Raw genomic sequence first — 57,671 nt, 5'->3', positions numbered from 1 at the left:
TAAATGGGCCAGACAAAATATAAGCTATACCGGAGATTCTGATAAATCGGACTGGCTTGCGGAAGCCTATCGCGGAATGACGGATAAGAAAGGGGACTGCTTCACCTATTTTGCGGTATCCCAGGCAATGCTCATAAGGGTGGGGATTGAAAATATGGAGATCAACCGGGTAGGAGGAAACACCAGACATTACTGGAGCCTTATTAACTGCGGAGACGGCTGGTATCATTTTGATTCCTGTCCTAATAAGGATCATGAGGAAACCTTTATGATGACAGATAAAGAGGTGGATGAATTTACCCAGAAGAGAGGAAACAATTACTATACTTATGATAGATCCCTGTATCCGGCAACACCGGAGCAATAAGCAATAAGCCGGAGGGAAGGATACGGACACAAGGGAAGCAGACAACGAATGGACAGCCGGGCGGAAGGGAGATGTTATTACGAAGGTTTTAGGTGTTATAGGCGGATTGGGGCCCATTGCTACAGCGTATTTTTATCAGCTTGTAATACAGATGACGCAGGCGGAGGTGGATCAGGAGCATATTGAGATGCTGATCTACAGCAAGCCTTCCATCCCGGACAGAACGGATTATATTCTTGGCAGGAGCAAGGCCAACCCGGTTCATCCCATGGTGGAGATCGGAAGAAAGCTGGTGGAAATGGGTGCGGAGAATATTGTTATTCCCTGTGTTACGGCTCATTATTTTCATGAGATCCTGTCAGAGGGGATTAGCGTTCCGATTATTCATGCCGTTAAGGAAACGGCAATGTATTTGAAGGAACGGGGCATCCGCTGTGCGGGTATCATGGCCACGGAAGGAACCGTTCAGAGCGGACTCTTCCAGGCAAAGCTGGAGGAATGCGGAATATCCCCGGTGATACCGGACGCCGTGCATCAACAGGCGGTAACGGATCTGATTTATAAAAATGTAAAGGCCAACAAGCCGATCGACTATGCGAAGTTTTGCCGGGTATCCCGGCAGCTCAGGCAGGAGGGAGCTCAGGCAATTATTCTGGGCTGCACGGAGCTCTCTTTAATAAAGAGGGACTATGCCCTCGAACCCGGCTATCTGGATGCCATGGAGATTATGGCAATGCGCAGTGTTATTGAAAGCGGTGCCGGATTAAAGGAAGAATACGCCGATCTGATTACAAGATAATAGAATAAATGACGGAAGGGCTAGAGAATGCAAAGAAATGTAATGGAATATCTGGAGCAGATTGTGGAGAAGGTTCCGGATAAGATAGCTTATGCCAATGAGGAGATGGGATATACCTTTCGGGAAGTATATACCGGTTCCCGTGCAATCGGAACCTTTTTAAGCAGGAAGGGTCTGTCCGGGGAGCCGGTTGTGGTATTCATGGGCAAACATCCCAGAGAAATTGTTGCTTTTTACGGAGTGATTTACTCCGGTAATTATTATGTTCCCATTGATGAAGAGATGCCCAGGCACCGGATCGAGCTGATTTTTGAAAGTCTGGCTCCCCGCGCGGTGATCTGTGACAGGGATACCTGCGGGCTGTTGGAGAATCTGCCTTTTGAGGGGGAAGTCTTTCTCTATGATGATATGATATCGCAGCCGGCCGATACGAAGCTGCTGGAGGAGATACGGGACAGGCAGCTGGATACGGATCCTATTTATATTGTATTCACCTCCGGTTCCACCGGAGTGCCCAAGGGAGTGGTGGCCTGCCACCGTTCCGTAATTGACTATGTGGATACCCTTTCGGATATTCTTAAGGTGGATTCCGATACGGTGTTCGGCGTTCAGGTACCTCTTTATGTGGACGCCTGTCTGAAGGAGCTGTATCCGACCCTGAAATATGGAGCTTCCGCATACCTTATCCCGAAGAATTTATTCTTATTCCCGCTGCAGCTGGTGGGATTTCTGAATGAGCATAAGATTAATACGGTTTGCTGGGTGGTGTCCGCCCTGACGATGATCTCCGCCTTTGGTGCCCTGGAAAAAGAGGTGCCCGGATATCTTCGCACGGTTGCCTTCGGAAGCGAAGTGTTCCCCATCAAGCAATATAATCTGTGGAAGAAGCATTTGCCCGAGGCACGCTTCATTAATCTGTACGGGCCGACGGAAGCCACAGGAATGTCCTGCTATTATGAAGTGGACCGGGAATTTGCGCCGGACGAGACCATCCCCATCGGGCGTCCCTTTAAGAATAAGGAAATTCTTCTGCTGGATGAGAACAATCAGCTGGCAAAGCCGGGAGAAGAAGGGGAGATTTGTATCCGGGGAACCGGGCTTACCCTGGGGTATTTCAATAATTTTGAAAAAACCGCCGAGGTATTTGTACAAAATCCTCTGAACAAGCATTATCCGGAGCTGATTTATCGCACGGGAGATATCGGAAGGTACAATGACCGGGGCGAGCTGATGTTTGTCTCGCGTAAGGACAATCAGATCAAGCATATGGGCCACCGGATTGAGCTGGGAGAGATTGAAAGCGCGGTGAACCAGATAGAGGAGGTGAAAAGCGCCTGTGCTATCTTCGATCCGAAGAAGAAAAAGATTGTCCTGTATTATGTGGGAGATCTGACCGGAGCCCAGGTTGCCCTTGCCTTGAAGGAGAAGCTACCCAGATATATGATTCCCAATGTTCTTGAGAAGCTGGAGGAGATGCCCCTGACGTCCAACGGTAAGATCAACCGGGTTTTATTAAAAGAGAAATATAATAACAAATAATCTGTGTGCACATGGAAGCCCCGCTTCATTGCTTTGGAACAGGAGCATTCCGGCATGACACAACGAGGAGGACAATATGGAAATAATATTAGAAATTTTAAGCGGACTTCACCCGGAGGTGGATTTTGAAACCTGTAACACACTGATTGATGATAAGATTATCGATTCCTTTGATATTGTATCCATTGTATCGGATATCAGCGACGAATTTGACATCACCATTCCGGTAGAAGAGATCGTTCCGAAGAATTTTAATTCCGCCAAGGCTCTCTATGCGATGGTAGAGCGTCTGATGGAGGATTAATTTAAGTTATGCTTTTCACATCATATCGATTTATATTGTTTATTCTGGCGCTGTTTCTGGTATATTATATCATACCCAGGAAGTACCAGTGGCTTCTGCTTCTTGCGGCCAGCTATCTCTTTTACAGCATGGCAGGAGTAAAATATCTGATTTATATTGCAGCAACCACTCTATCCACCTATTTCATCAGCCTGCGCCTAAATCAGCTTCAAATGCTTCAGTCCTCCTATCTGAAGGAAAATAAGGAGAGCCTGAGCAGGGAAGAGAAGAAAGCATACAAAGCAGGAATGAAGAGCCGGCAGAGAAAGTGGCTGGTGCTTTGTCTGGTGTTTAATTTTGGAATTCTGGCTGTAATAAAATATGCGGATTTTACCCTAAGCAATATCAACGGGGCCTTGAGCTGGTTTAATGCAAAGCCCCTGCCTCTGATCGGGTTTGTACTCCCCCTGGGAATATCCTTTTATACCTTCCAGACCATGGGCTATCTCATCGATGTGTATCGGGAGAAATATTCCTGCGAACGCAATCTGGGCAAGCTGGCCTTGTTCATTTCCTTCTTTCCGCAGCTGATCCAGGGACCCATCAGCCGTTTTGACGGCCTGAAGGAGACCTTATTCTCGGAGCACAGAGCAGATATCAGAAATATCTCCTTTGGCCTTCAGAGAATTCTGTGGGGCTTCTTTAAGAAGCTGGTCATTGCGGACCGCCTGCTGGCGGGGGTGAATATGATTGTGAAAAACCCCGAGGAATATCAGGGGGTCTATGTGCTTGTGGGCATGTTTTTCTATGCCATTACCTTATATGCTGATTTTACCGGCGGTATTGATATTACGATTGGAATCGCACAGGTTCTTGGGATTCGCGTTACGGAGAATTTCGAGCGGCCCTATTTCTCCAAATCCATTACGGAGTATTGGAGAAGGTGGCATATTTCCCTGGGAACCTGGTTCAAGGAGTATATGTTTTATCCCATTTCCCTCAGTAAGTCCATGCTGAATCTGTCCAAAAGCTGCAAGAAGCATGTGGGAGAATGGCTGGGGCGAAGAATCTCAATTTATATCGCATCCATCGTTGTGTGGTTTACCACAGGCATCTGGCATGGTGCCGCCTGGAACTTCATTGTATGGGGCTTGCTAAACTGTCTGGTAATTCTGGTATCCGAGGAATGCGCGCCGCTGTATGAGAAATTCCATGCGAGATTCAACGTCGGACATAAATTCTGGTATCGTTTATTTCAGGTGGGAAGAACCTTCTGGCTTATGAGCTTCCTGCGGACTCTGGATTGCTACCGGAATGTGGGAACCACCTTCCGGATGTACACAACCATTGTGACCCGGTTTAATTATGATGAATTGTTTACCGGAGGCTTGATGAAGCTGGGGCTGTCAGGTGCGGATTACCTGGTTCTGATTGCGGCAGTTGGTATCATGCTGGCGGTCAGCCTGCTGGGACGCTCCGGCAGCGTAAGGGAGAAGCTGGCTTCTAAACCGATGGCACTCCGGTACGCGGCGTATTTTATGCTGCTGTTGGTGACGCTGATCTTTGGTGCCTACGGAGTAGGGTATGATGCCAGCCAGTTTATCTATAGTCAGTTTTAATAATAGGAAGAATGAGATGTTTGTTACGAAGAAAGGCCGGTTTGCATGAAGAAACGAATCATAATTAATATAGCTGCCGTTGTTCTGGCAGTTATGGTACTGGCATTGCTGCAGCGGTTGTTTATGCCAAAATACATGTCCTCCATTCATGAAGGAAATCTGATTGAGGAATACTATGACGAGGTGAAAGAGCATGATGTCATATTCATAGGAGACTGTGAGGTGTTCTCCAATGTTTCTCCGGTTACCCTGTGGGAGCAGTACGGGATCACCAGCTATATACGGGGAAGTGCACAGCAGCTGATCTGGCAGTCGTATTATCTTCTGGAAGAGACGCTGAAGTACGAGAAGCCCAAGGCGGTGGTATTCAATGTATTGGCGATGAAATACAACGAACCCCAGAAGGAGGCCTATAACCGGCTGACGCTGGACGGGATGAGGCTATCTATGTCGAAGCTGGGTGCCGTCCGCGCCTCCATGCTGGAGGAAGAGGCCTTGATTACCTACCTTTTTCCCCTTCTTCGATATCACTCCCGTTGGAGTGAGCTTTCCGCGGAGGATGTAAAATATCTTTTTCATAAGGATACTCTTTCCCATAACGGATTTCTGATGAGAGTGGATACCCGGCCCGTCACTGTAGTGCCGAAGGGAAAGAAACTGGCGGATTACAGCTTTGGTTCCAACAGCTACGATTATTTGAATAAGATGACCAAGCTCTGTAAGGATAACGGTATAGAGCTGATATTGATGAAATCTCCCAGCGTATATCCTTATTGGTATGAGGAATGGGACAGCCAGATGGTGGAGTACGCAAAAGAAAATGATCTGACCTATATTAACTTCCTGAATTACGTGGAGGATATGGAGATAGACTATAGTATGGATACTTATGACGGCGGTCTGCATATGAATTTGGCCGGCGCGGAAAAATTCAGCCAGTACTTGGGGAAAATATTTAGGGATCAGTTCCAGCTTCCGGATCGCAGGGAGGATGCAAAGCTGGCCGCTATCTGGAAGCAGAAAGAAGAATTCTATTATGCAATGAAGGAAGATCAGGAGAGAGAGCTCCGGGAATATGGCTATCTGAAAAGCTACGGGGCAGTCGCTCAGTCAATAGAGGAAGACCAGTCACAAGAATAACGGTAACAGTTCAGCCTGTGGCAGTGAGGAGAGCATGGGACTCCCTCACATGCAGGATGGAAGACAATTTGATTAGAGGAAAGGTAAGGGATTTGAAATGAAGAAATTATTGATATTGATAGCAGTGGCACTCCTGCTGACAGGCTGCGGAGCAAAGGGAACAGAGGGAACAAAGGATGCGGATAAGCCTGCGGTTAATAATCCGGGAACGGAAGCACCGGCCAATCCTGACAACAGCCAGGAGGGATTTTCCTTTGAGAACGGCGGAGTTACGGTTCCGATGAATGTGGATGCCGCTCCGGTGGTAAAGTCCCTTGGGGAACCGGTGGAGTACTTTGAGGCCGCCAGCTGTGCCTTCCAGGGGTTGGACAAGATCTATTATTACAATGGCTTTGAAGTAGGCACCTATCCCAATGGAGATAAGGATTATGTATCCTATGTAAATCTGCTGGATGATTCGGTCGCTACAGATAAGGGAATCTATCTGGGTTCCACCAAGGAGGATGTAATCGCTGCTTATGGAGAAGACTTTACCGCAGAGGGCTCCTCTATGGTATATCGCCTGGGAGAGACAAAGCTGACCTTCATTCTGGAGGATGATGCTGTGGCTTCTATCACATATGCTGCCATTGTAGAAGGATTGAATAATTAAAAGGTGCCTGACACCTAAATAGAGTTAAAAGGTGCCTGACACCTAAATAGAGAAGAAAGCCAGATTATGAGACTTCCCATGTAAATAATATTTTACGGAAAGTGCTTATAATTCTGGCTCTCTTCGATTCTTGCTTTCTTGGTCCTTGACAATATTGGTGCATCAGTGTTTTAGAGCAGCAAGTTCTTCCCGGTATTGCTCCAATTTGCTTTTAAGTATAGTCAGTGTTTCCTCAGCAGAAACAACCATATCACTACTCTTTAGATAGCTAATAAAACTGATAAAGGATTTTTTTATACTTAATTCATTAAAAACAAATTGCATAAGTCCTTTTTGCGGATGAATATAGAAAAAGACGAGCATATTCTCAACAAGAGAGAATTTCAATCTCTAACCAGTGTCACGCAAATTAATTGACGTCTGACATCCAAAATAAGTTATCACATTTGTTATCACAGTTTGAAATGAATATGTAATAGTGATAATATGGTGATTGTTGGATTTTGGGATAAGGTTCAGCGATCGATCATTTTCCGGTTTTTCAAATGCAGATATCTGCTATACGTATTTTTTATGGTTATTCTTGGAGTGTTGCCAACGAATAATAGAGCAAAAAATATATTTAAGGAAAAGGAGAAAAGCATTATGAGACTCAAAGTAAAAATGCTTAAGCGATCAATTTCATTTTTGGTCGTCTGCATGGTACTGGTGTCAACGCTATTGACGGCTCCGCCAACGACGGCTTTGGCGGCTAAAGCACCTGCTATTTCAAAAACCTCCCGTACAATTTTGGTGGGTGATAAGTACGATTTTAACATTAATAACAAGATCAAGGGATCTACTTATTATTGGGAGTCGAGTAACAAGAAAGTTGCAACGGTCAATAAAAAGGGTGTTGTAGAGGGAATTAAAAAAGGAACAGCTACCATTAAATGTACGATTAAGACGCCCAAAACTTCGTACAAGGTTTCTGCGAAAGTTACAATCCGGGTACCTGCATCTAAATTCATCATTAATAATAAGATTACTGCCCTGTCTCTTGGGCAAACTTATGATTTGAACAGATGGCTTTATCCTGGCAGTTCTAATGATTTAACAACCTGGAGCAGCAGTGATGCCAGTATTGCCAATCCCGATTCCAAGGGTGTCTTTAAAGCCCTTTCCCTGGGAGAGGTTACGATTAAGGGAACGACGAGAAGCAAGGCGACAGATAGCGTTACAATTCGTATTTTTGATGAAAACGGAACCGTTACCAACAGCGAGGATTTGTCGGTTGCACTCGGAAGTCCGATGCCTGTGATAACAATAAAAACAGAAGAAGAAATTAAGATTGTAATCCCTCAAGGTGATTACAGCCATCAGAAGTTAATTGTTGACGCTCCGAATGCTGATATCATCAACAATGGAAGCTTCCAGTCAATTGATATACTGCAAATTAAAGCAAATACCTGGTATGAGCAGGCTGTAAAAAATGTTTTAAATGTATCTGCTCCGAATGCCAGTATCCGCATTGAACGGAATGCCAGTGCGACATTGATTGTAGATGGGAATAATAGTAAAATCAACATTATTAATAATGGAACTATTGAAGATTTACAGATTAATACTGCTTCGCAGATCAATATATCAGGAAGTTCTGCACAAAATATCCCGGTTACTGTGAATTCGGCAGGAGCTAGTATTAAAACAAGCGTGCCCATGGTGCTTAATTGCAATGCTATAGTTAATTTAGAGATCATGCCGGGAGCAGAAAATACAGTCGTACATGTTGCCAGCAGTGATCTAATGCCAATTGTTACAGGGAGTGGTTCTATTACTGTTATAATTGGTACGGGGGATACAGCGAGAAGTATTACAGTAAATGCCAATAATAATTCTCAGAATTCAAGTTCAGGTCCCAGCAATCCGACTAATCCGGTAGATCCGGTTGACCCGGTTGACCCGGTAGACCCGGTTGACCCGGTTGACCCGGTAGATCCGGTTGACCCGGTTGATCCGACAGAATACGGAAGTATTCGGGGGCGTACCTCAGTTGTTAGCGGAAGTGCGGTTAATTTGTCAGCAGTTTCGGGAGCCGCCATTTATGTTTTAAAATACGATGGTGATGTTGTCTCGGCAATTGAATCTATTATGACTAATCCGGATACGGTTCTTACTGTCTCTGATGAGAACGGTGATTACATGGTAGACAAACTGACCGTTGGTGATTATATTGTAGCAATTGTGAAAGAGGGTTATAAGGCTTTAGTGCAGCAAACCAGGGTTTCTGCGTCAGGAACTACAGTTGTCAATGGCCTGCTGATCCCTGTTACGGATGTTTCTGACACAAAAGGATTCGCTTCAGGCTCTTTCATAGATGCTGTTACTGGAAATTTGGTGGCTTCCGACCTTCAATTTACTGTTAAGATCTATCGCGGCCACGATAATACACTGTGGAGCAATTATGTTACAGGAGGAACAGTCAGCGGATCCGCCTTTACATTTGAGTTAGAGGAAGGGTATTATACGATCCAGGTGACGGATGAACGTACTCCGGTAGTTGGAGCAACCTATGCAACATCTACAAAAAATATATTTGTGTTAGGAAATGCTGCTGTTTCGGAACAGGATATATTTCTTACTACTCTGAAACAGGATGGGCAGGTGACCTTTGTACTTACCTGGGGAGAATATCCGGAAGATTTAGATTCTCATTTATTAGGTCCGGTAGAAGGGAAAGATTACTTCCATCTTTATTATGCAGATCTGGACTATCCTACGGATATTGGTCATGATGATTTAGAGAATTTACATTTGCGTTTGGATTTAGATGATGTAACCTCCTTTGGACCGGAAACAACTTCGATTTATAAGTCGGTTCCTAACGGGATTTATTATTTCTATGTATACAACTATACAGGTAATTACAACGGTGATACCTTAGTAGAGTCAGGTGCAAAGGTAGTGGTTAACACCGCATCCGAAATGAGAACCTATGATGTACCGTCAAGTCTTGGCACCGGTCTGGAACGTTCATGGCTGGTATGCTCTTATAACAGTGGTACGGGTGAGATAACAACCATCAACAAATTATTTGAAGGCGATTATCTGTATACATATTTAGAAGAGCATGGCTTTAATGTTGAGGATGATTTTGAGGAAGAAGATATGAATAGTAGGGCTATGTTTAGAGCATTACCGGGATCTAAGTTAAAGAAATAGCTATTTGAGCTGAAGGGTTCCATTTTAGGAATCGGAAAAAGATAGGCAGATACCTTTAAATGGGTAATCTGCCTATCTTTTCGCTAAAGTGCCTGACACCGAGTCGAAAGTGCAGCGAAGCCAGGGGTCTTGCTCTGGGCGGCTGCCTGGGCCAGTTCCTGCTGATATTGGCGCAGTTTTTCTCTTAGAAGCTGCAGTGTTTCCTCCGCAGGAATGACCATCTCGCTATTTTTCAGGTAGCTTATAAAGCTGGAGAAGGATTTTATAATACTTAATTCGTTAAAAACAAAATGCATAAAGCCTTTTTGCGGATGAACATAGAAAAAGATGAGCATATTTTCAACAAGAGCGGACATAATAAAATTACTTGGCACATCCATTTGATCCAGGTTGATTGCAATTGTTTGGAATGGGCTGCCGGCGGCCAGATCTATGATTCGTTCGATCAGGAGCAATCGATCATCAGGTTCCAGAGGTGAGTAAAAATCATCCGGTAATTCATTGATTCTTCCGGTTCTCCAGAACTCATCAAGACCCTCCAATGTAAAATAAGAGGTATAAACATATCCGTTCTTGATTGCATCAAAATATAAAGTACTCCGGGCAGCATATAAATCAACAATCTCATTTTTACCCGGCATCGGATACATATATTTATCATAGAGATATCTGTCGGCACAATATAAAAAGCAGGGTTGAGTGAAGAGGGAATAGGCAAAGGAGGGCGCATTCCTTTTTAAATTCTTCTGCTCATAATCAGCCAGCTGAAGGAATAAGGACATTGGATCCTCTATCTTGGTAACGATAGCCCTGCATAGATGCTGAAGATGAGTAAACTGTGTCTGATAAAGCGAATGAACAGCGGGATCCAAATACAGCGTGGCATAGGATAAATCATAGGAGATACAGACGACCTTATCAGAGGTCAGTATCAGATATGGAAAAACGGAAGTATTATTTATATGGGAATCTACGTTATCGTAATAAACGGCGGGATTATAATTGCATCCTGACAGCATCAAGGGGAATATTTGTTTTAGGCACTGCAGATTGTAGAGCTGGTCGGGAGCGGCATCTGTATCCTGGTGCATACAAAAAACATGCTCTATGGGCAATGCCGGATTGCCATTACCGATGGTCAGGAGCAAATCCAGGAGGAAGGAGTACTCCGGCTGAATAATGAACTTGATGAAACCGGAATTTGCAGAGCATTCTGCCTCTAAAACGGCTTTTATTACAGAATTGACATTATGTATACCGGTGATGGCGTTGGCGGCAGAGGAAAAGGGGAATACATGGTTATAACTGGTGTTATAAATGGGGACTGCAGGCTGATTTAATGTATTCACACTTTCCAATATCGTTTTGATATATTGATGTCTCCTGTAAACATCCTCTCCTATTCGTGCAATATGATACAGATGAAGCAATTCTTCCCTTTGCATCGGAGAAAGGGTCATGGCGTTTATGACCTTTTCGACAGCTTCCACATTGGCCGGCACATACTTGCCGGTCAGCATATGCTGGAGGGAGGTGCGTTCCATTCCACTGCTCTTGGATAGGAAATGGATGGGAATATTTTGCTCGGAAATGTGCTTTTTTAAGGTTTTTGAGAATTCACTCATAACTCTTGTCTCCTTAATACAGTAGTATTATGCCATATAGGGCATATAGCCCATAACACCAGTATATAAAAAATACCAAGAGATTACAATAGTATTCTATATAAATATAAATATTTTATCACATCTGTTATCACAGATTGAAAGCTGTGATTGGAAAGAATATGATATACACAATATATAGAAACAGAATGGGGATTTCATCGGTGTTATATGGCATTTTTTGCGCATAAACCGATAAAATAAATATATAATGGAGGTACATATGAACAAGAGGATGCGAAAGTTAATTTCATGTTTTTTGCTGGTAAGTATGCTGGTAAGCCTGGTATCACAGACCACCGTGGCATCAGCAGCAAAGGCAAAGTCTCCGGCTGCTTTAACTCGGGGACAGGTCTACAAAGTAATGAATGAGCTGCTTGGGGCGACAAAAGAATCCCCCAATATGAAGAACATTAAGAACTATAAGGAAGGAGACGCTTATTATTCTGATCTATCAATCGGATATCAGGCGGGATATCTTGCGCCGGATAAGAAGATGAAGCTGGATAAGGCAAGCGAGAAGGCTTCTTATAATTATGTAGCTAATCTCTTATCAAAAATATTAAAAGAGCCTCAGTCAAAGCTGATCGGAAAGCATAGCAAAACGGACTTTGTAACAGCGGACGGGCTTAAAAAATATCTTGCCGAAGTGTTTCCAAACCGTATCACGAAAAATCTGTCCGATAAGACCTTGGAGGGTAATGCAATTATCACTAAGCCAAACCTTACCCTTAAGAACGTCACGATTAAAGGAAATCTTGTAATCGGTGACGGTGTTGCGGATAAGGATGCAATTCTGGATAATGTCAAAGTGACCGGAAAGCTGATTGTCCGCGGCGGTGGTGAGAATTCGATTAAGATAATCGGAAACTCCAGCATATCAGTTGTTGAGATTATACAGGTTAATAATACGGTCAGAATCAAGGTGTCCGGCGACGCGGACGTGCAGCTGGTGTACATAAGCGATGGATCGAATGATGTCATTCTGACCGGTCCCATGGGAACGGTTAATGTAACCGGCAGTGATATTAATGTGACCGCGGCAGAAGCCTCCATATCCAATGTTGTTCTGTCCGGCGCGAAGAATTCTTTTTCCGTATTGGATGGTACTGAGGTGGATCGTGTGGAGATACTGGACGGAGCACAGGATATGGGTGTAAACATCCAGGGCAGTGTAAATGAAGTGTTGGTAAGGGCGGAGAATTCTACTATCAACGTGGACAAAGCCGGAACAGTTCAGAATATCACAGCCATGAATACGGCCGAGGGTGTTAAAATGCAGGTATCTGGCACTGCAGTGGTAAAGAATATAACCAGTGATGCGCAGGGGACGATCATTGCAGGAGACGGTAAAGTAGAGAATGCTGTTTTAAATGGCAATGACAGTGAGATATCAACGGCTAATACCGTTGTAACGATAGGAAAGAACGCAACAGGGGTTAAGGATAGAGGAAACAGCGCGGTTACTCCTGAGCCTGTATCACCTCCTTCCTCTTCCGGCGGCTCAGAGTATCCAAGGCCAACTGAAACACCGAGACCGACAGCAACGCCGAGACCGACAGCAACGCCGAGACCGACAGCAACACCGGGACCGACAGCAACGCCGGGACCGACAGCAACGCCGACACCAACGGCAATCCCGACAGCAACCCCCATCCCGGATGATGATTATGCCTGGGATGACCGCTTTGAGACGGGGTATCCGATCATGACAATTGGAAGGCAGGATGGCGGTGCAAGCAATGTAAAAATTAAACTGAAGCTGAAAGAGGGCGTAGCCTCCCAGCAGGCTCCGGCGAGTATTTATTATGTTGTTGCTTCTGGTACAGGTACTATGCTGGCATCCAGTGAATCAATCATACATGGACACCTTGGTAAGGATTATGTAAATGGGGATACAGTGGAGCATATGATCACGCCAGCGTCTGAGAATGGTGCTGTCAGGATTGGCGATAACTCTGAAATAGAGATACCCCTGAGAATGTATGCAACAGAAAAAAGTAAGTTGAGTGCATTCTTTGTGATCAAGACCAATGAAAAAACTTCTCCGGTTCCTTACCGGATTCAATTTGGAGAGGAGACCGGCTCCAGTTTTCTTGATCAATATCCGCCGAGCATTTATGGAACCTACTGGTCCAATCCGGAACAGATCGGGGACGGAACGGTTCAAAGGAGGCTTCGCATCTTTCTGAGTGAGGGGCTGGACGAGCAATCGCTTCCTGACATAAGTGCATTCACAACCACAGTATCAGGAGGAAGCATTGCGGTAAGCGGAGGTGTAATTGCTCTATCCGTACACAATTATGAAAGAGAAACGGATGATTACGATGAGGACTGGCTTGAATTGACCTTAAGCTATGCGGAGGGGACGGATGTAAGCGATATAATCATAACCTATACACAACCGGATCAGGGAGGGCTGCAGGATAGGGCGAACGTTCCTAATCGCATGGAGAGTTTTTCTTTATATCGTATCCTTCCCACGGATTCTTACGTGTTTGAAAATTGTAGGATTATGGATGTACTATCTCTTGATATCGATAAGATTTATTTGTCCTCTGACAGAAAGTATATGACAATTCACCTGTCCACCGGAATTATGAATAAAAGACAGGACTTGGGGTTGTATGAGATATTCGTGGATGGAAACAAATTGCAGTATATTGGAGCTCGTTGGAATTATGAGTTCTTTGAATTTACCGTCAAGAGTGATAGCGCAATAGAAAGAAAAGGCTCCTATAATATCACGATATCGAAAATGGATGGCAGTAAGATAAAGGATTTTATGGGGAAGGAGTATGATGGGCTTGCAGGAGAAATAAGCAATGTGAAGGATGTTATTGTTAAAGCGGAAGACTCTGTATTGGATATCAACAACAAGATCCTGAGCTTAAAGCTTACAGCAGAGGATGATTTACGCGTCTATTCGGACAGCAGTTGCTTATACTGGTTGGTTATCGATGGAGTATCCTATCGGTTAAGAGGCCGTATGAGTCTGACGGGATATCAAGGCATAGGAAAAGAAATTATATTTGATGCTAACAGCTTGTTTGATGTTGACCTCTCTGCTATTAAGGAGAGTTCAGAGATAAAGCTGCGCTATGAACCTGTGAATTGGGCTAGAATAGAGGATATTACCGGAAAGCCATTAGATGGCTTTGAAATCCCTGTGACAGTAGTCAAGTAGGATATATTCCCATAACATTTCCCCCTTGCAAATGCGATGGAAAATCTATTAAATGATTTTCATTACATTTGCAAGGGGGTATTTTTTTCAAAAATCGCGCTTCGCATATACCTTTCGGGACAATAGATATGAAATTGCGAGGAGAAAGGCAGCCGCAGCCAATATGATTAAGGTTACCCACACCGTATTTGCAAACGACCATTCAATGGCTGAAATTAACCATGTTTGAAATGCGCTGTTAAACGACCATACCATAATGAGTATGAACACCACTATGCTTGCTGTAATAATAGGAATATAAAATCCAAGGGCTTTCCCTTTGGCATATCCGATTTTGAACAAGATCGGAAACATTGACAGGTTCATAATAGCGTAGAGCAACAGACTGCAGCATATAATCAAAAGAATTGTATTGAAATCCGCGTTGAAGGTATGCGGTTCGAAGATCAGTATCTTTCGCCCGTACAATAGGGAGGAGAGAAAAATGGTTGCGATTGTTCCCACGGTAAGCCTGATATAGATAATCATATCCGCAATCCGTTCAAGGTCGCTTGTAATATGTGTGGAAAAAAGAATGGTCCGGTCATCCTTCACCATGTATTCCCGCATGATATCCAATATTTCGTCACGGGCTACAGGGTCAAGACCGCCCGTCGGTTCGTCTAACAGGAGTAACTTTGCTTCGTGTGAAAGATGGAATGCCATTGCCAGCTTCATTTTCATGCCCCGTGAAAAATCCTTGAAATTCTTTTTCGGGTCAAGCTCGAAGCGTGTTAAGTATTTGCGGTATTCCTCCCCGTTCCAGCTGCGGTAAAACGGCTTTATGCCTCTTTCTACATCCATGGATGTCCAGTCCTCTTGAAAATAGGGCTGGTCGAACATAACGCCTATGTCCTCTTTGTTTGCACAAGTCTTTTATTTCAATCGCATGTGTCATTGAATTGTTCCTCCAGTCGTTCTTGTAATTCGAGAAGCGTCAGCCCTGCTGCCTTACCCTTGTCTGCCGCTGTTTTCAGTGCTTCGTCAATGGAGTTCAGATACTGCTCGCGAACCAAATCCGCATTGCATTTGACGAAACATCCGCGCCCCTGCACAGTATAAATCAATCCCTCCGCCTCAAGGTCGCCGTATGCGCGGGTTGTCGTAATGACACTTACCTTCAAAAAATATTTTTGATAACTAATCACGATTGCTATCACAGTTTGAAAACTGGCATCAAAAGATATATAATATTTAGGAAAAAATCAAAGGTGCCTGACACCGGAAGAGGTTTGCTATGAGAAGAAAATCATTAAAAGGAGTTATTTTCCTTGCTCTGTTGATGGCAGCAGTATATATAATATCCTCGGATAAGCTCATGCCGGGAATGAGCAGAACTGCTTATGCCGATGAATTAAAGAGCGGGGATTATAAATATGTGATTCTTGAAGACGAAACCGTACGGATAGTAAAGTATGCAGGAAAAGCAACTAAAGTGATATTTCCAAGTACACTGGCCGGCAAGAAAGTAAGCCAAATTCAGTCTTACGAATATAGTGTTTTTGAAGATAATCATAAAGAGAAGGTTACGAGTGTGGAGATTTCGGAGGGTGTCATTGAAATAGGAAATACCTTTAACGGTTGTAAAAAATTAAAAAGCGTTATTCTTCCGGGGAGCTTATTAAGAATAGAAACTGATTTTGGAAACTGTACATCATTAACGGAAATTAAGCTGCCAGCCAATCTGGAATATATAGGAAATCAAGCGTTTTGGGGCTGTACTGGATTAAGAGAGATTAGCATACCGGATAGCGTGGCAGAAATGGGAGATGGAGCTTTCTATCATTGTACAAATCTGAAAAAAATCAGACTATCAAAAAATACTCCAGTGGTGGACTTGTATGGGTATGAATTTTTAACTAATCTAACAATACCCAATGGGGTAACGGAAATTATCCTTTCTGATTGCTTCCGCCTGAATAAATTAAACCTTCCGGGCTCACTCAGAAAACTTAGCATTAGTAATAACGATAGTCTGGAGAGTTGTACAATACCGGAAGGGATTGAGGTGATTTCATTATGGAACTGCAAGCGTCTTGTTAAAGTGAATATTCCTTCCAGTACCGTAGATATGGTGTTGAAATACTGCCCTAAGATAAGGAGTATCAAACTGCCAAATACATTAACGTATATTAAGGATGAGGCTTTTCTGGGGTGTAAAAGCCTGGAGGATATCAATATTCCCAGTAGTGTGAGAGCTGTGGGTGAAAATAGCCTGTTGGGTACGGGGTGGTATAATAAACAGAAGGATGGATTGATTTATAAGGATAAGTGGTGCGTCGCTTATAAAGGTGATAGAACAAAGGTTAAGAGCTTGTCCTTTGCTAAGGGAACAAAAGGTATTGCGGATGGACTGACTGCAGAGCGGGTATTGACGATATTGCCAAATGGGTCGCTCATGGATGAGCCTTGTCCATTTGATTCAATTAAGGAGATCATACTTCCTGATAGTGTGGAAATCATAGGCAGAGGGGCCTTTAGCAACTGTAAGAACCTGACAGGTATTACACTTTCCCCCAATATAAAGGTAATAAGTGCAAGTGCATTTTCAGGATGCTCCAAACTCAAGAACATTGTACTGCCGGATAGTGTGGAAATTATTGAAGAGGGAACATTTGGATGGTGTACAAGTCTATCAAATATTAAATTTCCAAAAAAACTCAAGATCATAGAGTCCGGTGCGTTTGTATGCTGCTCTAAACTTAAGAATATTATGCTTCCGGACAGTCTTGAGGCAATAGGAAGAGATATGAGAGACGATGAGAGAGTGGGCTTTTTGGGAGCATTTATAGGGTGTGAAGGCTTAACAAGTATAAAACTTCCTGAAAATTTAAAGCTGATAGGTTACCGTACATTTGAAGATTGTATCAACCTTAAAAGTATTATACTGCCGAATAAATTAGAGAGTATAGGGGCTTCTGCGTTTAAGGGATGTGTAAAGCTGGATACCTTTACGGTGCCAAAGAGTGTACAGCGTATTGGGATGGAAGCTTTTGATAATACAGCGTGGATGAAGAAGCAAAAAAATGGGGTGCTTTATAAAGATGGATGGGTGATTGATTACAAAGGCACAATGCCAGACAAGTGCTCTGTTATTATAAAGGAAGGAACGGTTGGCCTTTCTGATTATGCACTTGCGGAAAAAGAATTTACAACGAAAGTGGAGGAGAGTGGATATACCCATGATATCAGCCATAAAAAGTTAAAAAAAGTATCAATACCTAATACGGTTAAATACATAGGGAAAAGAGCATTTGCTAACAGTGGGCTGGAGAGTGTCGCACTAACAGGAAATATAGAAAGACTGGATGGTACATTCTACAATTGCAGTGAATTAAAAAAAGTACAACTTCCTGATAGTGTAAAGTATATTGGTAATATTACATTTGCAAGTTGCGATAAACTTACAACCATTAATTTTCCAGAGCAACTGGAGGAAATCGGCGCCGCTGCTTTTTCTGGGTGCGAGTCTCTGTCTGATAATATTGTTTTGCCAAAAAGCATAATTGCCGTTGGTGAAAAAGCATTTTACGAATGCTGGCTGAGTTCTGTTATAATATTGGGTAAAAATGTAAAAATAGATCAATATGCGTTTGGATATTCTGCTCAATTGAGGTTGGAAGAAGGGAATATAGGTTATAAAAAGTCGGATGAGATAAAAATCACAGGATATCCCAATTCTGCAGCAGAGGAGTATGCTAAAATAAATGAATTTATTTTTATAGAAATCACTGAAGATAAATTGGAATTACCTGAAAGCGTGAAAGAGATACCATTAGTAGATTTAGAATATGAGGAATTGGGATCTGAAGTTATGATTACGAAATATAGAGGGGCAGGCGGACCGGATGTATTAGTACTTCCTCGGATGATTAACTATATGGAAGTTACTATAATAGGTGACAGTGCATTCTCGGAATGCAGTGCTTTGACCGGTATCATATTGCCGAAGGGAATAAAAAGCATAGGCAGCAGCGCATTTTATAAGTGCAGTAATCTGAGAAGGATAGAGATACCGGAAAGCGTAACGGAGATAGGAGGGGGCGCGTTCTCCCAGTGCACTGCACTAACTGATATAACACTACCTAAAGGCTTGGATAATATAGGAGATGGTGCATTTTACAGATGTACTGGTTTAGTCAGCATAACGGTACCGGAAGGGGTGACCTATATAGGTATGGATACATTTTCAGGGTGCAGTGCTCTGACCAGTATGGTCCTTCCCAAGGGGCTGAAAACGATAGGCGCAAGTGCATTTTCAGGATGCAGCAGTCTGAAGAGTATAGAAATACCGGAGAGTGTGATAGAAATATGGAGTTATGCATTTTGGGACTGTATCGGGCTGACCAGTTTGGTGATACCAAAGGGAGTGACAAAAATAGAAGAGGATGCATTCTATAAATGTAATAATCTGAGGAGCATTACGTTTCTTGGTGAATGTCCGAAAGGTATTAACGACAGTTCCATACCGCCGGAGTGTACGGTTTACTATAAGGAGGAACACGCAGTTTCATGGGAAAGCTATTATGGGAAAAAAGAGGTACAGGGCATTTGATATAAAATCAGTGGAGGCGTGAGACACCTGTTGCTTGTATTGGTTCATTTTGGGGAATTGCTTTGGCAAGGCCGTCCACCTTTCCGTTAGGGAAAGGTGGACGGCCTTTAGTAATAAAAGTGCGATAAATAACACAAAAGCATACATAAAAATATGATTATCCTTGATGGGTTACAATATTTGGTGATTTCACAGTAAACATCAGTAAACATGTATTAGAGCCTGCTATTATTTTTGCATTATATAGGGATATCTGATAAATAATAATAGTAAATATCAATAAAAATATGAGAATATTTGAACTTTTGCAAACAATAGTGTATTATTCTAATGGAGATGAGCTCAGAGAAATCAGGAGGAAGTCGTGCAAAGAGCTTATATTAAACTACTACTATGGAGGAGCAGGAAAGTGATTTACAAAAGAAGAAACGGCGGATCGGAATGCCGTGTGAAGTACATTCGGACAGCCGCATTTGGTATGGTATTATTTTTAATATTGGTCGGTGCGGTTTACTGGCAAACACGTTCGGCGGTGGTGAAAGCAGTACAAATGGAAGCCGGTGACGAGGAGATTAAGATTGAAGATTTTATAAAGGATAAGCATAGCAAAGGTGATTTTATAACAGATATTAAGAGTTTGGATACCTGTGTTGTAGGGAAGCATGAGATAAAAGTCAAGGTAGGCTCCAGAACGTATAAATCAATGCTGGAGGTGGTTGATACGAAGGCGCCGGACTTTATTGTTACGGATCAATTGGCATTGCCTGGAGAAGAATTGGATCCCAATGCTTTTGTGTCTGAGATAATGGATGCCACTCCTGTGAAGGTGTTCTTTGAGAGCCTTCCGGACACATCAACACCGGGAGTGCGGGAAGTGACTCTAATCGGTGAAGACAGCGGTATGAACAGAACAGCGAAAAAAGCAAAGCTCACTGTACTGGAGGTCCGGAATGCAATAACGATAGAGGCCGGCTCCCAGGTGAAGATAACGCCGGAAGATTTTGTGAAGGGCGGAGGCGGCAGTGTGTCCTTTGTCATGGATCCTGAGAGCCTGGATATAAGTAAGCCCTCCGTTCATTCTGTAGAAATAAAAGTAAACGAAAAATCAATCATCGGGAGTATTCAGGTGGTCGATACGACACCTCCTGAAGCAGCCGTGAGAGCGCAGCAGGTCTGGAAAGAGGAAGAAATAAGTGCACAGGCCTTCTTCCATCACATAGAAGATGTATCTGAGGTTTCAGCCTCTTATAAATCACTGCCGGACTTCAATAAACTGGGGGAGCAGAATGTTATGCTGGTACTCACGGATGCATCGGGGAACACGGCTGAGTTTTCCTCTGTCCTGACGGTGCTTCAGGATGACGAGCCTCCGGTTATTCAGGGAGCCTCGGATAAGCTGGTGTATATAGGCGATTCGGTATCTTACAGAAATGGGGTATCCGTATCAGATAATAAAGATAAGGGCCTTGTTCTTGAGATTGATAGCAGCAGGGTAAATCTGAAAAAAGAAGGAACCTATAAAGTATATTATTCAGCAGCCGATACCTCCGGAAATAAAATAGTGAAAGAAATTAAAGTAAAAGTGGAAAGATTCGTGGTATCTGAGGACACGGTAAATGAATTGTGCGATAAGATACTGGCTAAGATAACAAACAGCTCCATGACAAAGCGGGAAATCGCCTATGAGATTCACAAATGGGTTAAGCGGAATCTGAGCTATACCGGATCTTCTGATAAATCGGACCGGCTGGCGGAGGCTTACCGTGGGATAGAGGGTAAGAACGGTGACTGCTTCACCTATTTTGCAGTTGCCAAAGCCTTATTGACCAGGGCGGGAATTGACAATATGGATGTAGAACGTGTGGGAGGTAAGACCAGGCATTACTGGAGCCTTGTTAATTGCGGTGAAGGCTGGTATCACTTTGACACCAGTCCGACGCTGTATCCATTTGACACCTTCATGATGACTGACAAGCAGACAGAGGAGTACACTGCACAACGCGGAAATAATTATTATGATTTTGATCATTCCTTATACCCGGCAACGCCGGAGGAGTAATATGGTGCTATAATTTCTAAACTCCTTGATTCTCCTGTATCCTGAAAATAATGTAAATTGTAAATGCTTACACAACGTAAAAATTGGATGATTGAAAAGGCCGAAATAATAAGAATTGCACTCAAATCCAAAGAAATGAACCTTGTGTTTTGGCTATATTTAGTGCTAATATCGATTTGTCATTAAAGATGTTGTGCATATTTGATAAATGCGATGCCATAAGGATTACGATATGGGAAGCGTGAATATGGCATCGCTGGGGTAGTGTAAATAGCACAAACAGATACATGTATAAGGAGGATTTATGAAAATGAAGAGAAACATGAGTAAGACCTGGGCTTTAATCCTTACCCTTGTAATGGTACTATCCATTGCACTGACAGGCTGCGGTTCGAAGCCGGCCGCCACATCGAAGGATCCGGCTCCTACCAAGGCAGCGGATGAGGGCAAGAAAGAAGAGAAACCCGCTGATACCACTGCCGATGCACCCGCAGAGTCCGAGGTTACCAAGCCGGAGAAGATTAAGATCATGGTTGACGGTACTCTGGTAACACAGCAGAATGCAAGAGATGCATTTGAAGCAAAATGGGAAGAGCTTACCGGAATTGATCTTGAGATCATTCAGCCGGACCATTCCGCATACTATGATGTTGTCGGGCAGACCCTGGCAAGCGGTGACTGGCCGGATGTTATCTTATTAGGAAGTACATATTATGCAGGTTATGCCGCCGAGGGAGTTCTCTGGGATATGACCGATGCCTGGGAGAATTCTGAATTAAAGGCTTCCGGCAGGGTGAAGGATGAGAATCTGGTGGAAGGCCTGAAGGTTGACGGTGCTCTTTACGGCATCGCTCCTACCCGCGGTAACGGATGTGTTACCTATGTTAAGAAAAAATGGCTTGATAATGTGGGCATGCCGGCACCTACTAATTACGCTGAGTATATTGCCATGCTGGAAGCCTTCACCACCGGCGATCCTGACGGCAATGGAGTGAACGGGGATACCTACGGTGTATCCAGCGCAGGTATTGTAGGGCCCGAGGCACCTTGGACCAACTACCTTCCTGAGTTTTATCAGGATGCCACTCCCGGCTTTGTAAAGGATTCATCCGGTAAATGGGTGGATGGCTTCACACAGGATAATTTTGCAGCTGCTCTTGAGAGATTGCGGGATGCTTATGCAAAAGGCTATATCGATAAGGAATCCCTGACCAATGCCACCAGTGACTGCCGTAATAAGTTTTATGAGGACAAATTCGGCGTATTCACCTACTGGGCAGGAACCTGGGCAACCAATTTAAAGACCAATTTGGAGACTAACGGTCTGGACGGCGAATTAATCGCACTTCAGCCCATTGCAGAGGTTGGCGCTTATCTTGAGAGACAGTCACCCGCCTGGGCAATCACAACGAAATGTACGAATCCGGAAGGCGTATTCAAATACTTCTTTGAAACCATGCTGGACGGCGGAGAGGTTCAGAAGCTCTTCACCTATGGTGCGGAAGGCTCCCACTGGTCAACCAAGGCTGAGACCATCCTGGATAAGACCTATGAGGAAGGTGTATTCCATATGCTGGAGAGCCTTGAGAAGCCCGGCACACCGTATACCAAGAACCATATTGATCCCATGCTGGCAATTTCAACCCTGGTAAATGATCCCGGTCTGGAAAAGATTGCAGCGGAAGCAAAGGCATCCCAGGAAATGTTTAACACCCATTCAAAGCTGGTGGATCTGATTCCTTCCAATGAGGCCATGAGCCAGTATAACGGTGATTTAACCACATTAAAGAATGAGATCGTGGCGAATGTCGTAGTATCCGGCATGTCCATTGAGGACGAGATGAAGAGATTTGAATCAGAGGGCGGAGCAGAGTGGTCCAAGATGATTGTGGATGCATTAAACGCCAACTAAAAAAACAAAGGAACAGAAACAGGAATTAATAAAAGGGCGGAGCAAAGCTCCGCTCTCTTTTGAAGGAAGGTAGACTTTGGCAATGAGTAAAAAAAGGAATGAGAGGCTTCGCAGTACAAAATCCCTGAGCCAGAGGATTTATACTTATCGTTGGTTTTATGTAATGTTTATACCCGTATTGATTTTTGCGGCGGTATTTTATTATGCGCCGATTCTGGGGATACGATATGCTTTTTACGATTATAAGGGAATTAAGGAGCCGGTATTTGTCGGACTGAAGAATTTTGAAAAAATGTTTTCCATGAAGACCTTCTGGTTTGCATTTCGGAACACCCTGGTGCTTAGTACGGCGAATCTGCTGATTAAAACCTTCACAGCAGTATTGCTCTCCTTATTATTAAATGAAGTCATAAATTTGAGATTCAAAAAGCTGGCACAGACAGTGGTTTATCTGCCCCACTTTATGTCCTGGGTGGTAACGGCTTCTGTATTTGCCCTGATCATGTCACCTACGCAGGCGGGTTTGGTGAATTCTATTCTGACCAGTCTGGGCATTGTGGAGAAAGGCTCGGAGATTTATTTTCTGGCCAGTAAGACCTGGTGGACTCCGGTGTATTATCTCATCAGCATCTGGAAGGATGCGGGCTGGGGAACGATTATCTTTATGGCGACCCTTTCCTCCATCAGCCCGGAATTATACGAGGCAGCCTCCATCGACGGTGCGGGCCGGTTCCAGAAAGTACGTTTTATTACCATGCCTTCCCTGGCGAATACTATCATCGTTGTGCTGATTCTGAACCTGGCAAAGGTAATGAATCTCTTCGAGTCTGTATTCGTACTGCAGAATGATGCGGTAATCAGACAATCGGATGTAATTCAGACCTATATCTATTATCAGACCTTTAACAGCGGTGCGCTGCCAAATTACGGATACACCACGGCGGTTGGTCTTGTAAAATCCATCGTTGGCTGTATTCTGGTTCTGATCTGCAATCATGCCAGTAAAAAAGTACGCGGCAGCGGAATTGTGTAAGGGAGAGTGGCATTATGAAAAAGAAAATAACTCCGTTTAATATATGCTTGACTTTGTTTTTTATAGTAATATGTTTGCTTACGATCATACCCCTGTGGAAGGTATTTGTGGATTCCCTGGATTTGAAAACCGCCTATGGAATGAGGCTGTGGCCGAAGAAATTTGGCATTGACGGTTATAAATCTGTCTTTGTTAATCCTACCCTGTACCGTCCCCTTCTGGTCTCCGCAGTCACTACCCTGGGAGGCACCGTGGTTGGTCTTGTGTTATCTACTTTGGGAGCCTATGTATTGATCCAGAAGGAGATGCCCGGGCGTTCCGTATTGTCAGCTATGCTGCTGTTCACCATGATCTTCAACGGCGGTATGATTCCTACCTATCTGGTGGTGAATGATCTGAACCTGACCAATACCCTCTGGTCTGTTATCTTGCTGCCGGGTCTGAATGTGTTCAATCTGGTCTTAATGCGGAATTTCTTTGACGGCATACCGAAGAGCCTGTTTGAGGCGGCCTCCATCGATGGGTGCTCCCCCTTCGGCATTTTCTGCCGGATTGTGCTTCCGCTGTCGAAGGCGGCTCTGGCGGCCATTGGGCTGATGTTTGCCGTAAGCTATTGGAATGATTATACTAATTTCAAATTATATATCACGAATTCGGATCTGTATAATTTCCAGATGAAGCTGCGCAGCATTATTATGGGAAGCGATCTGCCCCAGTCCCTGGGCGGCGCCACGGATAATACGGTGAAGAATGCGGCCACCATGGTTGCGATTATTCCCTTCATGATTTTGTACCCCTTCTGCCAGCAATACTTTATACAGGGTGTGAATGTGGGCGCCGTGAAGGAATAATAGAGGGCAAAGAATGACAGAGAAAAGGAATGGTGAAGAAATGACGGGAGAGAATGAAAATGTCGGTTAAAATATACTGGACCGGAGATTCTACGGTAAAGCAGAATGACTTTACCACCTATCCTCAGACGGGGATTGGACAGGGAATGCGGTTGTTTATCAAGCCGGAGGCGGCAATCTTAAATCATGCCGAGAATGGAAGAAGCACGAAGAGCTTTATTGAAGAAACCCGTTTGGCGGCAATTTATAATGAGATGACGGCGGGGGATTTTCTGTTCATTCAATTCGGACATAATGACAGCAAGGCGGAGGATCCCAACCGGTATGCCGAGGCCTGGAGTGAATACAGGGCAAACCTGGAGTGCTTTGTCAATGCAGCCAGAAACCGCAAGGCGAATCCGGTCTTCCTGACCCCATTGTGCAGAAGGTGGTTTGATGAAAATAATCAATTAAAGGAAAGAATCCACGGAGACTACCCGGAGGCTATGTTTGCCTCCGCCAGGGAGCTGGGGGTTGCCTGCATCGATCTCTATGGCAGGAGCAGGGAGCTGATAGAGCGGCAGGGACCGGAAGCCAGCAAAAGATATTTCATGCATCTGGAGCCGGGGGAATATCCGAATTACCCGGAGGGGCTGACGGATGATACCCATCTTAGATATGAGGGAGCGGTTGCTTTTGCAGAACTGATTGCAAAGGAGCTGAAGGAGTTGGGCGGAATCTATGAGGATTTGCTTCTGTATCCCGAGAAGCTCTAGGGAATTATGGAGGGAATCATGGACAGTGAGATATTATGGAAATCAGATCTGGGTGACGGGACCTACCAAAACCCTATCCTTTACGCCGATTATTCCGATCCCGACGTAATAAGGGTAGGGAATTATTTTTATATGACGGCATCCAGCTTCAATTATACGCCCGGATTGCCGATCCTGGTATCCGAGGATCTGGTAAATTGGGAATTGAAGAACTATGCTATCCGGAATATTGGCTATGATGAATATAAAAATCCTAATCATGCCAGGGGGATCTGGGCGCCTGCGATCCGGTACCATGACGGGAGGTTCTGGATCTGCTACGGAATGCCGGATGAAGGGATCTTTATGATCCATGCGGAGGATCCCCTTGGAGCCTGGAGTGCACCGGTGCTCCTGTTAGAAGGGAAGGGGTATATTGATCCTTGTCCTTTTTGGGATGAGGATGGCAAGGCCTATATCATCCATGGATATGCAAGAAGCCGCATCGGTTTTAAGAGCTTTCTGGGAATATTCCCGATTTCATCCGATGCGTCCAGAGCAATTGGGGAAGATAAATTCCTATATGACGGAACGAAGAGCCAGCCTACCATCGAGGGACCCAAGGTGTACAAGAGGGACGGGTGGTATTATATCTTTGCGCCTGCGGGAGGGGTGAAGCAGGGCTGGCAGACCGTGCTTCGTTCAAAGCATATCTATGGACCCTATGAGGAGAGGATTGTCCTGGAGCAGGGCAGCACGGAGATTAACGGGCCGCACCAGGGCGGGCTGGTAGATACACCGGGCGGAGAGGAATGGTTTATCCACTTTCAGGACAGGGGCTTCTATGGCCGGATTACGCATCTTCAGCCGGTGCGCTGGTCGGAGGGCTGGCCGGTCATCGGGGTGACCCGGGAAGAGAGCCGGTTGGAGCCGGAGGCCGCAGTATCCGAGGCACTCGGAGAAAAACAGGAAGCAAAGCGGAAGGAAGCGGTATGTGGGGAACCCTGCCTGAGATACCGAAAACCGGGAGGGCTTCCAAAGGTGAAACCAATGTATTTGCAGGCCTCGGATGATTTCCGGGGTAAGGAGCTGGGCCTGCAGTGGCAATGGCTGGGCAATCATGAACGGAGCTTCTATTCCCTTACTGCCAGAGAAGGCCGTCTCAGATTATACAGCCTTAATCCTTCGGGGAGTGATCCGGTGATCTTATGGAAATCCTCGAATGTGGTTACGCAGAAGTTTGTCTGTCCGTCCTTTAAAGCGGAGATAAAGCTGGATATACAGGGACTGGGATACGGAGAGCAGGCCGGCTGTGCTGTGATGGGCGGTCAGTATATGCTGCTTGCCGTGAGAAAACAGAAGGAGGGTCTGTCCCTGGTCTATGGAGAATCGATGGGAAGCGGGGACAGGAGAGAAGAGAATATACTTATGGCGGCAGAGCTGCCTTCTGATGTGCAGGAGGTAATCTTTCATCTGCTTCTTCATAAGGAAGAAGACCGGTTTGTTATTCGGAGCTCCTATTGCCTGAAGGATGCTTCCTTTAAGGAGACCGGACATCTCTTTGTTCCGTCGGATCATACCTGGGTGGGAGCCAAGATCGGATTGTTTTCCGTTGCATTGGATACTTTGCCGGGCCATGGTTATGCTGATTTCAAGTATATTAAATTAAAGGCTTTGGGGCCGGGGCAGTAGAATAAGAAGCAAAAATATAGTATACTTAGGTAAATGGGAGAGGATGCGTTGAGAAATCTAAAGGAAGCAATCGTAAGGCAGGATCTGGAGCTGGTAAAGGAGATCCTGCTTCGGGATCCTGCCTGTATTGAGGATAGGGACGAACAAGGGATTCCCATGAGCTTTGCGGCGGCAGGAACCGGTAATCTGGAGCTTGTAAGATATATTGTGGAATATTCCAGGGCAAGCATGAATGAAACGGAGGACCAGAACCGTAATATCCTGCATTTTGCCGCGATGTCAGGAAATGTTGAATTGTCCAGGTATCTTATCGAGAAGGTTGGAATATCGCCGTTGGCACCGGACGTCCGGCTGGTTACGTCCTTTGATATCGCTCATACTATGGGGCACAGGGAGCTGGAGGAATATTATGAGGAGGTGTGCCGGGCTCCCTTAAGCGGAATGTACCGCAATCCGGTGCGGACCGGTATGTTCCCGGATCCCTCCGTTGTGAGGGTGGGGGAAGATTATTATATGGTCAACTCCAGCTTTATCTATTTTCCCTGTATTCCCATCTCCCATTCCAGGGATCTGATGCACTGGAGAATCATCGGACATGCCATTACGAATCCCCAATGGGCCGGTCTTGACGGGCTGGAGGGCGGCAGGGGGTATTGGGCGCCGGACATTTCCTATTATGAAGGAAGATTCTATATTACGGCCACGTATCGTCTGAATGATACCGGGACGGTATACCGGAGGCAGATTGTGGTATCCTCCGACAGACCGGAAGGTCCTTACAGCAAACCGGCTTTTATAGAGGAGGACGGGATCGATCCCTCGATTTTTAATGATGATGACGGAAGAAGATACCTGCTTTTAAACCGCGGGGCAAGAATATTGGAATTGGATTCTTCGGCAACGAGACAGATTTCAGAAGCAAAGCTGTTATATTACGGAGACCAGAAGAGAGCGCCGGAGGGACCCCATTTGCTGAAGAAGGACGGATACTATTATCTGTTCCTGGCGGAAGGCGGTACCGGGCCGGGACACAGAATTACAGCGGCAAGATCCCGGAGTCTCTATGGCAATTATGAACCATGTCCCTATAATCCCATTATGCGGCAGCAGGATCCTAAGGCGGGAATTCAGCGCTGCGGTCACGGCAAGCCTGTTATGACCCAGCACGGCGAATGGTATATGGTGTATCTCTGCGGAAGAATGGCGGAGGGGAGCTACAGTATTCTTGGAAGAGAAACCGCCCTTGATCCGATTACCTGGACAGCGGATGGCTGGCCGCTGGTGAATCACGGGAAGGGCCCCAGCGCCTTGCAGGTGAAGCCGGACTTGCCGGAATGTGTGTGGGACAGCAGTGATTGGGATGAATTTGATTCGGAAACCTTGGACACCGAGTGGATGTTTCCAAGACCGCCGGAGGAGGACGGCTGCCGGCTGGAGGAAGGGAAGCTTTGGATCAGAGGGAGCCGGGCGACCCTGGCATCGGCGGACGCCCGCAATATTGTGCTGCGAAGGCAGAAGCATTTCTGCTTTACAGCGGAGACCCGGTTTGGACTGGAGGACATAAAACCCGGGCAGGATGCGGGGATGATTTGCTTCTATGATGAGAATACCTGGCTGAAATACGGGGTATTTGCATTGCAGGAGGGCGGCTTGCAGATTAAGGCAGCGGAGCATGTCGGACATCTGGATAGGGAACATGCAGAAATAGCGGAACATGCCGGATTACCGAAGGATACAGGAGACCGGAAGAAGGAAATCTATCTTCGTATTATTACAAAATATCTGCGCCGTGAATTTTATTACAGTTATAATGGTGTTGATTTTAAGCTGTTTACCATATTGGATAATGTATACTACCTGTGTGATGAAGGAATACAAATGGGAAAGCGATTTACCGGGGCCATGGTGGGGATGTATGCCTATGGGGGCGGGGATGCTCTTGAGGTTCCCTTTGAGTACTTTCATTATACGGAAAATACAACGGGATAAAAGCTCTTATTTTTAGAAAAATGAGCGCATCTGACTTTGTTTTGGAGGAGTACCATGAAACAGACTTCATCAGAAGATATTTTTATCGAAAGCTATGAGAAACATAAAAATCATAATATAAAGATTTTACTTTCCATGTACCGTGGGAATTATCATAGATTTCTATTGTCCGCGTTTTTTTATACCGTCAAGCACAGCCCGGCCTGGGCAATGCCGATTGTTATTGCTAACATCGTGAACTGTGTTACAGTCCGGGCGGACAACACCCTGCGTGTGATTACCCTGAATGCGGCGGTGATTGCGGCATTGGTGATTTTAAATATCCCGATGAACTATCTCCATGTCCATTACCGCAGCCGTGCCATTCGTCAGGTGGAGGCGGGGCTGCGAAGCGCTCTGGTGAGAAAGCTGCAGCAGCTCTCCATATCCTATCATAAGGAGATGGAGTCAGGGCGGCTGCAATCCAAGGTGATGCGGGATGTGGAGGCAGTGGAAACCCTTTCCTCACAGCTCTTTGTAAATCTCCTCAATATTCTGATCAATATTACGGTGGCCCTTGGAATTACCGCTGTCAGCAACCGGATCGTGTTTATCTTCTTTCTGCTGACCATCCCCGTAGCCGCGCTGACCATTGTAGCCTTCCGCAGCCGTATCAGGAAGCAGAATCACAGGTTCCGCAAGGAGATGGAGGCAACTTCAGCCAGAGTCATGGAGATGGAGGAAATGGTTCCGGTGACCAGGGCCCATGCCCTGGAGAATGTGGAGGTCAGGAAGATGGAGGCCCTGGTCCGAAGTGTTGCGGAGGAGGGGTACCGGCTGGATATGATACAGGCTAATTTTGGTTCTGTCAGCTGGGCGATCTTTCAGATCTTTCAAATAGGGTGTCTGGTCTTCACCGGTATGCTGGTGCTGAGAAACAAGCTGCTGGCAGGGGACATCATACTCTATCAAAGCTATTTTACCACCATTGTTACGCAGGTATCGGGTCTCCTGACGCTGCTTCCCACCATTTCCAAGGGGATGGAATCCGTCACCAGTATCGGTGAAGTATTAAATGCCCATGATGTGGAGGAACATCATAATAAGCCGAAGATCGGGGATATTAAAGGAGATTATGAGTTCAAGGATCTGAGATTTCAATATAATGACTCCTCCCGGGATGTGCTCAGGGGTTTAAATCTGAAGGTGAAGGCGGGAGAGACGATAGCTTTGGTAGGAGAATCAGGCGCCGGAAAATCCACAATTTTAAATCTGGTAATCGGCTTTATCATGCCTTCCGAGGGTGAGCTTCTGGTGGACGGCAGGAATTTGAAGGAAATCAATCTTCGCAGTTACCGCAGGCACATTGCGGTGGTTCCCCAGGAAACCATTCTCTTCTCCGGATCGGTAAGGGATAATATAACCTATGGCCTGCCCTCCGTTACGGAAGAAGAATTGGAGAAGGCCATTCAGGCGGCGAATCTGAGCGATGTGATCGAAGGTCTGCCGGAGGGGCTGAACACCCTCATCGGGGATCATGGGAACAAGATGTCCGGCGGGCAGCGTCAGAGAATTGCCATTGCCCGGGCTATCATACGAAATCCCAGGGTGATCCTCTTTGATGAGGCAACCTCCGCCCTGGACAGTGTTTCGGAGGCGGTGATTCTGGATGCCCTAAGTAATCTCATCAAGGGAAGAACCACTTTTATTGTAGCTCACCGGCTCTCTACGATCCGTAAGGCGGACAGGATCTGTGTCCTTAAGGACGGTGTTTGTGCGGAGTTTGGCACTTATGAAGAGCTTATGGAGTTACAGGGTGAGTTTTACAGGATGAAATCATTACAGTGAGGCTGGGAGAATGAAGCGGGGCAGGATAAGGTGCAAGAATTAGGGGAATGTATCTGAGTCTGTATACTATAGAGAAAGGCAAGGTTAGAATCATGAACAGGATTGAGAATAAAGCGAGGCAATATATCGAATATTGTCTAAAGCATTTTAAGGGCTATAAAGAGAATTGGAATTATGAGGACGGCTGTGTATTAACGGGCTGTGTACAGCTTTATGAAGCCACCGGTGATCAACGCTTTCAGAAGCTGGTATTAGAGTATCTGAAGAACTTTATCCGGGAAGATGGTACAATTGCCAAGTATGAAGAGGAGAAGTATAATATCGACAGCATCAACTCCGGTAAGGTGTTATTTGCGGCTTACGATTGGACCGGCGAGGAGAAATACCGAAGGGCCATCGAGGTGCTGATGAACCAGCTCAGGCATCAGCCAAGAACCAAATGCGGCAGCTTCTGGCATAAGAAGATTTATCCCAACCAGATATGGCTGGACGGATTATATATGGCACAGCCTTTCTATATGGCTTATGAGACCCGGCTGGGTAAAAAGGAGAATTATAATGATATCGTCAGCCAGTTTAAAAATGTAAGGCAGTATCTCTATGACCAGCAAAAGGCCCTGTATTATCATGCTTATGATGAAGCCAGGGAGCTGTTCTGGGCGGATAAGACAACGGGCACTTCGCCTAACTTCTGGCTGCGTTCCATGGGCTGGTATCTGATGGCGCTGGTGGATGTAATGAGTGAGATGGATGAGACCATCTTTGAGCAGTACAAGGTTCTGGAGGATCTGCTGAGGGAAGCAGTGCGGGGGATTTTGCAGTACCAGGATAAGGAAAGCAGCCTCTTCTATCAGGTGATCGACCGGGCGGATGCAGAGGGAAATTATCTGGAAACCTCGGGAAGCGCAATGATAGGATACGCAATTCTGAAGGGCTGCAGGCTGGGAGCGCTGTTAAAGGAGAAGTATCAGCCCGTGGGTGAGGCTATAGCAGCATCCCTGACGGAGCGTATGATCATAGAAGAGGATGGAGCCTGGAGGCTGACCGGAATCTGTTCTGTGGCAGGGCTTGGCCCCGCGGATAACCTCCGCCGTGACGGGAGCGTGGAATATTATCTGTCCGAGCCGGTTGTCTGTGATGATCATAAGGGGATAGGAGCCTACCTGATGATGATTGCAGAAGAACTGCTCCTGAATTCAAAGGCTGAAGCTTAATGACAGGGAGGCTCCGGGACAGGACGATGATAGAAAGGGCAGAACAGCAATGGATATTAAAATAATACATCAGACCTCCCGCAGCATAGGGATTGAGATCTGTGACGGAGGCATCTTCCGCACCCGGGAGAGGTATGATATTCTCGTAAACGGAAGGGAATACGGCACTACGGGCCGGGTAATTACCGGCCTCTATGAACTTAAGCCGGATACGGAATATATTCTTACGGTACGGGGAAGGGCAGAGGAAGCGGAGGTTGCTGTCCGCACGGCAGCAGAGACTTATTCTCTTAATGTACGGGATTTCGGGGCAAAAGGGGATGGGATGAGCGATGATACCTGCTGCATCCAGGCGGCAATTATGGCCTGCCCCAGGGACGGAAGAGTATACCTGCCCGAAGGAATCTACCGGATTACCAGTCTGTTTCTGAAAAGCAATCTCAATATCGAAATCGGGAAAGGCGCCGTACTGAAAGCAGATACCGAAAGAGAGCGCCGGCCGGTTATGCCCGGAAGAATTCAGAGTTATGATGAAACAGGAGAATATAATCTGGGAACCTGGGAGGGGAATCCCCTCGACATGTTTGCCGGGGTAATCCATGGAATGGATGTGGAAAACGTGACAATCTACGGCCAGGGTACCCTGGATGGCAGTGCGGATGGGACGAACTGGTGGCTGGAGCCCAAGAAGCGGAGAATTGCCTGGAGGCCCCGGCTGGTTTTCCTAAGCCATTGCAGGAATATTACCATGGAGGGAATTCATTTAAAGAACAGCCCCAGCTGGACCGTTCATCCGTATTTTTGTGAGAATCTGAGGTTTATCAATCTGAGCATTGTCAATCCGAAGGATTCACCCAATACCGATGCATTAAATCCGGAATCCTGCCGGAAGGTTGAGATTCTTGGAATCTATTTCAGCGTGGGAGATGACTGTATAGCCATCAAATCCGGTAAAATCTACATGGGAGCCAGATATAAGACACCCTCCGAGGACATCACCATCCGTCAGTGCTGTATGCGGGACGGGCATGGTTGTGTGACCATAGGGAGCGAGATGGCGGGCGGTGTGCGCAATGTAACCGTAAGGGACTGCCGTTTTATTGATACGGACCGGGGGCTGCGGATTAAGACCCGCCGGGGAAGAGGAAGGGATGCCATTATTGAGGATATCCTCTTTGAGAATATCCTTATGGATGGGGTTAAGACACCGCTGGCAATCAACTGCTTTTATTTCTGTGATCCTGACGGGCACTCCAGCTATGTGCAGAGCAGGGAGCCGATGCCGGTGGATGAAAGAACCCCGGAGATAAGAAGCCTGACCTTCCGGAGGCTGGAATGCAGAAACTGTCATATAGCGGCAGTCTATATTCAGGGACTTCCGGAGCAAAAGATTAAGAAAATATCCATGGAGGATACCAGCTTCACCTTTGCAGAAGAAACCCAGCCGGGACTGCCGGAGATGCTGGACGGCATCCTGCCGGTAAGCAGCCAAGGGATTTGCATTAATAATGTGGAAGAGCTGGTACTTGACCGGGTATCCGTAGAAGGGCAGAGCGGAGAAGCCTTTCTCTTGCAGAATATCGGAAGACAAGAAGTGCATCCTTAAAGGGCTGTTGTAAATACTTCGGATGAAGCCTTAAAGAGCCGTTGCAAAATGAATTCATCATGTTGGATCTATTGTGATTTTCTTTACCGAATCGCAATATGCAACAGAGAAATTGTTTTGCAGCGGCTCTATCATCTTGCGGCTGTCAGACAGCGGTTCCATGAAGATAACCTGTAAATTCGTTAAAACAATGCTCCTCAACCTTCTTCATATATACCGTCACCGTATTCTCACGGAAGGCTAATTGAAAGCGCACGGAACCAATGGCTTCATCAATAATATGACTCTTAATATAAAGCAGATCCTGGGACAGCCAGCATCCGGAGCTGGCGCACCGCTGGGAATAAATCGGAAAGGAGCCGGTGACCGTCCGGCCAAACCCAAAGGGAAGGGAAAGAACCTCACCGCGGCAAGTAAGAAGCAGTACGCCTTCCGTGCCATCCGGGGCAAATTCCAGCGACAGTCCGGTAAACCCCGCCGGATTCTCCGCCAGATGATAGCTCCTGGCATGCAGCTCCTTCCTCCTCGGGGAGGAAACGCCACCCTGTAAGGGCTGTATACAAAGCCGGCTAAGATATTCCTCCAGCCTGGCCTGCGCGGAAGAATCGGCAGGGAGGGGAGTATCCGACAGATAAGGAAGAATTTCTTCATACAGGCAATGATAGATCATCTGATTGCCTCCCTGGATTCCCTGGGTATCGGCAGTGGTAACACAGATCAGATCCTGCTTCGGAAGGCAGATAGCCAGCTGGCCGCCCATCCCGTAGCAGGCAAAGCCCTCCTGCCGGGTCCTCCAGAACTGGTAGCCGTAGCCCTGGCATTCCTCCAAGGCGGAGCCTGTTACCAGAGTGGAGGTCTGACAGGAGACAGCAGCATCCACATACCATTTTGGAAGGTACTGAGTGCCCTTCATGGAACCCCCGTTCATAACCAGCATGGCGAAAATCATCAGATCCATGGGGGTGGCCATAAGTCCGCTGCCGCCCATGGATACTCCGAAGGGATCCCGGAGCATATAGGCTTCTTTGCTGAAGCCCAGCTGATCCAGACAGCGGTCCCGCATATAATCCAGCATCGGCCTACCCGCCAGGCGTTCCACCAGGGCGCAGAGGGTATGGCTGGCGGAGGTGTCATAATAGAATACCGTACCGGGTTCATGGCTGGGCTCCGTGGTGAAGAAGCTTTCCACCCAATCCTTATTCCGGTTCAGCTTATAGGTGGTCACGGACCGGCAGGTCTCCATCTTCAGCATATGTCGGATGGTCATCTGGGCGATCCAGGGATGCACCTTCTCCGGTACCTTGTCAGGAAAGTAGTTTATAATAGGATCGTCCAAGGACAGCCGCCCCTCCTCTGCCATGAGCCCCACCGCGACGGAAGTAAAGCTCTTGCTCACGGAGAACATGCGGTGCAGGGTGGAGGCATCATAAGGGGAGTAATAGGCTTCTGTCACTAATCTGCCATGCCTTGCCAGCAGTATGCTGTGCATGGGAATCTGGCAATCCTCCAACTTCTTGATAAAACGGTAAACAGCGTCAGAGGGTATCCCGGCATCAGCAGGCAGAGCATGCGTTAACAAAGTATTAGCTATCGGTAATGTATGAGGTGTGGTGTGCATCAAAAGATCCCTTTCTAAGATTCATTCACCGAATTGCGGAAATCCTTCGGGGACATTCCGTAAATCTTTTTAAAGGCCCGGCGGAAGCTGTTGGAATTATTATAGCCCACCTCCTGGTAGAGAAGGGAGACATTGATATCGGTTTCCTTCAGCAGATGCAGGGAATGCTCCATGCGGATACGCTCCAGGTAGCTGGAGAAGTTCTCCCCGGTCTCTTCCTTGAACAAATAGGAAAAATAACTTTCAGAGATGGAGAATTCATCGGATATCTTCGTCAGGCCCAGGGAGGGATCCATATAATTCTTGTTGATATAGGCTTTGATATTGGTAATCAGTTCATTGCCGCCGGAATTGGTCTCGGACAGCTCACACAGCAAAAGTGCGATATCCTCGCAGAGCTTCAGGGACATATGCTGGTCAAAAAGGGCATCAACGGAATTCAGCCCGGCTTCGTTTTTCTCCGTATTCTTAAGGCTGAAACGGATTCTGTATAAGGTATTATGAATATCCGAGATCAGGTATTTAATGATATTGATGGGAAGGGAGCGTTTCTCCATATTCTCCTGGCGCAGCAGCTCAAAGATCTCCAGTACCTGGCTCTTATTCCCCACTGTGATAAAGTTGGTAAGCTGTCTGGTGAGCTCAATGGGATAATAGAAGCCCCCCTGCTCCCGTTCAATCTTGGAATAAGTACGGATCATATGCTTTTTCGTGGTATAGGTGACGGCCTGCCTGGCCTGCTGGTAGGATTTCCAGGTGACCATCAGTCCGCTGTTCCAGTCGCCCAGTCCGGCAAAGGTCCAGATGGAGTGAGTGCTCATGAGATATTCATGCAGCGTCCGGAACTTCTCCTTTACATTGGAGCTGGAGGAGGCATCGGGCTCTTCCAGGGGGCTGGACAGCAGGATAGCGTATTCCCTGTCGTCGGAGCTGTGGATATAGGCCGCTTCCCCGAAGGTGTGTGCGACTGCCTTTTGAATAATTTCTTTATAATTAGTGGTGTCCGGTCCTGTAACCGCAGAATCCGCCACATACAGCTCGAATTGATTGACATAGGCCACGATATACAGAACAGTGAATTTGCGCTGTTCCGTGGAAATATTCAGATAGTGTCGGGCATACTCCAGCTCCTCCTGGGTGGAAATACCGCCCTGCATGATCTTGGCAAGATAGGAGTACCGGATTACGGGGATCTGCTCCTCCGCCATTTTCTGCAATGACTTTTGTGTGGTCAGGATGTCCTGCAGTTCCTTGCCCAATTGAAGAATTGGCTTTACATTGCTCTTGGACAGGAAGAAAATCATGATAAACTCCACCAGCAGGGCGGCGAATATGATGAGCAGGAAAAGATCACGGTATTGTATCAGGGAATAGAGAGAAGCATCCACCGGCTGAATCAGATAGTAATTCCAGCCATTATACCGGGAACGGGCATGGGTGACAAACATGTTCTCCCGATGCCCGGCGGTATATTCTGAGAAACCATTCTCATAAGGCAGGGAGGTCAGACGCCCGGCATCGGCTTCCTCGCTCTTTTCTCCCAGCAGGGTAAAAGCGGGACTGCCGTTTTCATCGGTAACATAGAGATGGCCGGATTCGTAAAAATTCAATTCACTGAACGCATCCGCAAGCTTTTGATGATCAATCACGAAGCAGATGGTGGCAGGTACGTTTTTCAGGGTGTAGGAATTCAGGGGAAGAATATATAAGTAGGAGTATGCGGGATAGGGGGTATAATAAGGAGCCAGCGGTACAAGATGCTTGTAGGAAGCGGAGGCGTTCATCATGTCTAACCATTCCTCATACTTATCCTTATGATACCATTCTCCCGTGTAATAGAACCTGGATTGCTGAAACTGGCTGAAGGACAGGATATAATCCGGCTTCTGCAGATAGATGAAATAGGTGCTGCTGGGCAGGAGGGATTCGGTAAACACATAGACAGACAGGTCGTTCTTTGCACGATAGGCTTCTATGTAATAATCGCTTTCATTGGAGGACTGCCAATTGGCAAGGCGTATGACATGGGAATTGGCGGCAACCTGTCCCGCCAGCACGTCCATGGTTTCAAATTTGCTGTCCAGATCGCTTATGGTCTTTTCAAGGGTGAACTTTGTCTGGGTCCGGATTTCCGTGCGCACATTTTTTATACTGATACTATATAAATAACCGCCCATAATCAGAATTACAAGGAGCAATGCACTGTATGAGATTACAAAACGCCTCAGAAATCGGTTATTCTTAGTATCCATGAAAAAGCTCCTTATCTCTGTTTTAATTGTTTTGATTTTGTTAACAGTATACCACGTCTTCCATATAACGGCAAATAAAAAGGGTGCTACAAAACCCGAAGTGTTACAGTCAATGTCATTAAGTTAAAGCCCGCAGCACTTCATTGAGCCACTTTTACTTGCCTTACCTTCGTGCGTTCAAAACGCTCCGCTTCACAAGATGCACTCAGCCGGTCAGCGTAAAAGTGGCTCAATGAAGTGCTGCGGGCTTTAACTTAATGACATTGGGTTATAAGGTTCAAGTTTTGTAACATCCCTTCAAAGATTTTAGTTTGCGGTAAACCGGAAATAGTTCAGGGTATTGTAATAGGAGATGCCCTCCACGATTTCCTTTAACAGATCATAGTCCGCGGGGTATTCGCCGTTCTCCACCCAGCCGCCGATGAGGTCGCACAGGATGCGGCGGAAATATTCATGCCTGGGATAGGAGAGGAAGCTTCTGGAATCCGTCAGCATGCCGATAAATCCGGCCAGATATCCTAAGTTAGCCAGATTGGTCATCTGCTCCATCATACCGGTCTTATTGTCATTAAACCACCAGGCGCTTCCGTGCTGTATCTTCCCTACGGAGGAGCCATCCTGGAAACAGCCGATGATGCTTGCGATGGAAGCGTTGTCATTGGGGTTCAGGCTGTAGATGACAGTCTTTGGCAGAGCGTTCCTGCTCTCCAGGGCATTGAGGAAGTTGGCCATATGGGCGGAGGGAGCATAATTATTGATGCAGTCATAGCCGGTGTCGGGCCCGAGGGATTGGTACATACGGCCGTTGTTATCCCGCTTGCAGCCGTAATGAAGCTGCTGCACCCAGCCCAGCTCATGGTAAAGCCCGCCCACATACAGCATAAATGCGGTCTTGAACTGCTGTACCTGGAGAGGGGTGAGGTCTTCTCCCCGGAGTCTCTTCTCAAAGATGGACTGGATCACATCGTCGGAAGCGGGCTCATACATGATATAATCCAGGGCGTGATCGGAAATATTGCAGCCGCAGACAGCGAAATAATCCATTCGCACCTTCAGAGCCTTCTTCAATGCGCTGAAGCTGTCCACGGTTACCCCGGATGCGGCGCTCAGCCTTTCCAGGTAGGCCGGATAATCCGGCTTATCCAGGTTCATAGCCTTGTCCGGCCTCCAGGCAGGAAGAACTTTCACATTAAAATCAGGATCCTCAGCAATCTGCTTATGCCATTCCAGGGAATCGACCGGATCATCGGTGGTGCAGATATGGTTTACATTGGAACGCTTGATAATATTGCGGGCACTCATGGAGGGCTCTGCCAGCTTGGCATTGCAGAGCTTCCATACCTCCTCGGAGGTCTTCGGGCTTAAGGTGCCATAATAGCCGAAGTAGCGCTGAAGCTCAAGATGGCTCCAGTGATACAGGGGATTTCCGATGGCTTTGGACAGGGCCTCTGCCCATTTCTCGAATTTCTCTCTGTCGGGAGCGTTGCCGGTGATGTAATACTCGTCGATTCCGCAGGTGCGCATGAGCCGCCATTTATAATGGTCGCCTCCCAGCCATACCTGGGTGATATTGTCGAAGCTTTTATCCTGCGCGATCTCCTGGGGATTGATGTGGCAGTGGTAATCGATAATGGGTAGGGGAGCCGCATACTCGTGAAAAAGCTTCTTCGCGGTATCGGTGGATAACAGAAAATCCTTGTCTAAAAATTGTTTCATAAATAAGACACCTGCTTTCGTTAATTTATCTTTCCTTTGATTTATCTTTATGCGGCGGATTAAAAACGGGTGGTGCCCCGCTTCTTAATCTCCGCAGGATAAACAGTCTTCAGAGGGACGGCCTGGCCGTTGAATACACCCATCAGTGTTGTAATACAATTGGCGCACAGCGCTTCCAGCTTGTTATCGATGGAGGTCAGCTCCGGTTCGCTGCACAGGGCGACGATGGAATTATTATAACCAATGATGGAAAGCTGGCGGGGCACCTCCAGGCGGTGTTCCTTGGCATATTTCAAAGCCCCGATTGCCAGTGTGTCATCCGAGGCTATGATGGCCTCCGGATGAATGCCCTTTTTCCTTAAGGCGGTGAGATAATCCCTGACCTCCAGGATGCCGCCGTGGATATAATGGGTCAGCTCCTGCAGCTTCGCCGGATCGGGGCGGATGGCTTCCATCGCCGCCAGGAAGCCGGATATCTTCTTATTGCCGCTGTAGGATTCCGAGTTGTACAGATAGAGAATATTCTTCAGCCCGTCCCGGATCAGAGCGCTGGCGGCATCGTGGACAGCACGGTAATCGTCGCACAGGGTGCAGTAGATATTGCTGCCGTCCAGGGCGGCATTCAGTATCATGATGGGCACCTGCCGGGCGGCATGTCTGATATAGTCATTCCTGGCGGAATCGGCTTCGACAAAATTAGAGCCCACCAGTATGATGGCATCGGTCCGTTTGGACAGGAGGAGTTCGAGGTATTTCTGCTTCTCGGAAAGCTCATACCCGGTGCAGCACAGCAGAACATCGTAGCCATTGCTGCGAAGCTCCTGCTCAAGATAGTAGACAGCGCTGGCAAGGTAGGGGTCGGAGGAATCGGCGCACATAATACCCACCGTATGCATGGAGTTCAAACCCAGGCCCCGTGCAAACGCGTTGGGAGTGTACTGGCATTCTTCGATCACCTTTAATACCTTTTCCTTTGTCTTTTCGCTGACATAAGAGTTCCCGTTGATCACCCTGGAGACGGTGGCGATGGAAACTCCGGCTTTCTTTGAAATATCATAAATATTCATGGAATGGGGAACCTCATTTCTGTAAATGCTTACAGGAAACATAATATCATGAACACGGAGTGCTTTCATGCTCCGCGGCCCAGATAAGGACCAAGGGCAGGCCGGCGGTACGAGTATCTTATCCGCATACTGTTTATATCTGTTTTATTATATAATATCCGGGGGGCAAAAGCAAGGGCAAGTTATGATCAACCCTCTGAAGAGGGAAGGGTAAAAGGAGCAGATATACCCATTGGTTAAAGCAGAATAAAATTAATATTGACGTTTTAGCAAGAGAATAGTACAATGAAATATGTAAGCACTTACAGAAATTTTATAGAGGGATGAATGAGATGAAAACAATAAGCAGAGAAAGTGTGAGAAAGACGAATCGTCCTGTTCGGGTGGTTCAATTTGGAGAGGGCAATTTTTTGAGGGCCTTTGTCGACTATATGATTGACATTGCCAATGAAGCCGGGTGCTTTGACGGTGATATTGTTCTGGTGAAGCCAATTCCCTATGGCAATCTGGACTATTTCCGCCAGCAGGAGAATATGTATACGGTGCTGCTGAGAGGATTGGAGAGGAATGAGGAGAAGAGCGTAAAGCGTGTGGTGACCAGCGTAGCGGATACGGTGGCGGCCTACGAAGAGTATGAACGGTATGCGGCTCTTGCCGCATTGGATACCCTCCGCTTTATCGTATCCAATACAACAGAGGCCGGAATCGTATATGACGCGGAGGATTCCTTTGAGCTTACTCCGCCCAGAAGCTATCCGGGCAAGCTTACAAAGTTCCTGTATGAGAGATTTGAGCATTTTCACGGTGACATAGAGAAGGGGCTGATCATACTTCCGGTGGAGCTGATCGACGACAATGGAATTCATCTGAAGGAAATTGTGGTGCGGCTGGCGAAGGAATGGGGGCTGGGAGAAGCCTTTCTGGCCTGGCTGGCAGAGGCCTGCGTGTTCTGCAGCACCCTGGTGGACCGTATTGTCACCGGATATCCGAAGGACGAGGCAGAGCGCCTGTGGGAGGAATTCGGATATGTGGATAACCTTATGGTAACAGGGGAGCCCTTTGCGCTGTGGGTAATTGAAAGCGACAGGGAGATCAGAGAGGAATTTCCTCTGGATAAAGCAGGACTTCCGGTTATTTTTACCGATAACCAGAAGCCTTATAAGAAGCGGAAGGTGCGCATCCTGAACGGTGCCCACACCTCCTTTGTACCTGCCTCCTTCCTGGCAGGGAATGATTATGTAAAGGAATCCATGGAGGATGGGGATATTAAGGAATTCATGGTGAAAACCATATTTGATGAAATTATTCCTACCCTGGATCTGCCCAGGGAGGATTTGCTGAGCTTTGCCGAAGCGGTAATTGACCGTTTCCAGAATCCCTTTATCAAGCATGCTCTGCTGTCCATTACCCTGAATTCGGTATCCAAGTGGAGAGCCAGATGTATGCCCAGCTTTCTGGAGTATATGGAGCTGTATCATAAATTGCCGGGACACCTTACGTTCTCCCTGGCAGCAATGCTTCAGTTCTACTGCGGGGATGAGCAAAGGGACGGCGCCCTCATCGGCCATAGAGGGGAAGAGGAATATAAGATCATGGATGATGCCAGGGTTCTAGAGTTCTTTGTTGCGCATAAGAAGACAGAAGCAAGCGAATTGACGAAGCGGTTCCTGTCGGAGGAAGCCTTCTGGGGCCAGGATCTGTCCGCCCTTCCGGGGGTGACGGAGGCGGTTGCCGGATATTTGTCCGACATCAGGGCCTACGGGGTTCGGGAAGCATTAAAACGCGGCGGCTTAGTGTAATCGCCGCGGCTGGAAAGGAGCAGGATACAGGGAAATGGGTAAGGAAGTAATTAGAATTCAAGATAATGACAATGTTGCAATTGCGCTGAAGGATTTGTGCTCCGGCCAGACGGTCAGGGCGGGGGAAGAAGAGATCATCCTCCGGGAGGATATCCCGGCAGGACATAAATTTGCAGTACGGGAGATCGGAGCAGGGCAGCCGGTGATGAAATACGGATATTCTATCGGTTTGGCGAAGGAACCGATTCTCAAAGGGGCCTGGATTCACACCCACAATGTTAAAACCGGCTTAGGGGAGCTTCTGACCTATGAGTACCAGCCGGTTCAGGAGCCGGTGAAGACTAATGAAGAGCCGGTTTATTTCCAGGGATACCGGAGGGAAGACGGCAAGGCGGGAATCCGCAATGAGGTGTGGATTATCCCGACGGTTGGCTGTGTGAATGATATCGCCAAGACATTGGAGCGGATGGGGAAGGAGATACTTCCCCCTGAGGTGGATGAGATCATTGCGCTGACCCATCCCTACGGCTGCTCCCAATTGGGGGATGACCAGTTAAATACGCAAAAGATACTGGCGGGGCTGGTGAAGCATCCCAATGCAGCCGGAATTCTGGTGCTAGGACTCGGCTGTGAGAACAACAGCATTGAGGAAATGAAAAAGCAGATCGGTTCCTATAACGAGGAGCGGGTGAAGTTCCTGATCTGCCAAGATTGGGAGGATGAGATCAGCCAGGGCATGGAGTATGTCAAAGAGCTGCTGCAGCGAGCCTCCCGGTTCAGGCGGGAGCCCATACCCTCCAGTGAGCTGATCGTGGGATTAAAATGCGGAGGCTCCGACGGGTTCTCCGGAATTACTGCGAATCCTGCGGTTGGTGCATTCTCCGACCTGCTGGTGGCACAGGGCGGAACCACGATACTGACGGAGGTGCCGGAGATGTTCGGTGCGGAGACCATTTTGATGAACCGGTGTGCCGATGAGAATTTATTTGCTCAGACCGTGAATTTGATCAATGATTTTAAGCAGTATTATATGGATTACAATCAGCCGATTTATGAGAATCCTTCTCCCGGCAATAAAAAGGGCGGCATTACCACCCTGGAGGACAAATCCCTGGGTTGCACCCAGAAATCCGGCAAATCCCTGGTGAAGGGTGTGGTACGCTATGGGGAGCAGGTGACGGAGAAGGGCCTTAATCTGTTAAGCGGCCCCGGAAATGACATTGTGGCGGCTACTGCTCTGGCGGCAGCCGGAGCTCATATTGTACTGTTTACTACGGGCAGGGGGACGCCCTTTGGCTCCCAGGTGCCGACGGTGAAGATTTCTAGCAATACGCCCTTGTATGAGAAGAAAAGGAACTGGATTGATTTTAATGCCGGAAGACTGTTAGAGGATACGGATATGGAGGAGCTTGCTTCGGAGCTGTTCGGGTTTGTATTGGAGATTGCATCCGGGAAGAAAGTGAAGAGTGAGGAAAACGGATACCGGGATATGGCGATTTTCAAACAGGGAGTAACCCTGTAGCCCGGCGGACAAAACAGTGTTAGGGAAAAGTAAAAACGGGCATGGAATTGCCCGGAAAAGAGTTATGGTGTTCGCCGAACACCGGCTACCTATTGATAAGTTAATTAGCAGATCTGAAACGGTGCGGAAAATGTAATAATCCAGCCTGTGGAGGGAAGAGGGCACACCCCGGATTGTACTGTATGGAAGAGATGTAACTGGAATTGATATATCACAGACGAACATAATTATACGTTTGTAACATACCAATCCAGTTATATGTCTTCCTTTTTTGTATGTAGGGGTCTATGTCCTTTTTTCTTCCGAGGGGAGTATCGCAGGGAAAGCAGAAAAAATACATGGGAGGAATAATCTACCGCTTGGCTATTGTAGAATGGCCCGCAACATGCTATGATGGGAGAGCAACATAAAATGGAAAGGGGTCTTGGTATGAAGTATAAAGCAGTTGTATTTGATCTTGACGGAGTAATCTGTCATACGGATCATTATCATTACCTGGCCTGGAAGCACTTGGCTGATAAAATAGGGGTGTATTTTGATGAAACCATTAATAACCGGCTTCGGGGTGTAAGCCGGATGGATAGTCTTGAGATTATTCTTGAGCGGTGGGAAAAGGCACCTTTGTCAGAGGAGGAGAAGCACAGGCTTGCAGAGGAAAAGAATGATAATTATAAGGAACTCCTAAAGCAGATGTCGGAGAAGGACTTAAGCAGGGAGGTAAAGGAGACGCTGGAGGGGCTTCGAGCTATGGGGCTGAAGCTGGCCATCGGGTCTTCCAGCAGGAATGCACGGTTTATTCTGGGGCAGATTGGACTTGGAGATTATTTTGATGCTATTTCGGACGGTAATAATATTACGAAGTCAAAGCCGGATCCGGAAGTATTTCTCATGGCGGCGGAGTATCTGAAGGCTGATCCCGGGGACTGCCTTGTGGTGGAGGATGCCAAGGCAGGAATTGATGCCGCTGTTGCAGCGGGGATGGACAGTGCGGCGATGGGTGATGCGTTGGATTATTCGGAGGCAACCCATCATTTATCTGCATTCTCACAGTTGGTACAGATCTGCAGGGAATAGTGAATAGTATGGCAGCAGAGCGTTGGCAGGGCATGGACGGGGCATGATCTGGAATTGGAAATCAGAGCGGAATAAGAAGCTGTGATGGATTGGATTATGAATTACCGTATATAATTTATATATAATAAGTGTATATAATAAGTGTATGTAATAAGTATATGCAATTATTATATTCAATAATGTAATGGGTATATGTAATGGGTGTATATAATGAGGAAAAAGAAATTCCCATGATTGCGGGCAGAGGTGGTATGTTCGTAATTGTGGGAATTTTTTTGTGTTTTTAAGTTAATTCTAATGGTTTTCACAGAATAAAAAGCTATAATAGAAGCAGTGACATGATCTTTATTTTGGCAATATAATTCATATTGATTTTGAAAGGAGAAGCAAGATGAATCAGGAGATGAATCAACAATTGGAGGAAGCCCGGCAGGGAATTTTCCGGTATAATAAGCTGAATTCCACGCTGGAGGCGCTGCATGTACAGCAGAAGGAGCTGCAGGAGCGTGTTTCAACACTTAAGAAAGCCATGGATGAAGAGATGGAGGATGTGGAACGGCTGGAGCAGCAGGGTATTGTTTCTCTGTTTTATACTGTTCTTGGAAAACTGGGAGAACGGGTGGATAAGGAGCAGCAGGAAGCTTTGGCCGCAAGATTGAAATATGAACAGGCATCCGGTGAGTTGGAGCAGCTGAACGGGCAGATTGAAATTGCGGAAAAGGAACGCCGTCAATACAGAGACTGTCAGAAGATGTATGATGATTTGTTCGAGAAGAAGAAGGAGCATATGCTGAATTCCCATTCCCAAACAGGCGAGGAGATTATGATGCTTCAGGAGCAGCTTAGAATATCGGATAATAACCGGAAGGAGCTGGAAGAAGCAATTAGTGCGGGGAAGGATGTGTTAAGGCATATTGAAGAGGCTTTGAACAGCTTGAATTCAGCGGAGGGATGGGGAACCTGGGATCTGCTGGGAGGCGGGCTGCTCACCGATGTGATGAAGCATTCCCATATTGATGACGCGAAGGAACAGGCGAAGCAGATTCAGAGGAAGCTGTCCCGGTTTCGGACGGAGCTTGCCGATGTACGGATTCAGAACGAAATACATTTTGAGACGGATGGCTTTGGAAAGTTTGCAGATTTCTTCTTTGACGGACTGATTGCTGACTGGTGCATGCAGTCAAGGATCAGTGAATCGGCAGAAAGCATCAAAGCAGTCAAGGGACAGGTGAATACGGTGATGCATAAGCTGGAGGGGATGACAAGGACGGAGGCGGCAAGGTACGGAGAGCTGCAGAGGAGGATGACGGAGCTGATTATTCAGGCGTAGGTAGACAGGAGAAGGATTTGTTGTTATAATTTGATCAAATGTTTTTAGAGGAATTTTGATAAGTATATGATGAGTGCTGTGCGGAGTGTTTGGCTATAGGATTTGGACCTCTGAATGGTTATGTTGGCAGATGTGGAAGGAGGAAGAACGTATATTATTTTTTCGGCAGGGATTCGTTGGAAGAAGGAATGGTATGGGTTCAGATATAGATGAAAAAAGGACAGATTTATGAGGGAGTAGTTACCAGAGTTGATTTTCCTAATAAGGGTATCGTGGAGCTGGAGGGAGAGAGTGTTCGGGTCAAGAATACCATACCCGGTCAGAAGATCCGCTTTGCTGCCAGCAAGATTCGCAGCGGGAAAGCAGAGGGATTGCTGAAGGAGGTTATAAGTAAATCTCCCTTGGAGACCCGTGAGGCAGCCTGCAGAAGCTTTGGAGTCTGCGGGGGATGCAGTTATCAGACAATGTCTTATGAGGCGCAGCTGGAGCTGAAGCTGGGACAGGTGAAACGTTTGCTGGATCAGGTGTGCGAGGGGTATGTTCTGGAAGGGATTCTCGGCAGTCCGGTTGAATGGGGATACCGCAATAAGATGGAATTCTCCTTTGGAGATGAATATAAGAATGGGCCGTTATCCCTTGGACTCCATAAGAAAGGGAGCTTTCATGATATTATCAACGCGGATGACTGTGCGATTGTGGATAAAGACTTTAATTTGATACTTAGCTGTGTATTAAGTTATTGCACCGAGCTGGGGGCTGGGTATTTTCATAAGGTTACACATGAGGGATATCTTAGACATCTGCTGGTGAGGAAAGCAGCTAAGACGGGGGAGATTTTGATTGATATTGTGACAAGCTCACAGGAGGAAGGATTAAAGGGAGATGAACGAATAGGGGAAGAACGGGAGGAGGAAGAACGGAAGGAAGAGGATGTTTTTCGGCCTTTGGTTGAGTTGTTGCAAGCGTTGAAGTTAGAAGGGAGTATTGCAGGAATTCTTCATACTTATAATGACAGTCAGGCAGATGTGATTAGGAATGATAGGACCGTGTTGTTGTATGGACGGGATTATATCTATGAGGAATTGCTGGGGCTGCGGTTTAAGATATCGGCATTTTCTTTCTTTCAGACGAACTCACTGGGAGCTGAAGTGCTGTATTCTAAAGTAAGAGAATATGTGGGAGAGACGAAGGATAAGAATATCTTTGATTTATATAGCGGTACTGGGACTATTGCACAGCTTTTGGCACCGGTGGCAAGTAAGGTGACCGGAGTGGAGATTGTGGAGGAAGCTGTGGAGGCCGCGAAGGTGAATGCGGAGCTGAATGGGTTGAGTAATTGTGAGTTTATTGCGGGGGATGTGCTGAAGGTGATTGGTTCGCTAGGGGATGATAAGCCGGATATTATTGTTCTTGATCCACCACGGGATGGAGTACATCCGAAGGCGTTGGAGAAGATAATTGAATTTGGAGTTGATAAGATGGTGTATATTTCTTGTAAGCCGACGTCGTTAGCACGGGATGTTGTGATACTGCAGGAGAAGGGGTATAAGGTAGAAAAGGTATGTTGTGTTGATTTATTTCCAGAGGCTGTTCATGTTGAGACGTGCGTACTTTTGTCCCACAAAAACCCACGAACATTTCCACCGTTCTTATAAACAGGGAAATCGAATAAATAGACTTCAAAGGCAATAAACATAAAAATACACCTTCCAATTTTGGTAGAAATGGAAGGTGTATTGTAAAATATAAGACACAAGTATAGCCCCGCCAAATCTACTTTTTTTATTTGACGGGTATTGAATTTATTTATCTTTACGAAATTGGTTTGGTGTCTTATAGTATTTGTGTTTGAAAAGTCGTATAAAATGTTCTACATTGTGATAGCCAACAGCATCGGCGATATCTTCAACCCGAAGATTACTGGAACATAACATATTACGGGCTTTTTCTAATCTTATTTCTTGTAAAATAGCACTAAATGATTTCCCTGTTTTGCTTGTTATATACTTTGATAAATATGGTCTGGTTAGATGGAATTTCTGTGATAAATCCGCAATTGTAATTCTTTCATAGTTGTTCTCGATACATTGTAGAATTTGAGTAATACGAGAATCAGCTCCTTGGCAAATTTGCTTGATTTCAGTGTTGGAAGAATCACATCGTAACAAATGACATAATAAAATTTCAAAAAAGCTATTGATGATAATTTGGTACCGATAATTTTTGTTATAGTTCTCTTGGTATATTGTAAAAAAGATACTTTTAATTTCTTCATCCGAATTTGTGTGAAAAACTAAGACACTTCCATGATTTTGTAAATATAATGCACTTAGAAAAAAATCCGAAATTACACTATTTCCCGATAAGCACCGAAAAAACTCTTGATGAAATGTACTTTTTCGTACAATCATTTGCAACGCTATTGTTTTTTCCATAACGAGCGGACTATGCCGAATTCCAGGAGATATAAAACAGACATCGCCCGATTTCAAGGTTATTCTTTTTTCTCCAAGGTCAATATCCATGGCATTTTCGACGACATATATAATTTCAAAATAATCATGCTCCGCCGTAAGGCGAGGCATAAAACGGCAATATTTTTCAATGTAAATGTCATCTTGATTGCCCCACATAGCGGTTTCGGGTGCAAACACTTCATGGTCGTTGGGCAACATTCCATTGATATATATGCGCTTTTTCCACAAGTCATGGGAATTATATTGATTTAAGAAAAGGTTAAGTGATTTCTTGTCTGTTTGCAGAGCGGCATACTCCCGATAAAATAACTCCTGCTCATTATATTGCATTAAATGTTGCATCACCTCGCTTTTATCCAATTTATTATCATTCATAGTTTTAATCTCCTAATAATTTATTTACCGCAATTGACAATGCAAAAGCGGATGCTTTTATAATATCCTTGTCAATCCCTGCTCCCCAGTATAATTTTTCATTCGCATAGATCCCGATATATGCCGAAGCCAATGCTAATGAGTTTTTACCCATAGAATGTTCCTCATATATTTCTAAATCAAATTCTGCTGAACAATGCTCTTTTATTGCATTGCTGATTGCATCAAGGCTACCATTGCCATTACCTTTTACAAGTGTTTGCTTATCATTTTGCGATATCGTTAATATAGCTTCATGTGATTCTTCAATTTCAATTTTGACATTTTCGATTTTGAATTTTGGAAAAAATTCAATGTATTGTTGGTTAAATATTTGATAGATTTCCTCGGTACACAGTTCTTTGTTTTCTCTATCCGATACCTTTTTTACAAAATATCCAAGTTCCTCATTCATCTTATATGGCATTTTAATACCATAAGCATTTTGTAGTATATAACTTATACCGCCCTTTCCGGATTGACTATTGATACGAATGATATCGGTTTCGTAGTTACGCCCCAAATCGGCAGGGTCCACTGGAATATAAGGAACCTCCCATTTCTCCATTTTTTCCTGCTCACGATAGCTCAATCCTTTAGAAATGGCATCTTGGTGTGAACCTGAAAAAGCTGTAAAGACAAGTGAACCTGAATAAGGCTGCCGTTCTGGAACAGACATCTTTGTTAAACGCTGATACGTATCACATATATGGTTCATATTGCTAAAATTCAATTTTGGGTCGACACCTTGGGAATACATATTCATGGCAACTGTAATAAGGTCAACATTTCCGGTGCGTTCTCCATTTCCAAAAAGTGTGCCTTCGATACGCTGTGCCCCGGCTAACATTCCATACTCTGCATCACATACACCACAGCCTCTGTCATTATGAGGATGAATAGATAATACGATAGAATCTCTATCCAACAAATTCTTATTAATATATTCTAGCTGACTTGCGTAAATATGAGGCATAGCATTCTCGACAGTGGTTGGAATATTAATATTTGCTTTATGATTGCGTGTGGGCTTCCAAATCGCTATCACACTGTTGCAAATATCAAGTGCATAGTCAACTTCTGTTCCTGGAAAGCTTTCAGGACTATACTGAAAATAGAAATTACCCTTGGTTTTTTCAGCCAACTGCTTGAATAAGATAGCGCCGTCAACCGCAAGCTGTTTGATTTCCTCTTTTGATTTATGGAATACTTGCCTACGCTGGGCTTCCGATGTTGAATTATACAAATGAACAACCGCTTTTGGAACACCATCTAAGGCTTCAAAAGTTCTGCGAATAATATGCTCTCTGGCTTGCGTTATAACTTGGATAGTGACATCTTCCGGTATCATTTTGTTTTCAATTAATGTTCTCAAAAAATGAAAATCCGTATCAGATGCAGCTGGAAATGCAACTTCAATTTCTTTAAATCCGATATCTAATAGCATTTGATACATTTCCAACTTTTCCTGTAACGTCATTGGTGTAGGCAGGGCTTGATTACCATCTCTTAAATCCACGCTGCACCATATTGGTGCTTGTTCGATTGACTGCTTTTTTACCCAATCATAAGACATAACAGGGGGTAAAAAGAAACTTTTTTCATACTTTTGATGATTAAACACAGTATATTCCTCCTCAATGATAATAAAAAAGTCTCACGTCTCCGGCTATATGCCAAGGAGACGAAAGACTTAATCTTACGTGGTACCACTCCGATTCATAATACCTAAGTATTATGCACTTATTCAGATACGGGCACTAATGCCTTATATCCTCCCTCAATAACGGTAGGGCTCCGTTCTTAGCTACTCTTTAATTCCTAAAAAAGTGAGTGTTTAAATTTGACTAAGACTGCTCAAAGGTGAGTTCCCTGTATTCCTTTTATTGCTTCACATCAACCAGCAACTTTCTGAAACCAGTTTACAGATACTAATCCTCTTCTCAGCATTTTCAATATCTAATTTCTCCTATAATATCAGATGCAAAAGGAACTGTCCAGTGAGAGACGTATCTATATAAATTGATGTTTTATATACTCATTGATCCAGCCATTATGGCATGATGGCGGCCCTCCATGAATAGTAAACGGCGGTTTTGACTTTTCAAAACCGCCATTGAACGGACATATTCAGTTGCTTTACCATTATTAGCGTTTTCTGTTTGTTAACTAATAGGTCAATAAAACATTGCATCCCTTTTTCTGTAACCAACAAACCCAACGATTGATAAGACCGCAGCTGTGGCCACCAGTATCCCCGCTGTCCCCAGATTTGCATTTTCAAGTGGAATTTGTGGAATGTAGCTATACGGTGATAAGGTTCCAATCCATTCAGGCATACCAAACATCATCACAGTAAACATGGCAAAAAAGCAGTACCCAAGATATCCAAACGCCACACCCGTAGCTTTTGGGAAAATGCCAACAAGTGCAGTAGATAAACCTATAAGTGTCCAAATAGCCGGAATATAGTGGAGGCTTGCCTGAAAGAATACGGCGAGCGTTGGAACTTCCTCAATAGTGACAGAGGCGATACCCCAAAGAGAAAGCATCCCGATAACTGTTAGTGCGGCGGAAACCACAAGAGCAATAGCAAAATAGCCTGCTAAAAGCGCATTCCGGGAAACCGATCTGGATATGATGTGTTCGGCATGCCCTTCTTTTTCTTCTCCGCGCAATTTCATAAGGAAAGATACCGCGGGTACAGTGCTTACCATCGCTATGAGTACGGTAAGCAATGTTAAAAATTCCTCCACGATTGTGAAGTCTGCATGTGAAAAATACGAGGCTAATATTTCACTTTCGCCCACAAGAGTTTCCAAATCACCAAACAGGGAACCGAATACAGCGCAAAGCACCAGTACAATCAGAGCCCATGCGGCAACCGAGCCTCGCAACAGACGCACACTCAATCCCAAAGAATTGGATAGTAAAGTGGCTGCATTTTTCCTTCCCGGTCTTGCGGGAATCAGTCCTGCGCCAAGGTCACGCATTTTTCCAAGTGAAAACGCCACAGCAGTAAGCAATACAGATATTCCAAGAAGAAGAACAAGGGGCCACCATAAGTTGCGAACAAAGGCTTCTGTCATGTGCATCATCCCAAAAGGAGACGTGACTGTCAACGCACGGATACCACCATCGCCAATTCCGCGCAATAAGTAGGTTGCTGCGGCAAATGAAAAGGAAACACTCAATGCGGTTCGATTGCTGGAAAACAGTTGGCAGAAGAGGGAGGTTGTAATAGCAAAGAATATTCCGATGACTCCCAATGCTGCCGCAAAATTGAAAGAACCGGCACCCCCCAAATCCTCAATGCCAAAGAGTGGAATACCAACGCTGATCAGCAGCGTCATGGCTACATTTGCAATGACGCTCAATAAAATGGCAGCCGTCATATTTGCCAGTTTGCCGGTTGGAAGCGACCGAATGACCTCCATGCGACCCAATTCTTCATCCTGCCGGGTATGACGCGCAATGGTACGAATATTCATAACTGCAACAATTGCACCCATAAAGAGAAGCAAGAAATTGCTGAACATTGCACCATTCGTATAGTTATCCGGCGAGTACACAGGCCCAAAAAGCAGCACCATTGCGGGGCCTTCCATGCTTGCCGCCATCATTTGGCGGGATTCGGCAGTCGGATAGGTATCTGTAAAATAGGGGGCCATTAAGATAGTGAACAGAGAAATGGCAAGCACCCATACCACTAATCGAATACGATCACGGCGCAGCATGAAGCGAAGTAAATGTCCAGCGCCGGTAAACAGAGATTGTTTCATACTTATGCTCCTTTCCTGAACTGCTTGGGCTACGAATAGTGGCGCATGAACAATTCTTCAAGAGTTGGCGGCGCACCCTCCATACTGATAATATCATATTTGCTGATCTGTGTAATTACTTTGCCAACCGCACTGCTGTCTACGCTGAAAGTCACCAAGTCGTTATTCTTAACTAAATCGTGAACGCTGGGATTCGCCTCTATGCCCTCAATGGGTTTACGTGTGCGGACGTTTATGGTCGTGCGCGTCAGATGTCGCAATTCATCCAGTGTACCGTTTTCAACGATTTTCCCTTTGCGGATAATGCTTACCTTGTCACAGAGTTTTTCGACTTCCGTTAGGATATGGCTGGACAAAAACACACTTTTGCCCTGCTGTTTGACTTCCGCAACACAATCCATAAAAACACTTTCCATCAATGGGTCAAGACCGCTTGTAGGTTCGTCAAGAATGTACAAATCTGCTTCAGAGGCAAAGGCGGCCACCAAAGCAACCTTTTGCCGATTGCCCTTGGAATAGGTTCGACATTTTTTTGTTGGATCGAGGTCAAATCGTTCAATCAATTCCTCGCGTCTTGATTTTCCGCCGCTCTTACGCAGACGAACAAGCAGGTCGATTACTTCGCCGCCGGTAAGATTGGGCCAAAGGCTCACATCGCCCGGAACATAGGCAATGCGCTTATGGAGTTCTACTGCATCACGCCATACATCCTTGTCGAAGATGGTGACATTGCCTTGGGAAGCTTGATATATTCCCAGCAAAACACGAATTGTTGTCGTCTTACCCGCACCATTCGGGCCAATAAATCCATGCACTTCTCCACGGTCTAGGGAAAAGTTCACGTTGTCCAGCGCGGTGAATCGACCAAAGCGTTTTGTGAGATTGTCTATCGTTACAATTGCCATATAGATTACCTCCATTAAAATATATGACTGACCGTCAGTCATTTTTGTGGCGTAAATAAACCATGTGCATTTGTTTCTATCTCGACTATTTAGAAGTTTGTTCCCAATAGTCTACTCAACAGATCATTTAGATATTTCCGACTTGTCACAAAGTCCATGTCAAATAACTTGTAATATGCCACGTGGATTTTTTGAAATGCTCCCATTAACGCAACCGCGCTGAACTGTGCATCTCCGATGCGAAACTCCCCTAAACACGACCCTTCCTCCAGAACACTTTGGAGCACAGGGATAATCATCCATGTTCCACTTTCCAGTGCTTGTGTGTACATGACTTTTGCTGTATCATTTGAGGACGGACCGAGGACCTTGCTCAAATTCATATTTCCCTTTTCACCCAAGGCAAACGAGAAGTCAATATAATTAATGATGCGTTGTTTTGGAGAAACATTGCTATCTGTCAATATATCTTTTGTTTTGGAAAGCATCCTCATGGACAAATCACTAATGATGGCTTCGTAAACGCTTTCTTTCGACTTAAAGTAATTGTAGACGCTCCCTTTGGCAATCCCAGCTTTTTTTGCGATTCCGTCCACTGTGGTTTTTTCAAATCCCTCCTCTCTGAATAAAGCCATGGCTGCTTTAATAATATCTTCGCGGCGCAGTTCAGGGTCTTTTGGCTTGCTCATACGTTATTACTCCTATCATATTAAAAATGCAAAAACCCTAACTCGAAAATGGATTAAGGTCTTATCGTTTCATCCATAGCCGGGACAAATGTCCGTGATGACGGCAATGGAACCTAAAAGGCCGATTACTCCCCTTTAAATGCATTATATCACAATGACTGACGGTCAGTCAATACTGGAAAACGAGATATTTTCAGTTTTCCATAATTTGTAGGCCCCACCAGAGCGACGGGTACATAGATTTATGCTCAAATCTGAAAAGCCAGCCAAGAACGTAAAGCAACGAAAGAAGAAATGGAAATTATCGCTTTCATAAACTTTCCCAAAACACTGTTGACAAAGTAGACGCACCTAACTATAATGTACTTGTTGCATAAGTACATTATAGTACAAAGGAGGGACCATGTGGAGATTATCATCAGCAGTAATACGAGTAAGCCAATCTATGAACAAATCACCTCACAAATTAAGGCAATGATTATGAGCGGTGAATTGCAGACAGGCGACTCGATCCCATCCATGCGTGCATTGGCAAAATCCATTCATGTGAGTGTTATTACTGTACAAAAGGCTTATGAAGATTTGCAGCGGGATGGTTTTATTGAAACGACTGTTGGAAGAGGCAGTTTTGTATCAGCGCAGAACAAAGATTTCTTCCAGGAAGAACAGCAGCGAAAAGCAGAGGAACATTTGCAGGAGGCTGCAGACCTTGCGCGTATCAGCAATATACCGCTGGATAAGCTGGTTGAGCTTTTGACTATGTTTTACAACGAGGAGGAGTAACTGACTATGGAGGCAATTCTACAGGTTGAGAACCTGACAAAACAATATCCTGATTTTAAGCTGGACCATGTTTCATTTTCTATTCCGAAAGGCACAATCATGGGCTTGATCGGAGAAAACGGAGCCGGTAAAAGTACCACGATTAATGCCATTCTCGACCTCATCCGGCGGGATGAGGGAACCGTCACCTTTTGGGGAGAGAAACTTTCCGCTGATTCCAGGCAAATCAAGGAGGACATTGGGGTTGTATTTGACGGCATCAACTTCTATGAAACACTCACCCCGGCCAAGGTGGGCAAGATTTCGGCTGCCGCTTATAAACATTGGGATCAGACTGTATACTGCGATTATTTAAATAAGTTCCAGCTCCCGCCCGGTAAAGAAATCAAGACATTTTCCAAGGGCATGAAGATGAAGCTTTGTATTGCTGTCGCACTCTCCCACAAACCAAAGCTGTTGATTCTGGATGAAGCCACCGGAGGACTCGATCCGATTATGCGTGACGATATATTAGATGTTTTCCTGGAATTTGTGCAGGATGAAAACCACTCTATCCTCATATCTTCCCATATTACAGCAGATCTTGAGAAAGTGGCTGATTACATTACCTTTATTCACGAGGGAAAGGTTTTATTCTGCAAGTCAAAGGATGAACTCCGTTATAAATACGGCATTTTGCGGTGCGGATCAACGCTGTTTGACACAATTGACAAATCCGAGATTCTTGCCTGCCGCAAGCAAGACTACCAGTGGGATGTGCTGGTTGCCGATAAAGAAAAAGCACAACGCACCTATAAGACAGCGGTAATCGACGATGCTTCTATTGACGATATTCTTCTACTTTATGTAAAGGGGGAACAGATAAGATGAAAAGCTTAATTATTAAAGATCTGTATAACATTGGACATAATGCGAAATCCATGTTATTTATGCTGCTGGTTTTTGCCTTTGTTTTTATTCCTTACAGCGGACCGGAAGCCTATATTATCACCAGCGGTGTCCTATGCAGTATGATGGTTATTACTACCTTCAGCTTTGATGATCATTCCAAGTGGATGAAATATGCTATGGTTACCCCGATTTCCAAAAAGGACCTGGTGGCAAGCAAATTTATCGTTCTTCTGATTTTCTCTGCTGTCGGTGTTGTCTTCGGCCTGGTAATTGGCTGCATCGGAGGTATCCTTGTCCACAAAATTGATTACAGTAATGTCAGTAGCCTTCTCACTTTACCGTTTGTCACTTTGGTGGGTTTGGTGGTTGCGGAGATCTTCGGGAGTGTCTCCATTCCTCTTTTATTTAAATTTGGTGCAGAGAAAGCCCGCATACTTTCATTGATTTCTTTTATTGTTCCCGCTGTCGTCTGCTTTGGTGCCTATGAGCTTTTACGCTTCTTTGGCATTGCTTTTACAGATCTCTTAATATTTATCCTGCTGTGCTCCTCCCCGGTGATTGCACTGGTCTGGAATCTGCTTATGTACAAGATCAGCTATGTGATTTTCTCAAAGCGTGAGCTTTTATTCTAAGTGATTGAAATGTCTGCTTCATGTCGAATGCACCCCGAGGGCTATGATAAACTACCTCCGAGGTGCATTTGCTATGCCTTATTTAAAACATCAGCTTTTCCAGGACAGTGCGGTTACCAAGTCTTCTATTGGCACTTTTCCATGTCTATACGGCCATTTTCAGAAAAGTCACTCACTCTTTCTCCAGCAGAGTACGTTGCAGCTGCTCTCCGTCAAAGACATGGTTTGACGCCATATCCCCCATTCTGTTAACTACCCTGTGACAGGGAAGGTTTCGCCCTGCAGGTACTTTACTCATGACATAACCAACCACCCTGGGTGCATGCGGTATCCCGGCCATCAAAGCAATCTGCCCATAGGTGGCAACACAGACATCCGGAATATCGGCTACTATTTCATAAATCCTTTGATATATATTTATCTGATCTATTGTACCTTCCTTATGAATTTGAGCGCCGGCAGTAAAAATGTAACAATATCCTTCAGTACATTTCCAAGCAGCAATGAAAATCCGGCTGACAGGTGAAACCGAAAGCGTTCCATCACTCCTGTTTTTTTACAGCAACCTCAGGCTGTAGATAAAATTAATTTTAAAAGGAATAGGGTTGAATATATTTGTATAAATATTTGATGCTGTTTTTCTTATGTGCTATGATATAATTAAACAAATTCTTTAGGTTAGAATCGATGATGGTGTAAACGAAAAAGCAGCTTTTGCTTGCCAGTAACTGCCCTTTCGTTTACATCATTTTCGATTT

General features: G+C 45.6%; 41 protein-coding genes and 1 other annotated feature (1 of these 42 running past the window's edge). Of the genes, 28 read left to right on the top strand and 13 right to left on the bottom strand.

What is annotated here, in order from left to right; all coding sequences use genetic code 11:
* From HNQ56_RS20175 to HNQ56_RS20140, 8 genes are all read left to right on the top strand, one after another.
* Positions 1–367, top strand: the 3' portion of a protein-coding gene (locus HNQ56_RS20175; RefSeq protein ID WP_429149888.1) for a transglutaminase domain-containing protein. 1,274 nt of this gene lie to the left of the window's left edge; 367 of the gene's 1,641 nt are visible here — the last part of the coding sequence; the start codon falls outside the window, past its left edge; it ends in the stop codon at positions 365–367.
* 76 nt (positions 368–443) lie between these two features.
* Entirely contained in the window at positions 444–1,166 is a 723-nt protein-coding gene (gene cuyB / locus HNQ56_RS20170) for a cysteate racemase (protein ID WP_429150032.1), read from the top strand.
* Between the two features lie 27 nt (positions 1,167–1,193).
* Positions 1,194–2,705: an amino acid adenylation domain-containing protein gene (locus HNQ56_RS20165; protein ID WP_429149887.1), complete on the top strand. Its 1,512-nt coding sequence runs from the start codon at positions 1,194–1,196 to the stop codon at positions 2,703–2,705.
* Between the two features lie 76 nt (positions 2,706–2,781).
* A complete protein-coding gene (locus HNQ56_RS20160; RefSeq protein WP_429149885.1) occupies positions 2,782–3,009 on the top strand; it encodes an acyl carrier protein in 228 nt (75 codons plus the stop codon).
* Between the two features lie 8 nt (positions 3,010–3,017).
* Positions 3,018–4,607 carry an MBOAT family O-acyltransferase gene (locus HNQ56_RS20155; RefSeq protein WP_429149884.1) on the top strand — a complete coding sequence of 530 codons (1,590 nt, stop codon included), beginning with the start codon at positions 3,018–3,020 and terminating at the stop codon, positions 4,605–4,607.
* Between the two features lie 45 nt (positions 4,608–4,652).
* On the top strand, positions 4,653–5,747 hold the full coding sequence (locus HNQ56_RS20150; protein WP_429149882.1) for an SGNH/GDSL hydrolase family protein: 1,095 nt from the start codon (positions 4,653–4,655) through the stop codon (positions 5,745–5,747).
* 97 nt (positions 5,748–5,844) lie between these two features.
* Positions 5,845–6,399 (top strand): hypothetical protein, encoded by a 555-nt coding sequence (locus HNQ56_RS20145; protein ID WP_429149880.1) that lies wholly within the window; start codon positions 5,845–5,847, stop codon positions 6,397–6,399.
* Positions 6,400–7,044: 645 nt separating this feature from the next.
* Positions 7,045–9,600 (top strand): Ig-like domain-containing protein, encoded by a 2,556-nt coding sequence (locus tag HNQ56_RS20140; protein ID WP_429149878.1) that lies wholly within the window; start codon positions 7,045–7,047, stop codon positions 9,598–9,600.
* 83 nt (positions 9,601–9,683) lie between these two features.
* On the opposite strand, the gene HNQ56_RS20135 is transcribed toward HNQ56_RS20140, so the two are convergent.
* Positions 9,684–11,225, bottom strand: a complete 1,542-nt coding sequence (locus HNQ56_RS20135; RefSeq protein WP_429149877.1) for a hypothetical protein — start codon at positions 11,223–11,225, stop codon at positions 9,684–9,686.
* 262 nt (positions 11,226–11,487) lie between these two features.
* Between HNQ56_RS20135 and HNQ56_RS20130 the strand changes: the two genes are divergently transcribed.
* Positions 11,488–14,451, top strand: a complete 2,964-nt coding sequence (locus tag HNQ56_RS20130) for a hypothetical protein (protein WP_429149876.1) — start codon at positions 11,488–11,490, stop codon at positions 14,449–14,451.
* A gap of 87 nt (positions 14,452–14,538) precedes the next feature.
* On the opposite strand, the gene HNQ56_RS20125 is transcribed toward HNQ56_RS20130, so the two are convergent.
* Both HNQ56_RS20125 and HNQ56_RS20120 read right to left on the bottom strand, forming a co-directional pair.
* A complete protein-coding gene (locus HNQ56_RS20125) occupies positions 14,539–15,333 on the bottom strand; it encodes an AAA family ATPase (protein ID WP_429149875.1) in 795 nt (264 codons plus the stop codon).
* Positions 15,334–15,371: 38 nt separating this feature from the next.
* Positions 15,372–15,614, bottom strand: coding sequence for a GntR family transcriptional regulator (locus HNQ56_RS20120; RefSeq protein WP_429149873.1), 243 nt, complete (start codon positions 15,612–15,614; stop codon positions 15,372–15,374).
* Positions 15,615–15,727: 113 nt separating this feature from the next.
* On the opposite strand from HNQ56_RS20120, the gene HNQ56_RS20115 reads away from it, so the two are divergent.
* The 11 genes from HNQ56_RS20115 to HNQ56_RS20065 all read left to right on the top strand — a co-directional run bounded on the left by HNQ56_RS20115 (position 15,728) and on the right by HNQ56_RS20065 (position 33,962).
* Entirely contained in the window at positions 15,728–19,045 is a 3,318-nt protein-coding gene (locus tag HNQ56_RS20115; RefSeq protein ID WP_429149870.1) for a leucine-rich repeat domain-containing protein, read from the top strand.
* Positions 19,046–19,454: 409 nt separating this feature from the next.
* On the top strand, positions 19,455–21,104 hold the full coding sequence (locus tag HNQ56_RS20110; protein ID WP_429149868.1) for a transglutaminase domain-containing protein: 1,650 nt from the start codon (positions 19,455–19,457) through the stop codon (positions 21,102–21,104).
* A 310-nt stretch (positions 21,105–21,414) separates the two neighbouring features.
* A complete protein-coding gene (locus HNQ56_RS20105; RefSeq protein WP_429149865.1) occupies positions 21,415–23,016 on the top strand; it encodes a type 2 periplasmic-binding domain-containing protein in 1,602 nt (533 codons plus the stop codon).
* Positions 23,017–23,098: 82 nt separating this feature from the next.
* Complete coding sequence (locus HNQ56_RS20100) at positions 23,099–24,049, top strand: ABC transporter permease (protein ID WP_429149862.1); 951 nt, start codon at positions 23,099–23,101, stop codon at positions 24,047–24,049.
* 14 nt (positions 24,050–24,063) lie between these two features.
* Complete coding sequence (locus HNQ56_RS20095; RefSeq protein ID WP_429149859.1) at positions 24,064–24,900, top strand: carbohydrate ABC transporter permease; 837 nt, start codon at positions 24,064–24,066, stop codon at positions 24,898–24,900.
* Between the two features lie 59 nt (positions 24,901–24,959).
* Entirely contained in the window at positions 24,960–25,655 is a 696-nt protein-coding gene (locus HNQ56_RS20090; protein WP_429149857.1) for a rhamnogalacturonan acetylesterase, read from the top strand.
* 18 nt (positions 25,656–25,673) lie between these two features.
* A complete protein-coding gene (locus HNQ56_RS20085; RefSeq protein ID WP_429149854.1) occupies positions 25,674–27,326 on the top strand; it encodes a glycoside hydrolase family 43 protein in 1,653 nt (550 codons plus the stop codon).
* A gap of 48 nt (positions 27,327–27,374) precedes the next feature.
* Positions 27,375–29,315, top strand: a complete 1,941-nt coding sequence (locus HNQ56_RS20080) for a family 43 glycosylhydrolase (RefSeq protein ID WP_429149851.1) — start codon at positions 27,375–27,377, stop codon at positions 29,313–29,315.
* Between the two features lie 54 nt (positions 29,316–29,369).
* Positions 29,370–31,142: an ABC transporter ATP-binding protein gene (locus tag HNQ56_RS20075; protein ID WP_429149848.1), complete on the top strand. Its 1,773-nt coding sequence runs from the start codon at positions 29,370–29,372 to the stop codon at positions 31,140–31,142.
* Between the two features lie 47 nt (positions 31,143–31,189).
* Positions 31,190–32,356, top strand: coding sequence for a glycoside hydrolase family 88/105 protein (locus tag HNQ56_RS20070; protein WP_429149845.1), 1,167 nt, complete (start codon positions 31,190–31,192; stop codon positions 32,354–32,356).
* Between the two features lie 49 nt (positions 32,357–32,405).
* On the top strand, positions 32,406–33,962 hold the full coding sequence (locus HNQ56_RS20065; protein ID WP_429149842.1) for a glycoside hydrolase family 28 protein: 1,557 nt from the start codon (positions 32,406–32,408) through the stop codon (positions 33,960–33,962).
* A 145-nt stretch (positions 33,963–34,107) separates the two neighbouring features.
* Here HNQ56_RS20065 and HNQ56_RS20060 read toward each other — a convergent pair whose 3' ends face one another.
* From HNQ56_RS20060 to HNQ56_RS20045, 4 genes are all read right to left on the bottom strand, one after another.
* The gene (locus HNQ56_RS20060; protein ID WP_429149839.1) at positions 34,108–35,580 is read right to left on the bottom strand and encodes a serine hydrolase domain-containing protein; all 1,473 of its coding nucleotides are present in this window, start codon (positions 35,578–35,580) and stop codon (positions 34,108–34,110) included.
* A 14-nt stretch (positions 35,581–35,594) separates the two neighbouring features.
* Positions 35,595–37,832, bottom strand: a complete 2,238-nt coding sequence (locus HNQ56_RS20055) for an AraC family transcriptional regulator (protein ID WP_429149836.1) — start codon at positions 37,830–37,832, stop codon at positions 35,595–35,597.
* Positions 37,833–38,138: 306 nt separating this feature from the next.
* Positions 38,139–39,548 (bottom strand): glucuronate isomerase, encoded by a 1,410-nt coding sequence (gene uxaC / locus HNQ56_RS20050; protein WP_429149833.1) that lies wholly within the window; start codon positions 39,546–39,548, stop codon positions 38,139–38,141.
* A gap of 59 nt (positions 39,549–39,607) precedes the next feature.
* Entirely contained in the window at positions 39,608–40,615 is a 1,008-nt protein-coding gene (locus HNQ56_RS20045) for a LacI family DNA-binding transcriptional regulator (RefSeq protein WP_429150030.1), read from the bottom strand.
* Between the two features lie 332 nt (positions 40,616–40,947).
* Between HNQ56_RS20045 and HNQ56_RS20040 the strand changes: the two genes are divergently transcribed.
* From HNQ56_RS20040 to rlmD, 5 genes are all read left to right on the top strand, one after another.
* Complete coding sequence (locus tag HNQ56_RS20040; protein WP_429149830.1) at positions 40,948–42,414, top strand: tagaturonate reductase; 1,467 nt, start codon at positions 40,948–40,950, stop codon at positions 42,412–42,414.
* Between the two features lie 34 nt (positions 42,415–42,448).
* The gene (locus HNQ56_RS20035; RefSeq protein WP_429149827.1) at positions 42,449–43,936 is read left to right on the top strand and encodes a UxaA family hydrolase; all 1,488 of its coding nucleotides are present in this window, start codon (positions 42,449–42,451) and stop codon (positions 43,934–43,936) included.
* A 429-nt stretch (positions 43,937–44,365) separates the two neighbouring features.
* Positions 44,366–45,010 carry a beta-phosphoglucomutase gene (gene pgmB, locus HNQ56_RS20030; protein ID WP_429149824.1) on the top strand — a complete coding sequence of 215 codons (645 nt, stop codon included), beginning with the start codon at positions 44,366–44,368 and terminating at the stop codon, positions 45,008–45,010.
* Positions 45,011–45,401: 391 nt separating this feature from the next.
* Entirely contained in the window at positions 45,402–46,340 is a 939-nt protein-coding gene (locus tag HNQ56_RS20025) for a hypothetical protein (RefSeq protein WP_429149821.1), read from the top strand.
* Positions 46,341–46,549: 209 nt separating this feature from the next.
* On the top strand, positions 46,550–47,995 hold the full coding sequence (rlmD, locus tag HNQ56_RS20020; RefSeq protein WP_429149819.1) for a 23S rRNA (uracil(1939)-C(5))-methyltransferase RlmD: 1,446 nt from the start codon (positions 46,550–46,552) through the stop codon (positions 47,993–47,995).
* A gap of 147 nt (positions 47,996–48,142) precedes the next feature.
* Here the strand turns inward: rlmD and HNQ56_RS20015 are convergent, their stop codons facing one another.
* The 5 genes from HNQ56_RS20015 to HNQ56_RS19995 form a co-directional block, all read right to left on the bottom strand.
* On the bottom strand, positions 48,143–49,192 hold the full coding sequence (locus HNQ56_RS20015; RefSeq protein ID WP_429149816.1) for a helix-turn-helix domain-containing protein: 1,050 nt from the start codon (positions 49,190–49,192) through the stop codon (positions 48,143–48,145).
* A 4-nt stretch (positions 49,193–49,196) separates the two neighbouring features.
* The gene (locus HNQ56_RS20010) at positions 49,197–50,855 is read right to left on the bottom strand and encodes a 2-isopropylmalate synthase (RefSeq protein WP_429149814.1); all 1,659 of its coding nucleotides are present in this window, start codon (positions 50,853–50,855) and stop codon (positions 49,197–49,199) included.
* A gap of 53 nt (positions 50,856–50,908) precedes the next feature.
* Positions 50,909–51,185, bottom strand: a binding site (T-box leader).
* A 223-nt stretch (positions 51,186–51,408) separates the two neighbouring features.
* Positions 51,409–53,013: an ABC transporter permease gene (locus HNQ56_RS20005; RefSeq protein WP_429149812.1), complete on the bottom strand. Its 1,605-nt coding sequence runs from the start codon at positions 53,011–53,013 to the stop codon at positions 51,409–51,411.
* Positions 53,014–53,042: 29 nt separating this feature from the next.
* A complete protein-coding gene (locus HNQ56_RS20000) occupies positions 53,043–53,918 on the bottom strand; it encodes an ABC transporter ATP-binding protein (RefSeq protein WP_429149809.1) in 876 nt (291 codons plus the stop codon).
* An 89-nt stretch (positions 53,919–54,007) separates the two neighbouring features.
* On the bottom strand, positions 54,008–54,607 hold the full coding sequence (locus tag HNQ56_RS19995; RefSeq protein WP_429149807.1) for a TetR/AcrR family transcriptional regulator: 600 nt from the start codon (positions 54,605–54,607) through the stop codon (positions 54,008–54,010).
* Positions 54,608–55,012: 405 nt separating this feature from the next.
* Here HNQ56_RS19995 and HNQ56_RS19990 point away from each other — a divergent pair, with 405 nt between their 5' ends.
* The 3 genes from HNQ56_RS19990 to HNQ56_RS19980 are packed head-to-tail and all read left to right on the top strand — an operon-like array spanning position 55,013 to position 56,913.
* Positions 55,013–55,390, top strand: a complete 378-nt coding sequence (locus HNQ56_RS19990; protein WP_429149805.1) for a GntR family transcriptional regulator — start codon at positions 55,013–55,015, stop codon at positions 55,388–55,390.
* Positions 55,391–55,396: 6 nt separating this feature from the next.
* Positions 55,397–56,260, top strand: coding sequence for an ABC transporter ATP-binding protein (locus HNQ56_RS19985; RefSeq protein ID WP_429149803.1), 864 nt, complete (start codon positions 55,397–55,399; stop codon positions 56,258–56,260).
* The gene (locus HNQ56_RS19980; RefSeq protein ID WP_429149801.1) at positions 56,257–56,913 is read left to right on the top strand and encodes an ABC-2 transporter permease; all 657 of its coding nucleotides are present in this window, start codon (positions 56,257–56,259) and stop codon (positions 56,911–56,913) included. The genes HNQ56_RS19985 and HNQ56_RS19980 overlap by 4 nt, the downstream gene beginning before the upstream one ends.
* Positions 56,914–57,085: 172 nt before the next feature.
* On the opposite strand, the gene HNQ56_RS19975 is transcribed toward HNQ56_RS19980, so the two are convergent.
* A complete protein-coding gene (locus tag HNQ56_RS19975; RefSeq protein ID WP_429150028.1) occupies positions 57,086–57,316 on the bottom strand; it encodes an MGMT family protein in 231 nt (76 codons plus the stop codon).
* Between the last annotated feature and the right edge of the window lie 355 nt (positions 57,317–57,671).

The sequence above is a fragment of the Anaerotaenia torta genome (assembly GCF_050433395.1).
GTDB lineage: Bacteria > Bacillota > Clostridia > Lachnospirales > Lachnospiraceae > Mobilitalea > Mobilitalea torta.
The sequence above is the reverse complement of the archived record's forward strand: the minus strand, read 5'-3'. Positions and strand labels throughout refer to the sequence as shown.

Coding starts and splice junctions, on each gene's coding strand:
- HNQ56_RS20165 (WP_429149887.1), top strand. CDS start 1,194: ATGCAAAGAAATGTAATGGAATATCTGGAGCAGATTGTGGAGAAGGTT.
- HNQ56_RS20160 (WP_429149885.1), top strand. CDS start 2,782: ATGGAAATAATATTAGAAATTTTAAGCGGACTTCACCCGGAGGTGGAT.
- HNQ56_RS20155 (WP_429149884.1), top strand. CDS start 3,018: ATGCTTTTCACATCATATCGATTTATATTGTTTATTCTGGCGCTGTTT.
- HNQ56_RS20150 (WP_429149882.1), top strand. CDS start 4,653: ATGAAGAAACGAATCATAATTAATATAGCTGCCGTTGTTCTGGCAGTT.
- HNQ56_RS20145 (WP_429149880.1), top strand. CDS start 5,845: ATGAAGAAATTATTGATATTGATAGCAGTGGCACTCCTGCTGACAGGC.
- HNQ56_RS20140 (WP_429149878.1), top strand. CDS start 7,045: ATGAGACTCAAAGTAAAAATGCTTAAGCGATCAATTTCATTTTTGGTC.
- HNQ56_RS20135 (WP_429149877.1), bottom strand. CDS start 11,225: ATGAGTGAATTCTCAAAAACCTTAAAAAAGCACATTTCCGAGCAAAAT.
- HNQ56_RS20130 (WP_429149876.1), top strand. CDS start 11,488: ATGAACAAGAGGATGCGAAAGTTAATTTCATGTTTTTTGCTGGTAAGT.
- HNQ56_RS20125 (WP_429149875.1), bottom strand. CDS start 15,333: ATGTTCGACCAGCCCTATTTTCAAGAGGACTGGACATCCATGGATGTA.
- HNQ56_RS20115 (WP_429149870.1), top strand. CDS start 15,728: ATGAGAAGAAAATCATTAAAAGGAGTTATTTTCCTTGCTCTGTTGATG.
- HNQ56_RS20105 (WP_429149865.1), top strand. CDS start 21,415: ATGAAGAGAAACATGAGTAAGACCTGGGCTTTAATCCTTACCCTTGTA.
- HNQ56_RS20100 (WP_429149862.1), top strand. CDS start 23,099: ATGAGTAAAAAAAGGAATGAGAGGCTTCGCAGTACAAAATCCCTGAGC.
- HNQ56_RS20095 (WP_429149859.1), top strand. CDS start 24,064: ATGAAAAAGAAAATAACTCCGTTTAATATATGCTTGACTTTGTTTTTT.
- HNQ56_RS20090 (WP_429149857.1), top strand. CDS start 24,960: ATGTCGGTTAAAATATACTGGACCGGAGATTCTACGGTAAAGCAGAAT.
- HNQ56_RS20085 (WP_429149854.1), top strand. CDS start 25,674: ATGGACAGTGAGATATTATGGAAATCAGATCTGGGTGACGGGACCTAC.
- HNQ56_RS20075 (WP_429149848.1), top strand. CDS start 29,370: ATGAAACAGACTTCATCAGAAGATATTTTTATCGAAAGCTATGAGAAA.
- HNQ56_RS20070 (WP_429149845.1), top strand. CDS start 31,190: ATGTATCTGAGTCTGTATACTATAGAGAAAGGCAAGGTTAGAATCATG.
- HNQ56_RS20065 (WP_429149842.1), top strand. CDS start 32,406: ATGGATATTAAAATAATACATCAGACCTCCCGCAGCATAGGGATTGAG.
- HNQ56_RS20060 (WP_429149839.1), bottom strand. CDS start 35,580: ATGCACACCACACCTCATACATTACCGATAGCTAATACTTTGTTAACG.
- HNQ56_RS20055 (WP_429149836.1), bottom strand. CDS start 37,832: ATGGATACTAAGAATAACCGATTTCTGAGGCGTTTTGTAATCTCATAC.
- uxaC (WP_429149833.1), bottom strand. CDS start 39,548: ATGAAACAATTTTTAGACAAGGATTTTCTGTTATCCACCGATACCGCG.
- HNQ56_RS20045 (WP_429150030.1), bottom strand. CDS start 40,615: ATGAATATTTATGATATTTCAAAGAAAGCCGGAGTTTCCATCGCCACC.
- HNQ56_RS20040 (WP_429149830.1), top strand. CDS start 40,948: ATGAAAACAATAAGCAGAGAAAGTGTGAGAAAGACGAATCGTCCTGTT.
- HNQ56_RS20035 (WP_429149827.1), top strand. CDS start 42,449: ATGGGTAAGGAAGTAATTAGAATTCAAGATAATGACAATGTTGCAATT.
- pgmB (WP_429149824.1), top strand. CDS start 44,366: ATGAAGTATAAAGCAGTTGTATTTGATCTTGACGGAGTAATCTGTCAT.
- HNQ56_RS20025 (WP_429149821.1), top strand. CDS start 45,402: ATGAATCAGGAGATGAATCAACAATTGGAGGAAGCCCGGCAGGGAATT.
- rlmD (WP_429149819.1), top strand. CDS start 46,550: ATGAAAAAAGGACAGATTTATGAGGGAGTAGTTACCAGAGTTGATTTT.
- HNQ56_RS20015 (WP_429149816.1), bottom strand. CDS start 49,192: ATGAATGATAATAAATTGGATAAAAGCGAGGTGATGCAACATTTAATG.
- HNQ56_RS20005 (WP_429149812.1), bottom strand. CDS start 53,013: ATGAAACAATCTCTGTTTACCGGCGCTGGACATTTACTTCGCTTCATG.
- HNQ56_RS20000 (WP_429149809.1), bottom strand. CDS start 53,918: ATGGCAATTGTAACGATAGACAATCTCACAAAACGCTTTGGTCGATTC.
- HNQ56_RS19995 (WP_429149807.1), bottom strand. CDS start 54,607: ATGAGCAAGCCAAAAGACCCTGAACTGCGCCGCGAAGATATTATTAAA.
- HNQ56_RS19985 (WP_429149803.1), top strand. CDS start 55,397: ATGGAGGCAATTCTACAGGTTGAGAACCTGACAAAACAATATCCTGAT.
- HNQ56_RS19980 (WP_429149801.1), top strand. CDS start 56,257: ATGAAAAGCTTAATTATTAAAGATCTGTATAACATTGGACATAATGCG.